The 57671-nt window shown below is 37.7% G+C and carries 54 protein-coding genes, 1 tRNA gene and 1 other annotated feature (2 of these 56 only partly in view); of the genes, 14 read left to right on the forward strand and 41 right to left on the reverse strand.

The genetic code is table 11. The annotated features are described in order from the left end of the window. Together ACIFUW_RS10480 and ACIFUW_RS10485 are read left to right on the forward strand one after the other, a co-directional pair. On the forward strand, positions 1-1102 hold the 3' portion of the coding sequence (locus ACIFUW_RS10480) for a malolactic enzyme (RefSeq protein ID WP_002302982.1). The gene continues 539 nt to the left of window position 1, outside the view; 1102 of the gene's 1641 nt are visible here — the last part of the coding sequence; the start codon falls outside the window, past its left edge; the stop codon is at positions 1100-1102. Between the two features lie 153 nt (positions 1103-1255). Continuing rightward, positions 1256-2578 carry a 2-hydroxycarboxylate transporter family protein gene (locus ACIFUW_RS10485; RefSeq protein ID WP_002302984.1) on the forward strand — a complete coding sequence of 441 codons (1323 nt, stop codon included), beginning with the start codon at positions 1256-1258 and terminating at the stop codon, positions 2576-2578. A gap of 61 nt (positions 2579-2639) precedes the next feature. On the opposite strand, the gene ACIFUW_RS10490 is transcribed toward ACIFUW_RS10485, so the two are convergent. Then, the gene (locus ACIFUW_RS10490) at positions 2640-3071 is read right to left on the reverse strand and encodes a GNAT family N-acetyltransferase (RefSeq protein WP_002295053.1); all 432 of its coding nucleotides are present in this window, start codon (positions 3069-3071) and stop codon (positions 2640-2642) included. 63 nt (positions 3072-3134) lie between these two features. Then, positions 3135-3971, reverse strand: coding sequence for a sulfite exporter TauE/SafE family protein (locus ACIFUW_RS10495; protein ID WP_002302985.1), 837 nt, complete (start codon positions 3969-3971; stop codon positions 3135-3137). A 254-nt stretch (positions 3972-4225) separates the two neighbouring features. Here ACIFUW_RS10495 and ACIFUW_RS10500 point away from each other — a divergent pair, with 254 nt between their 5' ends. Then, a complete protein-coding gene (locus tag ACIFUW_RS10500) occupies positions 4226-5521 on the forward strand; it encodes an ISL3-like element ISEfa11 family transposase (protein WP_002297218.1) in 1296 nt (431 codons plus the stop codon). Between the two features lie 161 nt (positions 5522-5682). Here the strand turns inward: ACIFUW_RS10500 and ACIFUW_RS10505 are convergent, their stop codons facing one another. The 5 genes from ACIFUW_RS10505 to ACIFUW_RS10525 all read right to left on the reverse strand — a co-directional run bounded on the left by ACIFUW_RS10505 (position 5683) and on the right by ACIFUW_RS10525 (position 8120). Further along, positions 5683-5985: a DUF1292 domain-containing protein gene (locus ACIFUW_RS10505; protein ID WP_002295049.1), complete on the reverse strand. Its 303-nt coding sequence runs from the start codon at positions 5983-5985 to the stop codon at positions 5683-5685. A 25-nt stretch (positions 5986-6010) separates the two neighbouring features. Next, positions 6011-6442 carry a Holliday junction resolvase RuvX gene (gene ruvX / locus ACIFUW_RS10510; RefSeq protein ID WP_002290886.1) on the reverse strand — a complete coding sequence of 144 codons (432 nt, stop codon included), beginning with the start codon at positions 6440-6442 and terminating at the stop codon, positions 6011-6013. Next, positions 6439-6705: an IreB family regulatory phosphoprotein gene (locus tag ACIFUW_RS10515; RefSeq protein WP_002290885.1), complete on the reverse strand. Its 267-nt coding sequence runs from the start codon at positions 6703-6705 to the stop codon at positions 6439-6441. The genes ruvX and ACIFUW_RS10515 overlap by 4 nt, the downstream gene beginning before the upstream one ends. A gap of 253 nt (positions 6706-6958) precedes the next feature. Continuing rightward, positions 6959-7684: a DNA/RNA non-specific endonuclease gene (locus tag ACIFUW_RS10520; protein WP_002290883.1), complete on the reverse strand. Its 726-nt coding sequence runs from the start codon at positions 7682-7684 to the stop codon at positions 6959-6961. A gap of 365 nt (positions 7685-8049) precedes the next feature. Then, positions 8050-8120, reverse strand: a tRNA-Gly gene (locus ACIFUW_RS10525). A 116-nt stretch (positions 8121-8236) separates the two neighbouring features. On the opposite strand from ACIFUW_RS10525, the gene ACIFUW_RS10530 reads away from it, so the two are divergent. Together ACIFUW_RS10530 and ACIFUW_RS10535 are read left to right on the forward strand one after the other, a co-directional pair. Beyond that, positions 8237-8989, forward strand: coding sequence for a threonine/serine exporter family protein (locus ACIFUW_RS10530; RefSeq protein ID WP_002289867.1), 753 nt, complete (start codon positions 8237-8239; stop codon positions 8987-8989). Positions 8990-9004: 15 nt separating this feature from the next. Further along, the gene (locus tag ACIFUW_RS10535; RefSeq protein WP_002289868.1) at positions 9005-9484 is read left to right on the forward strand and encodes a threonine/serine exporter family protein; all 480 of its coding nucleotides are present in this window, start codon (positions 9005-9007) and stop codon (positions 9482-9484) included. A 250-nt stretch (positions 9485-9734) separates the two neighbouring features. Here ACIFUW_RS10535 and ACIFUW_RS10540 read toward each other — a convergent pair whose 3' ends face one another. The 5 genes from ACIFUW_RS10540 to ACIFUW_RS10560 form a co-directional block, all read right to left on the reverse strand. Then, complete coding sequence (locus ACIFUW_RS10540; protein ID WP_002296509.1) at positions 9735-11315, reverse strand: ABC transporter; 1581 nt, start codon at positions 11313-11315, stop codon at positions 9735-9737. After that, the gene (locus tag ACIFUW_RS10545; RefSeq protein ID WP_002287741.1) at positions 11308-12051 is read right to left on the reverse strand and encodes an ABC transporter ATP-binding protein; all 744 of its coding nucleotides are present in this window, start codon (positions 12049-12051) and stop codon (positions 11308-11310) included. Before ACIFUW_RS10545 ends, ACIFUW_RS10540 begins: the two co-directional genes overlap by 8 nt. 175 nt (positions 12052-12226) lie before the next feature. Further along, entirely contained in the window at positions 12227-13003 is a 777-nt protein-coding gene (locus tag ACIFUW_RS10550; protein ID WP_002287742.1) for a LytR/AlgR family response regulator transcription factor, read from the reverse strand. Between the two features lie 247 nt (positions 13004-13250). After that, positions 13251-14087, reverse strand: coding sequence for a TIGR03943 family putative permease subunit (locus tag ACIFUW_RS10555; protein ID WP_002287743.1), 837 nt, complete (start codon positions 14085-14087; stop codon positions 13251-13253). Positions 14088-14097: 10 nt separating this feature from the next. Beyond that, positions 14098-15027 (reverse strand): permease, encoded by a 930-nt coding sequence (locus ACIFUW_RS10560; RefSeq protein WP_002287744.1) that lies wholly within the window; start codon positions 15025-15027, stop codon positions 14098-14100. 191 nt (positions 15028-15218) lie between these two features. On the opposite strand from ACIFUW_RS10560, the gene ACIFUW_RS10565 reads away from it, so the two are divergent. Further along, the gene (locus ACIFUW_RS10565) at positions 15219-15572 is read left to right on the forward strand and encodes a thioredoxin family protein (RefSeq protein ID WP_002287745.1); all 354 of its coding nucleotides are present in this window, start codon (positions 15219-15221) and stop codon (positions 15570-15572) included. 73 nt (positions 15573-15645) lie between these two features. On the opposite strand, the gene ACIFUW_RS10570 is transcribed toward ACIFUW_RS10565, so the two are convergent. Next, positions 15646-16302, reverse strand: coding sequence for a redox-sensing transcriptional repressor Rex (locus tag ACIFUW_RS10570; protein WP_002287746.1), 657 nt, complete (start codon positions 16300-16302; stop codon positions 15646-15648). A 225-nt stretch (positions 16303-16527) separates the two neighbouring features. Between ACIFUW_RS10570 and ACIFUW_RS10575 the strand changes: the two genes are divergently transcribed. Then, on the forward strand, positions 16528-18462 hold the full coding sequence (locus ACIFUW_RS10575; RefSeq protein WP_002287747.1) for an ABC-F family ATP-binding cassette domain-containing protein: 1935 nt from the start codon (positions 16528-16530) through the stop codon (positions 18460-18462). Positions 18463-18547: 85 nt separating this feature from the next. Here the strand turns inward: ACIFUW_RS10575 and ACIFUW_RS10580 are convergent, their stop codons facing one another. The 7 genes from ACIFUW_RS10580 to ACIFUW_RS10610 form a co-directional block, all read right to left on the reverse strand. Then, positions 18548-19771 (reverse strand): glycoside hydrolase family 88 protein, encoded by a 1224-nt coding sequence (locus ACIFUW_RS10580; RefSeq protein WP_002321414.1) that lies wholly within the window; start codon positions 19769-19771, stop codon positions 18548-18550. Beyond that, the gene (locus ACIFUW_RS10585) at positions 19765-21636 is read right to left on the reverse strand and encodes a DUF2264 domain-containing protein (protein ID WP_002287752.1); all 1872 of its coding nucleotides are present in this window, start codon (positions 21634-21636) and stop codon (positions 19765-19767) included. The genes ACIFUW_RS10580 and ACIFUW_RS10585 overlap by 7 nt, the downstream gene beginning before the upstream one ends. 20 nt (positions 21637-21656) lie before the next feature. Next, positions 21657-22775, reverse strand: coding sequence for a glycoside hydrolase family 88 protein (locus ACIFUW_RS10590; RefSeq protein ID WP_002287753.1), 1119 nt, complete (start codon positions 22773-22775; stop codon positions 21657-21659). A gap of 82 nt (positions 22776-22857) precedes the next feature. Then, the gene (locus ACIFUW_RS10595; RefSeq protein WP_002302991.1) at positions 22858-23691 is read right to left on the reverse strand and encodes a carbohydrate ABC transporter permease; all 834 of its coding nucleotides are present in this window, start codon (positions 23689-23691) and stop codon (positions 22858-22860) included. Then, a complete protein-coding gene (locus ACIFUW_RS10600) occupies positions 23684-24601 on the reverse strand; it encodes a carbohydrate ABC transporter permease (RefSeq protein ID WP_002287755.1) in 918 nt (305 codons plus the stop codon). The genes ACIFUW_RS10595 and ACIFUW_RS10600 overlap by 8 nt, the downstream gene beginning before the upstream one ends. Before the next feature lie 22 nt (positions 24602-24623). After that, positions 24624-24803, reverse strand: a complete 180-nt coding sequence (locus ACIFUW_RS10605) for a hypothetical protein (protein ID WP_002287756.1) — start codon at positions 24801-24803, stop codon at positions 24624-24626. Positions 24804-24827: 24 nt separating this feature from the next. Continuing rightward, complete coding sequence (locus tag ACIFUW_RS10610) at positions 24828-25952, reverse strand: ABC transporter substrate-binding protein (protein ID WP_002287757.1); 1125 nt, start codon at positions 25950-25952, stop codon at positions 24828-24830. A gap of 182 nt (positions 25953-26134) precedes the next feature. On the opposite strand from ACIFUW_RS10610, the gene ACIFUW_RS10615 reads away from it, so the two are divergent. The 3 genes from ACIFUW_RS10615 (at position 26135) to ACIFUW_RS10625 (ending at position 30401) form a co-directional block, all read left to right on the forward strand. Continuing rightward, positions 26135-27043, forward strand: coding sequence for a helix-turn-helix transcriptional regulator (locus tag ACIFUW_RS10615; protein WP_002296511.1), 909 nt, complete (start codon positions 26135-26137; stop codon positions 27041-27043). 140 nt (positions 27044-27183) lie between these two features. Continuing rightward, positions 27184-28797 (forward strand): FAD-dependent oxidoreductase, encoded by a 1614-nt coding sequence (locus tag ACIFUW_RS10620; protein ID WP_125276328.1) that lies wholly within the window; start codon positions 27184-27186, stop codon positions 28795-28797. Positions 28798-29447: 650 nt separating this feature from the next. Continuing rightward, positions 29448-30401 (forward strand): IS30 family transposase, encoded by a 954-nt coding sequence (locus tag ACIFUW_RS10625; protein WP_000222572.1) that lies wholly within the window; start codon positions 29448-29450, stop codon positions 30399-30401. 33 nt (positions 30402-30434) lie between these two features. Here the strand turns inward: ACIFUW_RS10625 and hflX are convergent, their stop codons facing one another. From hflX to ACIFUW_RS10645, 4 genes are all read right to left on the reverse strand, one after another. Further along, positions 30435-31664 (reverse strand): GTPase HflX, encoded by a 1230-nt coding sequence (hflX, locus tag ACIFUW_RS10630; RefSeq protein ID WP_169040324.1) that lies wholly within the window; start codon positions 31662-31664, stop codon positions 30435-30437. A gap of 1 nt (position 31665) precedes the next feature. Next, positions 31666-32583 carry a tRNA (adenosine(37)-N6)-dimethylallyltransferase MiaA gene (miaA, locus tag ACIFUW_RS10635; protein WP_002289405.1) on the reverse strand — a complete coding sequence of 306 codons (918 nt, stop codon included), beginning with the start codon at positions 32581-32583 and terminating at the stop codon, positions 31666-31668. Between the two features lie 3 nt (positions 32584-32586). Further along, positions 32587-33324 (reverse strand): glycerophosphodiester phosphodiesterase, encoded by a 738-nt coding sequence (locus ACIFUW_RS10640; protein ID WP_002289404.1) that lies wholly within the window; start codon positions 33322-33324, stop codon positions 32587-32589. Positions 33325-33420: 96 nt separating this feature from the next. Then, on the reverse strand, positions 33421-33942 hold the full coding sequence (locus ACIFUW_RS10645) for a hypothetical protein (RefSeq protein WP_125276326.1): 522 nt from the start codon (positions 33940-33942) through the stop codon (positions 33421-33423). 179 nt (positions 33943-34121) lie between these two features. Between ACIFUW_RS10645 and clpP the strand changes: the two genes are divergently transcribed. Further along, positions 34122-34715, forward strand: coding sequence for an ATP-dependent Clp endopeptidase proteolytic subunit ClpP (gene clpP / locus ACIFUW_RS10650; protein ID WP_002289402.1), 594 nt, complete (start codon positions 34122-34124; stop codon positions 34713-34715). A 103-nt stretch (positions 34716-34818) separates the two neighbouring features. Here clpP and ACIFUW_RS10655 read toward each other — a convergent pair whose 3' ends face one another. From ACIFUW_RS10655 to efrA, 4 genes are all read right to left on the reverse strand, one after another. Continuing rightward, a complete protein-coding gene (locus ACIFUW_RS10655) occupies positions 34819-35304 on the reverse strand; it encodes a gamma carbonic anhydrase family protein (protein WP_002289401.1) in 486 nt (161 codons plus the stop codon). Between the two features lie 152 nt (positions 35305-35456). Further along, positions 35457-35654 (reverse strand): hypothetical protein, encoded by a 198-nt coding sequence (locus ACIFUW_RS10660; RefSeq protein ID WP_002296291.1) that lies wholly within the window; start codon positions 35652-35654, stop codon positions 35457-35459. A gap of 94 nt (positions 35655-35748) precedes the next feature. Further along, entirely contained in the window at positions 35749-37509 is a 1761-nt protein-coding gene (gene efrB / locus ACIFUW_RS10665; protein ID WP_002289400.1) for a multidrug efflux ABC transporter subunit EfrB, read from the reverse strand. Further along, positions 37506-39236 (reverse strand): multidrug efflux ABC transporter subunit EfrA, encoded by a 1731-nt coding sequence (gene efrA, locus ACIFUW_RS10670; RefSeq protein ID WP_002296290.1) that lies wholly within the window; start codon positions 39234-39236, stop codon positions 37506-37508. The genes efrB and efrA overlap by 4 nt, the downstream gene beginning before the upstream one ends. Before the next feature lie 392 nt (positions 39237-39628). Between efrA and ACIFUW_RS10675 the strand changes: the two genes are divergently transcribed. Both ACIFUW_RS10675 and rnjA read left to right on the forward strand, forming a co-directional pair. Then, complete coding sequence (locus tag ACIFUW_RS10675; RefSeq protein ID WP_002287947.1) at positions 39629-39841, forward strand: DNA-directed RNA polymerase subunit epsilon; 213 nt, start codon at positions 39629-39631, stop codon at positions 39839-39841. 1 nt (position 39842) lies between these two features. Continuing rightward, entirely contained in the window at positions 39843-41522 is a 1680-nt protein-coding gene (rnjA, locus tag ACIFUW_RS10680; RefSeq protein WP_002287948.1) for a ribonuclease J1, read from the forward strand. A gap of 253 nt (positions 41523-41775) precedes the next feature. Here the strand turns inward: rnjA and ACIFUW_RS10685 are convergent, their stop codons facing one another. The 12 genes from ACIFUW_RS10685 to ACIFUW_RS10740 all read right to left on the reverse strand — a co-directional run bounded on the left by ACIFUW_RS10685 (position 41776) and on the right by ACIFUW_RS10740 (position 56143). Beyond that, entirely contained in the window at positions 41776-41976 is a 201-nt protein-coding gene (locus ACIFUW_RS10685) for a cold-shock protein (protein WP_002294067.1), read from the reverse strand. Positions 41977-42125: 149 nt separating this feature from the next. Further along, positions 42126-42818, reverse strand: coding sequence for a RadC family protein (gene radC, locus ACIFUW_RS10690; RefSeq protein ID WP_002294069.1), 693 nt, complete (start codon positions 42816-42818; stop codon positions 42126-42128). 54 nt (positions 42819-42872) lie between these two features. Continuing rightward, the gene (locus ACIFUW_RS10695; RefSeq protein ID WP_002287951.1) at positions 42873-43526 is read right to left on the reverse strand and encodes an HAD family hydrolase; all 654 of its coding nucleotides are present in this window, start codon (positions 43524-43526) and stop codon (positions 42873-42875) included. Then, positions 43516-44829: a bifunctional folylpolyglutamate synthase/dihydrofolate synthase gene (locus ACIFUW_RS10700; RefSeq protein ID WP_002294071.1), complete on the reverse strand. Its 1314-nt coding sequence runs from the start codon at positions 44827-44829 to the stop codon at positions 43516-43518. Before ACIFUW_RS10700 ends, ACIFUW_RS10695 begins: the two co-directional genes overlap by 11 nt. Before the next feature lie 309 nt (positions 44830-45138). Then, positions 45139-47784, reverse strand: coding sequence for a valine--tRNA ligase (locus ACIFUW_RS10705; RefSeq protein ID WP_002287953.1), 2646 nt, complete (start codon positions 47782-47784; stop codon positions 45139-45141). Positions 47785-47831: 47 nt separating this feature from the next. Further along, positions 47832-48048, reverse strand: a binding site (T-box leader). Between the two features lie 128 nt (positions 48049-48176). Further along, positions 48177-48824: a redox-sensing transcriptional repressor Rex gene (locus ACIFUW_RS10710; protein ID WP_002287954.1), complete on the reverse strand. Its 648-nt coding sequence runs from the start codon at positions 48822-48824 to the stop codon at positions 48177-48179. A gap of 572 nt (positions 48825-49396) precedes the next feature. Next, on the reverse strand, positions 49397-50608 hold the full coding sequence (gene thiI, locus ACIFUW_RS10715) for a tRNA uracil 4-sulfurtransferase ThiI (protein WP_002287955.1): 1212 nt from the start codon (positions 50606-50608) through the stop codon (positions 49397-49399). Between the two features lie 15 nt (positions 50609-50623). Continuing rightward, positions 50624-51766 (reverse strand): cysteine desulfurase family protein, encoded by a 1143-nt coding sequence (locus ACIFUW_RS10720; protein WP_002287956.1) that lies wholly within the window; start codon positions 51764-51766, stop codon positions 50624-50626. A 164-nt stretch (positions 51767-51930) separates the two neighbouring features. Then, complete coding sequence (locus ACIFUW_RS10725; RefSeq protein ID WP_002287957.1) at positions 51931-53652, reverse strand: septation ring formation regulator EzrA; 1722 nt, start codon at positions 53650-53652, stop codon at positions 51931-51933. Positions 53653-53850: 198 nt separating this feature from the next. Beyond that, positions 53851-54411, reverse strand: coding sequence for a pyrophosphohydrolase domain-containing protein (locus tag ACIFUW_RS10730; RefSeq protein WP_002287958.1), 561 nt, complete (start codon positions 54409-54411; stop codon positions 53851-53853). A gap of 25 nt (positions 54412-54436) precedes the next feature. Then, a complete protein-coding gene (locus ACIFUW_RS10735; RefSeq protein WP_002287959.1) occupies positions 54437-55276 on the reverse strand; it encodes a Cof-type HAD-IIB family hydrolase in 840 nt (279 codons plus the stop codon). A gap of 33 nt (positions 55277-55309) precedes the next feature. Continuing rightward, positions 55310-56143 (reverse strand): DUF72 domain-containing protein, encoded by an 834-nt coding sequence (locus ACIFUW_RS10740; RefSeq protein ID WP_002287960.1) that lies wholly within the window; start codon positions 56141-56143, stop codon positions 55310-55312. A gap of 231 nt (positions 56144-56374) precedes the next feature. On the opposite strand from ACIFUW_RS10740, the gene ACIFUW_RS10745 reads away from it, so the two are divergent. Continuing rightward, the gene (locus ACIFUW_RS10745; protein ID WP_002287961.1) at positions 56375-57343 is read left to right on the forward strand and encodes an asparaginase; all 969 of its coding nucleotides are present in this window, start codon (positions 56375-56377) and stop codon (positions 57341-57343) included. A gap of 154 nt (positions 57344-57497) precedes the next feature. On the opposite strand, the gene ACIFUW_RS10750 is transcribed toward ACIFUW_RS10745, so the two are convergent. After that, positions 57498-57671, reverse strand: the 3' end of a protein-coding gene (locus ACIFUW_RS10750; protein ID WP_002287962.1) for an acyl-ACP thioesterase domain-containing protein. The gene runs 564 nt beyond the window's last position; only the last 174 of its 738 coding nucleotides appear in the window; its start codon lies beyond the right edge, outside the window; the stop codon is at positions 57498-57500.

A 57671-nucleotide genomic window follows, 5' to 3' on the forward strand; every position in this document is an offset into this window, starting at 1 on the left:
GCCTGTATCAATCGACGCTGGTACTAATAACGAAGAATTATTGAATAATCCATTATACTTAGGGAATCGTCATGCTCGTGTAGAAGGCGAAACTTACTACGAATTCATTGATCAATTCGTTCAATCAGCTACTGAATTATTCCCAGAATTGTTATTACATTGGGAAGATTTTGGACGAGGAAATGCTGCAACGATCTTAGAAAAATACGAAGATAAAATCACTACTTTCAATGATGATATCCAAGGCACAGGAATCGTTGTACTAGCTGGTGTATTAGGTGGATTGAATATATCAGGTGAGCAATTGAAAGATCAAACGATCTTGACATTTGGTGCTGGTACTGCTGGTGTAGGTATCGCAAACATCCTTTTAGATGAAATGATCCGTCAAGGTGTACCTGAAGAAGAAGCACGCCAACATTTCTATCAAGTAGATAAACAGGGTTTATTGTTTGAAGATACAAAAGGATTGACTCCTGGTCAAATCCCATTCGCTCGTAAACGCTCAGAATTCACTAATGCTGATGAATTGACAAACTTAGAAGCAGTTGTAAAAGCAATCCATCCAACGATCATGATCGGTACTTCTACCCAACCTGGAGCATTCACTGAAGAAATCGTGAAAGAAATGGCGGCTCATACCCCACGTCCAATCATCATGCCTTTGTCTAATCCAACAAAATTGGCAGAAGCAAAAGCAAAAGATTTGATTGAATGGACGGACGGAAAAGCTTTAGTTGGAACAGGTATCCCTGCTGCTGATGTGGAATATAACGGTGTAACTTACCAAATCGGTCAAGCAAATAATGCGTTGATGTACCCAGGTTTAGGGCTTGGTTTGATTGCTTCAACAGCTACACGAGTAAATGCTGAAATCATTTCTCAAGCTAGTCGAGCATTAGGCGGAATCGTTGATGTAACAAAACCAGGAGCAGCTATCTTGCCTCCAGTAGCAAAAATCACTGAATTCTCTCAAACGATTGCTGAAACTGTCGCAAAATCAGTTGTTGCACAAAAATTGAATCGTGAAGAAATCACGGATATCAAAGAAGCTGTTGAATCTGCTAAATGGGTTCCTGAATATAAATCTTTAGAAGATTAAGATTGTTATAGTAAAAGAACATACAGAAACTTTGTATGACGTCTAAAAAGAAAAAAGCGACTGCGGCAAAACAGCAGCCAGCCAACTACTGCTCTTTTGCCGCTTCTCTTTGGCTTTTTTCATACGATACAGAATAAGAAAGGATCTGTAAAAATGGCACAAAAAACAACAACCGCAACTGCAGTTGAGGAAAAGAAAAAAGAAGGGTTTTGGTCAACAAAAATTACCGGCGTAAGTTTGCCCCTTTATTTGATCATGGTCCTTGTCCTGATCATTGCAATGGCTTTAGGAAAATTACCGACGAATATGATTGGCCCAATCGCTGTTTTGGTCATTTTCGGTAATTTATTTCATTTTATCGGAACAAAAATCCCTATAGTCAAAAGTTATTTAGGTGGTGGCTCCGTTTTTGCGATCTTTGCCTCTGCCGCGATTGCTACATTTGGGATCTTACCTGAGTATGTAGTAAAATCCACAGAAAACTTTGTCAGCAATATGGGCTTTTTAGACTTTTATATTGCTGCCTTGATTACTGGTAGCATCCTTGGTATGAACCGTAATCTATTGATGAAAGCTTCTGTTCGTTTTATTCCCGTTGCACTTATTTCAATGGTCGTCTCCTTTTTTGCCGTAGGACTCGTAGGTATGCTTATCGGAAATGGTTTTGCAAATTCCGTTTTATATATCTCATTGCCCGCAATGGCTGGTGGTGTTGGAGCCGGAGCTGTACCTTTATCAACGATTTATGCAAATGTTTTAGGTACGGACGCTTCTTCTATCATTTCCCGCCTGATTCCTGCGACAGCAATGACAAATGTCCTAGCTATCATTGGTGCAGCGTTAGTTGCTCGTGCGGGACAATCAATGCCAAAATTCAACGGTAATGGTAAATTAATGGAAAAAGGCGACCTTGGCGATGGAAAACCTAGAAATGTAAAACCTTCCATTCCACAATTAGGTGTCGGTTTGATGGTATCATTGACTTTCTTCATCTTAGGACAAATCTGTAACTATTTTGTTCCTAAAGTCCATGCTTACGCATTCATGATCATTATCGTTGTTATCTGTAAAATCGCAAACCTATTACCAGAATATTACGAAGATGCAGCTATCATGTTCAACAACTTGATTGTCAAAAACTTGACAGCAGCTGTTCTTGCCGGTATCGGTATTGCGTTATTGAATCTAAATGTATTGGCTTCTGCTTTGACATGGCAATTTGTTGTCTTATGTTTGACAAGTGTTATCGCGATTTCAGTAGTTTCAGGATTTGTCGGTCGTTTGTTTGGTTTATATCCAATCGAATCAACTATTACTGCTGGCTTATGCAACAACTCGATGGGTGGTACAGGAAATGTAGCTGTCTTATCTGCAGCTAATCGGATGGAACTTATTGCTTTTGCTCAAATGGGCAATCGGCTTGGTGGTGCCATCGTTTTGATCATCTCAGGTTTCTTGATGCAATTACTTTCTTAGTCAAAAAAAATACCTGATCATCAAGTATCGGCTTGATGACCAGGTATTTTTTGATAAAAATTTACAGGATTTTCAAAAATCTTTTTTGCATTTTATCGGAATGATAACCGATGCGTTCATAAAATCGGTGTGCTTCTACTCTGTATTCTGCAGAATTAAGTCTTATTGCTGATATTCCTCGTCTTTTCGCTTCTTCTACGCCAGTCATCAAGGCCTTTCCGATTCCTCTTTTTTCAGCATGTTTAGACACAGCAAGTGCCATAATATTGAACATCGGATCGCTGAAAATCGATTCATAGGACTCCGCTTGTACATAGCCAGCTGCTTTTTTAGAAGTAGGATCTTCATAGACCAAGAAAAAATTTTTTTCTGGCTCCTTCAACAGTTTCTTCATTTGTCTCACCGTAACGGTTAATGGTACATCATATCCTAATTGTTCCGCATTGATTTCTCGTAGTGCTTCTGCATCTCCTAAACGCATTTCCCGCAACATCCAAATCACCAGCCAATTTTTATTTTTTTAAATGAATTTTTTTATCACAGTATACTCCTTTTTTCACTTAAAAAAAGACTTTTCAGTGATTTTGACTTGCTTGAATCCAGATCCTTCTAATGTTTGCAAGATGACGAAAGCATTGTAAAGATTGATCAAAAGAACCACGATGACAATCGCTTGAAAAATAAAGGTCACTTTTTTTGGAGACAAAACCCTGCTAAATCTTGCTCCCCACAAACCTCCAATAACAGCAGCGGGGATAACATAAAACAACATAGATAAATCAAAGCGCATAAAGCTACTTGTTAAAGCAATCGTTACCAATTTTGCCAGTTGAGAAAAGAAAATCGTAGATAGAGAATATAGTGTTGCTTCTTTTATTGGCAATGCAAACATCAGCATCAACAAAGAAACATTGACTGGTCCACCACCAATACCTAAAAAACTAGCTAAAAAGCCCAGAACCCCCCCACATATAAGGTACCAAGTCCATGACGTCAAATGAAATTTTGGCTGATGATGCTTGGTGTAGAAGAACGCAAAAACCAAGGTCAATACCGTCAAAAAAATTTGGATCAGCTGCACATGCTTCTCGTTTTCAAATAACTGTAAAAAAACTTCGAATACAATGTTGCCGACTACTCCTCCAACAACAGCTCCACTAGATACCCAACCGACAATCTGCCAATTCAGTGATTTCCCGCTTGATACTTGTCGCACAGTCGAAACAATGGACATCGTGAATACCGCAACTGTTGAGTAAAAAGAAATCCCTGCAACAGAATGGGCGCCGATAAGATCAAGAATCGGTTTGATCAACACGCCTCCACCCATCCCGGAAATAGCGCCAACTGTGTTCGCCAGAACGATCACCACAAAATAAATCAGACCAATCATCTTGTATTTCCTTTCTCTTGTTTATATCTTTTAGCGATTGTTACTCTTTTCTTTTATTATACAGTAAAAGAAACAAACGAGGCTTCGAAAGCTTTTCTACTTTTTAAGGAAATTTAGTGGCTCTATAATTTATGGGACTGATGAATCAGAATTGATTCTTCAGCCCCATTTTCATTTTAGGTATTAAAAAACATATCGTTCTCTAGTATGATTAAATCACCACAAAATAAACAACTGAGAGGACGATACGCTATATGAATGATTCTATCAAAAAAATGCTGAGAATAACAGAGAAAGATTTGATGATTACAGAGGTCTCTTACGAGACCCTTCAGAAGAAAAAGACGTTGGTCGTCGATGCTGTTCTCTCGCCTACTCCTCGTGCTTGTAGAAGTTGTGGTTCTACTGTGGTAGATGGAAACGGGAAAGCAATTATAGTGAAAAATGGAAAAAAGGAAACGATTGTCCGTTTTGAACAATACAATCATATGCCTTTGGTTATGCGCCTAAAAAAGCAACGCTATACCTGTAAAAACTGTCGCACCCATTGGACGGCTCAAAGTTATTTTGTCCAACCCAGACATTCAATCGCAAATCATGTTAGATATAAAATTGCTTCTTTACTGACTGAAAAAGTATCTTTATCTTTTATTGCGAAAAGCTGTCAGGTATCTTTGACCACCGTTATTCGTACATTGAAAGAGTTTAAAAGCTATTTACCAAAGCAATCTAAGAAGATCCTCCCCAGAGTATTGATGGTTGACGAATTTCGTTCGCATGCTTCCATAGAAGATAAGATGAGCTTTATTTGCGCGGATGGCGAAACAGGAAAATTAATAGATGTTTTGCCTACGCGTAAATTACCTCGATTAACAAGCTATTTCTTAGGTTGTACCAATCCAGAAGAAGTAGAATTCTTGGTGACAGACATGAACGCCGCCTACTTCCAGCTCACCAAACGTGTTCTGCCAAATGCGAAAGTCGTGATTGATCGGTTTCATATTGTCAAACACATGAATCAAGCGTTCAATGAGTTGCGTATCCGTGAAATGAATGAACTTCGTAAAGCCGGACAGAAAAGCCAGGCAGAAAAACTGAAAAAGAACTGGCGCTTTTTGCTAAAAAATCGTGCAAACATCAACCATTATGAATACAAAACATGGAAAAGTTTCCGAGCACCAAAATACCCATTTCTTACTGAAGCAATGATGATTGATCGATTGCTTGAGTTTTCTCCGCCCCTAAAGGAGGCGTATCCCTTTTTTCATGAATTAGTTGAAGCCTTTCGAGACAAAGACCCTGACTTATTTTTCTCCTTATTGGCAGAACTTCCCGAAACGTTAGATGACAGCTTTCGGGAAAAGCTTCAAAACCTTCTGACCTATGAAGAAGGCATCACCAACGCAATGATCTATCCTTATTCCAATGGAAAAATAGAAGCGAAGAATACCCACATAAAGACAATGAAACGAGTATCCTACGGATTTAAATCATTTGAGAACATGAGAATTAGAATCTTTTTGATCAATCAATTAATCAATGTAAGATAACAAAAAATCTGAGCCAGAATGTGGTTCATTCTGACTCAGATTTGATTTTGCACAACTCATCAGTCCTTATTGACAAAGAGCCAATTTAGTGCTAAACGAAAAAACCGGGCTCTACTTTTCAGAGAGTCCAGCTTTTCTTACACCTTATCGATTCTTTTGTTCTATTCTTCTTCCGCCATGAATGTATTGAATACTTCTTCGATCATATCCCATTCTGCGTCTGTTTCGATTTGTTCTAACTCGCCTTCTGTTCCATCTTCGTTTTCGATGTATGCATAAGCTTGTAATTCTACATCTTCATCTTCTGAAACACCAGCTGGATATAAAAGAACATAGTTACGTCCAAATTCTTCTTGTCCGTCAACTGTTAGCAAGATTTCGTATAATGTTTCATTTCCTTGGTCATCCACCAATGTGATGTGTTCGTGTCCTTCGTGTTCGTGGGAATGGTTATGTTCTGTCATAAGATTACCTCTTTTCTTTTTATTATTAAAATAATTGCTTACCTGAGCCGTCTAAATAATTTTGTAAAATCATCACAGCTGCTAATTTATCGATGACTTTTTTTCGTTTCGCTCTTGAAGTATTTGCCTGCTCTACTAGCATACGTTCTGCCTGAACAGTGGTTAGTCGTTCATCTTGATAATCAACCGGCAAGGAGAATAGTTCTTTGATCTTCTCTCCATATGACATGGAAGCTTCTGCCCTTGGTCCGATGGAATTGTTCATATTCTTAGGTAATCCAACTACAAAACGGTCTACTTCGTACTGCGCCACTAATTCCTTCAACCGATCAAAACCAAACTCTTCTTCTGCCTCATTGATTCGAATGATTTCTACTCCTTGAGCTGTCCAGCCAAAGGGATCGCTCACAGCAACGCCTACTGTCTTAGAACCGACATCCAAGCCCATTACTCTCATAAATTCACTCCATGATTTGAGAGGTAGTCTTTGACAATTACTTCCATGATTTCATCGCGTTCGTGACGGCGAATCAAATTTCGTGCATCACGATAACGAGGAATGTAGGCCGGGTCTCCAGAAAGCAAGTAGCCGACAATCTGATTGATTGGATTGTAGCCTTTTTCTTCCAAAGCCCGATAAACAATCGCTAATGTTTCGCTCACTTCTTTTTTGCGACTATCGTCAAAACCAAAACGTACGGTTTCATCTGTAAAACCCATGATTCTACACCTCTTTCCCGCAAGGTAATTCCAGCTTACCTTCTACACCCTTATTTTACTCGAAGAAAGGGAAAACTACAAACAAATATTCCAAACTTCTGAATAAATTAAGAAACACGATTTGTCTGATTTTTCCTTTTTTCTGTGGCTTTTTCAAAAGCCCTCTTTCCATAAAGTATACGCTATATTTCTTTGAAAGTATGTTTTTACACAATTTTTTCATAAAGTTCATAAAAAATTCGAATTGCTGCTACTAATTTTTCGTTTTCGTTGCTTGCCCTGTCTCATAATTGATGGTGTAGCCATCTTGAACATTGTAGATAAAGACATTGAATTCAATTTTTTTGTCTTCAATGCTTTCTGCTTCCAACTGCACACCTCTTGCTACCAGTTCATTTCCCTCGAAATGAGGAGTGACACGATAGCGTACATGATGATTTGTTTCCTTGATATATGCCGCAATATCATTTTCGTGGGCAAGCATGTACGGAGCATTCAACGAACGTGTCCCTGTCATTAAGTTTTTAATGTTATTATTTTGACCAGTCAACTGGAAACCAATCAAATGGCTGCGGTTGTATAACCATTGTCCGTCACTTAATTTCTTTTGTTTCCAACCTGTCGGATCAATATACAAAGGTTCTCTCTTTTCAGTAGGAAACAAGTCTTTTCCCAACATCGCATTGGCTTGTCCTACTCTGTTCAATTTGTCTATATTTGAATAGCTTTCCCATGTCCCTTTGGAAAGACTAAGATCCTCTTTTGTAAACTCCGGCTGATTCCCATTGATTTCTATTTCTTGATGTTTTCCATCATATTCTGGCACATCCGCTACTTGAGAAGCTTGCGGTGTGGAATCAAAAATGGTTGTAATTTGTTGGAAGATATCTGAATCTTTTTGTGTGGTGGAAATACCGAGTGCCCCTGCAATCACAGCAGCGACGATCCCCACGATCGCCTTGGTTGTTTTTTTGCTCATTTCTTTACTCCTTTACTAACAGTTCCCTAAATCTTAACATATGTTCCCCTATAAATAAATACTGGAAAGAAATAGAAACAGTAAAAAAATAAAACCAGTTTTTAGACGGCTTAAGAATACAAAAAAAGAGACGGATTCATCGTCTCTACTCAATCACAAAACACTATTTACAAGGTATTTATTATCATTCAAAAAATTTTTCTTAATACTCAAAACTAAACGGCTTCTGTACGACCTCTTGGTAAACAGTGTTCAAAAGCTTGCATCTGCGGTAATAAGTCCAACCAAGTCAAAAACATAAGAAGCTTTTTTGCTTGACTATTCTTATTACTTGATGCAGGGCAGCTTTTTCACAGCCTCTTTTAAGCGGGTGACGGGAATCGAACCCGCGACATCAGCTTGGGAAGCTGGGATTTTACCACTAAACTACACCCGCGATACAAAAACAGTATACGCCTCTTTCACTCCTTCCTCAAGTTTTTTTATTCTTTACGCTTCCGATATGTTTTGTAGTAAAATAAAACTAATCAATCAATTATTGGAGAAGATGCTATGACGGGAAAAGAATTAGATCTGTTGCTGGACACTTGTTTACTCGCTGGGAAAATCATGATGGAAAGCAATGCGGAGATGTATCGGGTAGAAGATACGATGAGTCGAATTGCTTTAGCTTCTGGAAATTTCCGTTTGGTCAGCTATGTCACTCAAACCGGTCTCTTTATTGGTCTTGATCGTACCTCGACCATCCGAATGGAACAAATTACCAACCGTTCGATTAATTTAGAAAAAGTAGTAAAAGTAAATGATCTTTCACGTAAATATGTTGCTTCAGAGCTAACATTAGAAGAACTTTACTGCGAACTGCAAGCAATCGACCGAGACCGTTCTTTCTTTCCTGTCTGGTTGCAAATCGTTAGCGCGGCAGTGATCAGTGGAACAATTATGGTGTTATTTGGCGGAAAGATGACCGATTTACCTGTGACTTTAGTCATTGGAGGATTGGGATACGCAGCTTATCTATATAGTTTGAAATTTTTTAGAATCAAATTTTTATCGGAATTTTTATCTTCTTTATTGATTGGCATAGCCGCTATCTACAGCGTACGTTTTGGCTTAGGAAGCAATCAGGATCTAATCATTATCGGATGTGTGATGCCTTTAGTTCCTGGAGTTCAAATTACGAACGCTATCCGTGATTTGCTAGCTGGACATTATGTCTCAGGAGTTTCTCGCGGAACAGAAGCGATGATGACTGCTACGATGATCGGTTTTGCGATTGCTTTTATTTTCCAGCTTTTTTATTAGGAAAGGAACACAAGTATGGGGACGATATTTATTCAGTTTTCTTTTAGTTTTTTAGCGACTGCGGCATTTGCCGTTATTACAAATGTACCTAGGCGTTCATTGATTTGTTGTGGTCTTTCTGGTGCTTTTGGCTGGATGATCTACTGGATCTGTGTTCAAATAGGCGGATCTGCTGCTTTTGGTTCATTGCTTGGTTCTTTAGGAGTAGCATTCATCAGCGATCTTTTCTCTAAACGTTTGAAAATGCCCGTAACGATTTTCAATATTCCCGGGATGGTTCCTCTAGTCCCTGGTGGTTTAGCTTATCAAGCGGTTCGAAATCTCGTTACTGAATCCTATCGAGAAGCGGCTCATTATGCGGTCCAAGCAATTATGATTGCTGGAGCAATCGCTTTAGGTCTTGTATTATCAGAAGTCTTTAACCATAACATCCGTAATTTCAAAGTAAAGCGTGACGCAATCATGATGAAACGAAAAAAACGGCTTTTTAAATAAACGAAGTGTAACAAAGAAAAGGTTGTGAAAGAGACGTTCAGCCTTGAGCGATGACAAAATATCTCACAAACATTGCGACAAGTAACCGCAGGAGCAATAAGAAGTAATTATGAGTATTAAAAAAAGTTTTGTAAAAATAGCTTCTCACATTTTTACATAAAATTGACTTAATACTGAGAAACTGACTTTTGAACACCCTCTATCTGTAAAAAAGGGGCTGCGACATGATTTTTGTCACGGCCCCTCTTCTTTATTCAAATTTTTTCCAAAACGTTCGTTGATAATAAACGATCCATAGAGCGGAAAGTATTAGAACTAAACCGATCACAGGAATATTCACTAACCAAAATGGATAAAACAAAGCCAACATTCCGTATAAGACGATAAGAATAATACTGATGATCAATGAACCCATCATAGTTGCGACTAAACCCAAACTTCCTGAACCTCTGTTAAATAATTGGTTAATATTGGTCCAGTTCAGCAGCAGCAACCGATAATCTCTAGCGAAATAACGTAGTGACAATAAGTAGCAGCCGAATAAAGAACCAAATAGCAAGCTAGGGATAAAAAACAAAGGCAGCTGAAAAGACAGTCCGCTTAATAATGCGATCCCACCAGTTAAAAAACTCTGCAATATCCATCCGAATCTGAACTTTTCTTTTAAATATTGGTTCATAGAGATTGGCAAAGAACGGATAAACAGAAAATTTTCTTGATCCAAAGAAATAAGATTGCTGATAAAAGAAGTCTGATTAACTGTTAAGAAAGCCAATGCGATCCCTACCAGGAAAACAACACCGATTAACTTATTATCTAAATCAGTTAATTTTATTTCGCCTCCTAGGGCAAAAGCAAGAATAAAAATGATTGGAGTTAACAAGGAAGAAGAAAGAACTTGCATAATCAAATTAGGTTCTTTTACTAATTGAGCATTGTAACTAAATAAAAGCTGATGCACATTTTGGTTCTTTTTATGGGTTCTTTTTATTTTGAACTCACTGTTTGAATCAGTCAGTTGCTCTGTAAGCTTTGGTACTATCAGCTGTTTTACAGCAAGGAAAAATCCCAGAGCCGTGATAGCTAGTATTCCCCAACCCAATAAACCTTGTTGAGAAAGTGGCTGACTGGCAGCATCATAGAATGGCAATAATATCGAAATCGGATGCCGATCTGTTAACTCATTTTCAATAGTCCCCGTTTGATGATTCATCCACATGATTCCAGCAAATGCGATCAGCATCGAGCTGCCAAGCAAGATACTAGAAACTGTTTTTCTATGTTTTTTAAACACTGCTGTTCGAGCCAAACCAAAAACAATCAAACTAGCCAGACAAAAAAGAATAATCAAAAATAGAGAAAACAAAAGGATTGAGATAATGATAGTAAGCAAAATCCCTAGATCAGCTCGCCATCCGGTTAAAATAAACATGACTAGAAGCGGAAAAACAAAAGGAATGATGGTCAAAGCAACTACCAAAATCTTTGCTGAAAAAACCTGTTCTTGTCCAAAAGGCAGAGGCAAAAATACTTGCAGGTCATTTCCTTCAAAAAAGATATTATAAATGACTGATATACTTTGAGTTAAACCTAACATACCAAAAAGTGCCACGTAATAAGTAAAGAAACCTGGCAATTTAACAAAGTTCATAGCAAACATAGCAAATCCGTAAATCAGTAAAAAAATCAGCCCTGAAAAAAGATTTTGAGACAAAAGATAGATAGTTAATCGCTTTCCCTTTTTTCCTTTCTCTCTTGCTTTATTCGTGAGCTGTGGATTAACATATAAAAGATTAACTCGAATTAATTCTAATAATTGTCGCTTATACATACGGTCCATCTCCTGTCGCTTGCCTTCCAGCCATTTTCAAATAAATCTTTTCTAGCGTTTCATCAGGTGAGCCATTCAATAATTCACTAACTGCCCCCTGATAAATCAATTCACCTTTCTTCAAAATAGCCAGTTTATCGCATAACTGTTGTGCGGTATCCAATACATGTGTAGAAAAAATGACTGTTTTTCCTTTTGCGGCATGAGCCTTCATCATTTCTTTCAAATCAAATGCTGCTTGAGGATCAAGTCCTTGCAAAGGTTCATCCAATACCCAAATATCTGGATCTGGCAGCAACGTGCCGATCAAAATCGTTTTTTGACGCATTCCATGTGAAAAACTTGCGATTGTTTCATTTTGATGACTATACATATCAAAAAGCGCTGTCAATTCTGCTAAACGCTTTTCTTTTTTTTGTGTGTCTAATTCATAGGCAGCTGAAATCAAGTCCCAATATTCTCCAGCCGTCAATTGTAAAAAAATATCTGGGGAATCAGGCACATAACCGATTTTTTGTTTGATACTCAATCGATTTTCCGTCAATTTCATTCCATCTACTAAAATCGTTCCCGATGATGGTTCAATAATACTAACTAAACTTTTAATCGTAGTTGATTTTCCGGCACCATTATGTCCTAAAAATCCAAAAATTTCCCCTTGTCTTATCGAGAGAGACAAGTCTTTTAATGCTTGTTTTTTCCCGTAACTTTTACTTACATTGATGAATTCAATCATTTCTGTACTCCTTTTGTTTGTTATTACTTTTTATTGTACCCTTCGTTATTGGTGGAGTAAATGTCAAAAAGAGTGCATAACAAAAAAGGATAGAAACGACTAGGCTGCTACTTGGGTTGTTCTCTTCTACAGGAAAACACTCTTCTAACAGGTAAGATATGAGTCTTTGTTTTCTTTAAAATGATTCATTTTCTATCTTTTCTTGCATAAAATTCTTTAGTTTATCAATACTTCTCTTTCCCATCTCTAGTTGTTCTCCATTTGCAAATGTTACTATTTCGTTTACTCTGCTAATAGATGTAATGTTTTCAGTATTAATGATATAAGCTTTTAAATCTTTACATAAATACTCATATTCGAGTGATTTTTTATATTTTTTAATTGTGCCGTTTACGAGAATCTCTTCATCTTTCAATACTAGGCCTATTTTATTTTTATAACCTGGCATGCTCATTAGATAAAGGATTTCATCGTAATGGATATAGTGATCGCTATTACCATAACGGACAGTTGTCCACCTTTTTTTCGTAGCATGTTGAACAGGATAGTTTTCTTTTTCTTTCAATAAGTAACTTTGGATGCTTTTTTTATTTTTTTCATAAGTGAATTCTTTTATCAAATAACCACTAGGCGTAATCTTTCGATTAATAACAGTTATTGCTTTATTCGGATGAGACGTTAGATAAACAATTTTACACTTTTCATTCTTTTCTCTAAGCATTTCGCCTAGTTCGATACCGCTATAATAGGCGTTCAAATCGATGTCTAGGAAAAAAATATCTGAGGAATAGATTTCATTATTTTTAATGAATTCAACAAATTGTATAACGTTCAATCCCTGAACGATCTCAAATTTCCAAGGACTTAATAAAATTCTGGATTCTTCCAAAATTTCTACTAGCATTTTTTCAAAAACCAAACTATCATCCAAAATAAATATACGCGTTACCATAAAAAGTACCTCCACTCGATATTTTACTATCAAAATCATTTCATACAACTTTTCAACATACATGTTAGGAATAAATTGTAATTCTCTTCACAATCTTTTCCAACACCTTTGAAACCGATATCAAATACTTTCAGGATGCTGCTTCTAAAATAAATATCAAACAAATGAATACATCATGCAAAAAAAGCCAGACAACCGACGTCCTTGCGTGTCAGCTGTCTGAGCTATGTTTATTTATTTTGTTCTTTTAAAAAGAACGATACACATACTGATTTTTCGGAGCAGAGACTTTCTCAGCGTTTGTAACAACTACAGATGGGATTTCACGCTTGAATGGTTGATAATAGTCTGATTGGATGGTTCCTTCTATTTTATACCATTCATCATTTTTAACCGTTACTCCTTCCGGCATATGCGTCAACAAACCAAAGACTCCTGAATCTGCCACACAATGGATAATGCCGAATCGGAACAAGAAGATATCTGTATTGCTATCGTTCGGTGTTTGGTAAACAAATCCTTCATAGCTGATTTTTTTGCCAATGAATTCGCTAGGGTAATTATAAATTAGCTCCATAACTTCTAAATAGTTTTCATCTGTGATCTTGATAGTTTGCTTATCCCCATACTTTTCTTTCAACTCATTCATTTGGTCTAAGTAGTCTGATTTGTTGAAATAAATACTGGTATCCGGCTTTAAGTATTGTGTCTGCATCTCCGGATCCCCTACTGATTCTTTACTTACTGGGAAATTAAATCCTTTGGCTTCTACGATCGTAGTGTCGAGACTAACTGTTGGAAACAACGTCCCCACGATTACTGGCAAAGCTAGCAGTACATAAGCGATTCCACGTTGATAAGGTTTTGACAACCCATGGTCATGATCGTGCTCGTGTGCCTTTTCTTCTGCTTTTCCGTTTTTGACCCACAAATACAGCTGAACTAAAGCCAAAAGAGCAGATAAAATCATTGAAAGAATAGCTAAGTAGCGATAATGGACATTGATATATTGATCGAGTTTGCCAGAAACTTGCAAGTACATCATCAATTCGAAATACCCAGATAAAATCAAAAACCGCAGCATATTTTCCCTCCTAAATAAATAATGTGAATCCAATAACGCTAAGGGCAATCAGTCCGATCAGCGATAAAATAAAGCGTCCTGTAAAATATCGTTTCATCATCAGTAGATTTTTGATATCGACCATTGGGCCAAAGACCAAAAAGGCAGCTACAGGTGCTGTGCCGAACAGACTTAACAAAGAAGATCCTATAAACGCATCTGCTTCTGAGCAAAGAGACATCGTAAAGGCCAATAACAGCATGATGATAATGGCTAAAATCTTTGTTGAGCCGAGCGTTAGCATAATTCTAGTTGGTAAATAAGTCTGCATCGCAGCTGCGATTAATCCGCCAATGATCAAATAACGACCTGTATCAAAAAATTCGTCGATTGAATGTGTCAACACATGCCCAGTTTGATGGATCAGCTGATTTTTTGGTTCATTCTTCTCACTTTGTTCTTCTTCATGGACATGATGATGGTGATTTTCTGCTACTTTAGACGTGATTTTTTCTTTCAATACAGCGTCTTTTTGAAAATAGGCAAGCCAGACACCAATCACAAGGGCAACAAAAAAGCTGCCTATCACCCGCCAGCTTGCCATCTGCCAAGAATTGCCAAATGCGATAAAAGTGGAAAAAATCACGATTGGATTGATGATCGGAGCAGTCAGCATAAAAGCAAACGCTGTGTGAACTGGTACGCCTTTTTTAACAAATTGATGAACGATCGGTACGATGCCGCATTCACATGAAGGAAAGAAAAATCCTAAGATCGAACCAGTAAAAATAGAGAAGATACGATTTTCAGGAAGCCATCTCTTCACACGTTCTGGGGTCAAAAATACTTGTAAGGCGCCTGAGATAAGACAGCCTAATAATACGAAAGGTAATGCTTCAATAACGATCGATAAGAAAATCGTACTCATCTGCAAAACCGAATTTGGAATAAAAGAAAACATGAGTTTCCTCCTTTTTATTTCTAGTTCATTCGCTTTGCAAATATACGCTTTTATTCAAAAAAAACAAGTTGCTCTGTAAATTTTTACACAACTCTTATTTTTTACCAAAGCACTTCAATTGACTTTTTCTGTTATTCCCATTAAATTAAGGTCTCATACATATCACTTCTATCATAAAAGGGAGAATAAAAATGAAACAAACCACTAACTTGACTGAAGTTCAAGACATACTGCAACAGTCATCCGTTGCCGTCATTTATCTTTCGATGCCTAATTGCAGTGTTTGTCACGCTGTTCGTCCACGACTAGAGGAACTTCTCACACATTATGATATTCCGGCACTTCATTTGGATGCATTTGAAACACCAGAAGTAGCTAGTAAATTTGAAGTGCTGACTGCGCCAGTTGTCCTGATTTTTCATCAAGGAAAAGAAGTCTTTCGGCAAGCACGGTTCATCGACTTTAAAAAAATCCGTTATCTACTAGATGAACTGACAGCAGAAGATGATTCCCTTTCTTATGAAGAAATCTTCCGAACAAAATAATCGTTGTCCAAACAGAAAAAAGCGATTGAACAAGTGAAAGTTTTGCCTTCATTTGTTCAATCGCTTTTTATTTTTATTCTGCTGTATTTTCGGAATGCGCATTTGCGTCAGAATGCAAGAAATAGATCAAGGTTTGCAATTCATTCGTCAAATCAACATTTTGGATCAATACATCTGACGGAGCATTCAATCGAGCAGCGGTAAAGTTCAAGATTCCTTTGATTCCTGCTTCCGTTAACTGATTGACTACTTCTTGTGCTCTTTCAGCGGGTATCGTTAAAATTGCTACTTCGATTTGTTGGATCTTGATTTGTTCTGACATATCTTCCATTGGATAAACGGGGATACCGTCTACGATGCGCCCAACGATTTCCTCATTCACATCAAAAGCACAACTGATACGTATGCTATTACTTTGATGGAATTTGTATTTTAGTAAAGCACTTCCCAAGTTCCCTACACCGATCAGCGCAACATTTGTCAATTGATCGTCGTTTAATGTCTTTGCAAAAAAGTGCATAAGATCTTCTACATCATAACCATACCCACGTTTTCCTAATTCGCCAAAATAAGAAAAATCTCGACGGATCGTTGCACTATCTACTTGAACGGCTTCACTTAATTCAGTTGAAGACACTTTTTTCTTTCCAGCATTATTTAAAATCCTTAAATAGCGATAATACAAAGGCAGTCTTTTAGCTGTCGCCTTTGGAATAATATGATCTTTCACGAAATGACCTCCACGTATTGTCTAATTACATCTTTGATTTCTCCATCATAGCAGTATTTATAGGAAAAAATCAATTCCATTGCTCAGATATTGTGAAATTTTATTCTTTATTCATTTATTTATCATTTCTGCAAATCTCGCAGTATAATGGAATTTATGGTAGACTACTAATTGAAAAATAGTTTTTTATTTGAGGAGAATTCACAAAGTAGAAAAGAGGATTCCATGATATTATTACAAGCCAATCAGATTGCTCGCCATTTTGGTGCAGAAGTCTTATTTGAAAACATACATTTAGAAATCAGTACAGGCGCTCGTGTCGCTTTAGTTGGCAGAAATGGCGCTGGAAAATCGACTTTATTAAAGATCATTGCTGGAATTGAAGCACCTGATGAAGGAAAGATCGCTAAAAATAAAACAGCGACTCTCGGATACCTCGCTCAGGACACAGGACTTGATTCCAATGAAACAGTTTGGAACGAGATGCTGAAAGCTTTTGAACAAGTTAGACAAATGGAAGAGCGGATGCGCGAGCTAGAGATTTTCATTAGCGAAGGTACGCCAGACACACCTGCTTATAGTTCTTATTTAAAAGAATACGACCGGCTGCAACACGATTTTTCAGATCGAAACGGCTATGGTTATGAAAATGAAATTCGTTCCGTATTGCATGGGTTTAAATTCGATTCTTCATTTTATGATCAGAAAATCGATACTTTATCAGGCGGACAGCGCACACGTTTAGCTTTAGCTCGCATGCTTTTGCAACACCCTGACATTTTGATTCTAGACGAACCAACGAACCATTTAGATATCGAGACACTTTCCTGGCTTGAGAATTATCTGCAAAGCTATACTGGTGCATTATTGATTGTTTCCCATGACCGTTATTTTTTAGATAAAGTAGTCAATGAAGTCTATGAATTAAGCAGAAGAAAAATGCGCCATTACAAAGGTAACTATTCGAAATATCTAGATTTGAAAGCAGAACAGTTAGCAAGTGAATGGAAGGCTTATGAAAAGCAGCAAACAGAAATCCATAAATTAGAAGACTTCGTTGCTCGGAACCTTGTTCGCGCCTCTACCACAAAACGAGCGCAAAGCCGCAGAAAGACATTAGAAAAAATGGACCGGCTGGATCGTCCTCAAGGGGATGAAAAACAAGCAAACTTTCTATTCAGTATAGAAAAGCCTTCTGGAAATGTAGTCTTGCAAATCGAAGATGCCGCTATCGGATATGATAATGTCACCTTATCTGAACCAATCAATCTAGATATCCGTCGTCAAGAAGCGATTGCTCTAGTAGGTCCGAATGGTATCGGGAAATCGACGTTGCTGAAATCAATCATTCACCAGATCCCTTTTATCCGTGGAAAAGAAACGCTAGGGACAAATGTCACCATCGGCTATTACGATCAAGGTCAAGCTGATCTGCATACAAACAAGACGATCCTAGCAGAATTGTGGGATGAGCATCCTACCACTCCAGAAAAAGAGATCCGAAGTGCTTTAGGTGCTTTCTTATTTTCTGGCGAAGATGTAGAAAAACCAATCCCTCTGCTAAGTGGCGGTGAAAAAGCACGGGTTGCTTTAGCCAAGTTAGCGATGAACAAAGAAAATTTTTTGATTTTGGATGAACCAACAAACCATTTAGATATTGACAACAAAGAAGTATTAGAAAATGCATTGATCGATTATGACGGCACACTGCTTTTTGTTTCCCATGACCGATATTTCATCAATCGGATCGCGACAAAAGTCGTCGAACTCTCTGAAAATGGCAGCAAAGTCTATCTAGGAGACTATGATTATTATTTAGAGAAAAAGCAGGAAGAAGAAGAAATCGCCGAATTGTTGGCACAAGATGAGCCAGAATCTGCTCCTGCTCCCACGAACAAATCTGATTATTACCAAAGCAAAGAACAGCAAAAGCTTATCCGTAGCCTTCAACGAAAAATTACTCAGGTTGAAGAAGAAATGGCGCGGATCGATGAATGGATCGATCAGTTGGAACAAGAAATGGTCGCGCCAGAAAACCTGGAAGATCACGTAAAACTCAATGAGCTGAACCAAGATTTAGAAGCTGCTAGACAAGATCAAGAAACAAAATTGACGGAATGGGAAGAACTAAGCTTGGAATTAGAAGAATATGAAAATTAACGAAAAAACCAAAACAGAAACCATTCATGCTGTTTTGGTTTTTCTTTTTTTATTTTATCAAACAAAAATTCCATATTTACCTTTTTCACCAATAAGAAGACCAATTACTAGTCATTCTCACTAAAGCTTCTAAATAATAGTAATCACCCCAAATACAAGGTGTATTTACCCCATTATTTTTGGGCTTATTATAAACAGACTGTGTTAAAAAGCCATCTTCTTCTTCCGTTGTAGCATATCTTTCTTTCAATTGTCGCATAATTTTCCAAACAGCAGACTGGTATAAGTTCTTTTCTGTTTTGTCTAATAGACCTGATTCTATTAATTCTAATAATCCACAAACCATGATCACCATACTAGATGTATCTTTTTCTTCTCTGCTAGAATCATCAAAGATCAAATCCCAATAACAAATGGTATCTTCTGGCAACCGATTCATAAAATAATTGGCTAATATTTTGCTTAAATCAAAATATTTTTGTTCTTTCAAATAACGATAACTTAATGCAAAACCGTAAATCCCCCATGCTTGGCCTCTAGCCCAACAGGAATTATCACTATAACCTTGATGCGTACTTCCATATCTTGGTTTTCCATCTTTGACATCCATATAAAATGTATGATAAGTTGAACCATCTTCTCTTACTAAATAATCTGCTGCATTTTGAATATGAGCCTGAGCAGCTTTTTTATATTTTTGATTTCCAGTTTCTTCACTCGCCCAATACAATAATGGAAGATTCATGCAACAATCCATGATCATTCTACCTTGTTGTGAAGGATCACTAGGATCTCCCCAAGCTTGTATAACTCCTGCCTTCTCCCAAAAACGCTGAAGTAATGTTTCTGCAGCATCAATTGAAGCTTCCTTCATTTTTCGATTTCCCGTTATTTTATAATCTGCTACGGTTGATAAAGAATACAAAAAACCAAGATCGTGATGATTAGTGATAATTTGACAGTCAATCCTGTGGATAAAATCTATATCTGCTTTTTCAGCTGTTTGTTGAAATAAAGGATCACCCGTCTTCTCAAATAACAACCAATTAATTCCTGTCCAAAATCCTTCTGTCCAACCAATATTGTCTCTTAATGGATAACGTCCTTTTATAGGACACTCGCTTGGGAATTGATACTGACTGTTACTGATACGTTTGATTAACCTCTCCGTGTGTCTGCGACAACGCTCGATCTCATTATTCCATTCTTTTTCCATTAATTCTTTATAACATTCATTTATCCATTTTTCTGGATGTATTATCTCTTCAAACATCACTTTATCAAGCATTTCCCCACCAGCCTTTAGCATAATTTTAGTCTTTTTTTATTGTTTTTATTTTGGATAGTTAGCCCGGTTGTCCCATCAAAATCAATTTTGGGACGATTGTTCCATACTTCTAAACTATAATCCCGATCTTGATGAGCAACCACTCCTGTTCCGAGCCAATGGGTTCCTTTTCCAAATGTACCCTCTAATCCAGGAATAAAAGTGTTTTCCCATGTCATCAAGTTTGTATTGGGCAAACCCATAATAGCTGTGGATTTTCGTTTAATAGTATCGTCACTTAAACAGATAATACCTGAAAAGCCAGCTTCACTCACCCTATAGTTTTCCTTGTCTTCTTCTATGATTATTCCTTCTTTCTCAGGAGAACATTCAATAGCAAACCCTGTCTCATATAGAACATATTCTGTATCTAATTCTACTTTGTGTACGCGAATCTGCCAGCCTTCAAAAGGAATAAGCCAAGTTCTGATTTTTGCCTGTAAAGTAGGTTCCCATGTAGAGGCAAGTACCTCTTTCTTACATACAATGTCTCGTACATTATTTCGAACGATGAACTGTCCATAGGTTTTGATGCTCTCATTCTTAAAACTGGTCGTGATATATGTGTCCGCTCGCTGAATCCCTAGCATTGAATCCATTGCCATTTCTGCTTTCAATTGATTCGCTCGCGGTATCGAAAAACCAAATTGACTAGAATAAGCAAATTTTAAATATTTTTCATTGGTCAATGTATGGAAATTTGGCCCTAATTGTCCCGCATTCAAAAAAAATGTATGTCCATTATCATGTTGTATGAGCAAATTGGCTTCTGAAAGAAGTTTAGTTCCTTCACGAATAGGCATAGGCATTTCTTTAGCCGTCCAATACTCATGGTCTTCAGGTAGCGCCAACAATAAAAAAATCTTATTCAGCCATAATGGAGATAACGTACTATTATAGGGTTCAGTCAATGTCAATTGAGGGTAGGTATAACCAATATTCAGGATACCTTTTTCATCAAATATTTCTTTTTGCATCCACCATCTTATATTCCGATTGACTAACCCCTTGATTTCACCTAATTTAAAAGGCAAAAGATCGGCCCACAACATAGCTGACCAAAAGCTTGAAACTGCAAAACGATAAATCATGCTTCGACCAAAAGGCACATTTGCACCATCTTCCGCAAAAAAATGAATATAGTCTCTAGAAAAATCAATAGCTCGGTTCTTATATATCTGGCTAATGGGCTTTTCTGGTTCTAGTACGCTATAAATCAAACCATAATAATGAAATGCAAAAGGATTATAATAATCTTGGCGACCTCTTGAACTGTCTCGATACCAGCCATTTTGAAGATAACAATTTTCTATATTATCAAATGCTTCTTTCAGTGCTGATTCTTTAACTGGATAACCAAATTTTTGGATAATTGTTCCGACAATTATCTTAAAAAATTGCCAATTACCATCTGCACATTCATATTCAAAAATTTGCGAGAACCAATGAATAATCTGGCTTTTTTCTCCTGTATCTAATTTTTTCCATAATAATTGTTCATGATGATATAACGCTAATAACATTGCGGGCATTTCTACCATACGCTGGTCTCTTTCATGTATTTCTCCCCAATAATCGGGATGGGAAGGATCTGTTCCAGCTTTTATTCCTGATAGAATTAATTTCAACCATCGTTCATCTAATTGGTCAATTGCGGGCCCCGCTCCCCATAAAACCCGAGAGAATCCTTCCATTCCTGCAATTTTATTTCCATATCCTACCCCTTGATGTATATAATCAATTTGTGCGCCACTTGCTCGATAAAACGGCTGGAGTGGTTGATTTATCTTTTTAAATAAGTCAAAGTAATCCTGTCTGGTCCTTAATAGTGGTACTGGATGTTTCATTGTATTTTCTCCTCTTTTTACTACCAAATAGCTAATTCCGACTGTTCTAATCGAAGTAAGCCTTCAATAAAAAAATAATCAGAATAGATCAGTGGCACATTATAAGTCAGTTCTCTATGGTATGCTTCTGCTCCGCCTCCAATGATCCCATCTTCATCCATATTCCAATTTGCATAGTGCTTTTCTGTCTTTTGGAGTATATTGATAGCAGCTTCATGATACATTTTTGATCGTACAGAGGAAACATATCCTGCTAATTCCAGAAGACCGCATGCAGCGCATACTCCAGCACTGGTATCAATATTCGAATCTTTTACAGCAAAATCAATGAGAGGAATATAACCAGTTTTTTCGATTTTCTGAATAAAATTTACTGCTATCTTTTCTGCTATAGCTAGATAGTACGGATTTTTTGTGTAACGATAACTTAACGCGAATCCATATAAAGCCCATGCATTTCCTCTGCTCCAACAAGAATTCTCATTGTATCCTTGCCCGCCAAGTAACCGAATATATTTCCCTGATTCTGCATCAAATTCTGCGATATGCCCGGTTGATCCATCTTTCCTCACTAGATACTTAGCTGTTGTATCTGCATGCTGCCGAGCAATTTTAGAGAACCTCGGATCACCAGTTTCCCTCGAAGCCCAATACAGTAATGGTAAATTCATCATACTATCAATAATCATCCAACCAGGTTTATGGTCATTCCATGCTACTAAATAGTTCCCTGAAATATTATAGCGTCCAGCAAGTACCGTAGCTGCATGTAACCCTAGTTGTCGACTATGTTTGTTTTGAGACTGTTGATAATGTGCAATAGCCGATGGTAAGAATAAAAAACCTACATCATGATGAACGTCTGAAAAATGGTACAGGGCAGATTCTAATAATTGTTCTTGTTGTATTGCTGCCTCTTTGAACTTTTCTCGTTTTGTCTTGTGAAAGAGCTGCCATAAAATACCACTCCAAAAACCATTGGTCCACCAGTCGATTCCTCTGTCCTTTATTACGTCTGTATATTTTCCGTTGTAAGAAATATATGGAATTTTATTCCCCATTCTGTCTAATTCCGCATCTATCTTTTCAGAAGCTACATTCAAAATTTTTCTTGACCATTCCTTCGTCTGTTCATTCATGGATATCCCGCCATTCTTTTAATTTTTATGAATGTGGAGTTGCTCCTAGAACGAACTAGATGGTTAACATTCGTTATTTTTTTTACTTATTTGCAGCTCCAATGTCATTCTCCTTAAATTTAGACTGCGCCCACACATAAATCAAGACCATTGGGATCACTGAAGTTGCTAAAATTAGCATAATTGCGCCATAATTAATTGGCTCACCTGTACTAGAAACCGTCATATTTTTGATAATTAAGGGAACCGTATATTTATCTTTATCTGAAAGCATGACTAATGGAAATAGATATTGATTCCAACTTCCCATAAAGATAAGTAAACCACTAGTAATAATCGTAGGTGATAAAATCGGTACAGCGATTTTCGTAAAAATCACCCACTCATTGGCACCATCGATTCTGGCAGCCTCCATCAGTGCTGTAGGAAATTGACTGCTATATTGTCGCATCATAAACACTGAAGTTGTACTGGCAATCGAAGGGATGATCACACCTGCATAAGTATTCGATAATCCTAAACGACTCATAATGTAAAATAAAGGAATCAATGTGGTAAAAAAAGGCACCATCCTAGATAGCATAACTGTATTGAACAACAGTTTATTCCCCATAAAACGATACTTTGCTAATGCATAACCCGCCATTGTAGAACTGGCTGTAGCTGAAACTGTACTGATTACAGCAATAACAATCGAATTCCAAATAATCAAGGGATAATTATATCTCGCCATGATGGCTTGCCAGTTTTTTAATAGCATATCCCCAAACTTGAAATTGATTCCGCCACTTAAAATTTCTTGATTACTTTGCGTTGAAGCTACAATCATATATAAATATGGCATCAAAAATATTAAGGCACCAAACACAATAATGACGTACGTAAAAATTCTGCTTTGTATCTTTTGTTTAGTCATTTTTATCACCTCCGAATTTAAATTGAATAGCCGATAATATAACAGATACAAACACCATCGTCCAGGCAATAGCAGAGGCTTTTCCAAAATCAACCATTTCAAAACTTGTTTTATATAAATTGACTCCTACGACCAAAGCTGAATTTTCTGGTCCATTGGAAGTCCCAAAGAATATATTTGGGATATTGAAATTACCCAAGCCATTGATAGTGGCTAAAACTGTGGCCATTAAAATGATTGGCTTTAGCATGGGGATCGTTAATAAAAAGAATTGCCGAAATTTCGATGCTCCATCTATTTCAGCACTTTCGTATATCTCTTTAGAAATCCCTTGAAGACCAGCTAAAAATAAAATAGTGTTATATCCTACACTAAGCCAAATCATCGTGATGATCATTGATATTCGTATCCAAAAAGGATTTGTTAACCACTGTACACCGTTAATTCCTAGCGCATTCAAAAATCCATTGAATAACCCAGTCGGATTGAAAAAAGTCATGAATACGGAAGCTACAGCCACCGTTGATGTAATGGTTGGAATATAATAGACAGTTCTAAAAAATCCTTTTCCTTTTAACTGTGCTGAATTCAATAAAACAGCAAAGTAAATAGCTAATAGCATCGTTATTGGAATTGATCCTGCCATGATAATCAAAACATTCGTGTAAGATTTAATAAACAATGGATCTCGGAAGATAGCTAGATAATTGTCAAATCCAACAAATTCAAATGAGTAGCCAATTTTCATAAAACTAAAAGCAAACGAGATAATGATGGGAATCAAAATCGTCACAATAAAGAAAATAACAAAAGGTGTGACCAATCCATAAGCACTTTTTTTATGAGACGTATCTGTTGCTTTTTTCTTGCTGTTCTTTATTGTCTTGCTTGGTAACGAAGATTGCATCATCGTTAAGTCCTCCTAATATTTTTTAATCACCAGTTAATTTTACGCCGTACTTATGAGCAAAATTTTCTGCTTCTTTTAGATATGAATTTTCAAAATCACCTGTTTGCCAATAGTTATATGCAGCGGTAGTCAAATAAGACGTAGCATCTGAATAAGTGGCTGGTAAAACAGTATTTGATGTATTTTCATTGATTTTATTCAATAGTTCATAGTATTTTTGTCCTCCTTAGTAGTCAAACTTTTTCTCAGCTGCTTCTGTTTGATAGGCCAATGAGTTAGATGTAGCCACGCCCAGCTCCAGTGCGTTGGCTAAGCATTCTTCATCTGTCAGCATAAATGTAAGAAATTGTTGTGCCACTTGTGGATTTTTGGCATCTTTAGGGACATAAAAACTTGATCCTCCTGATACTGCACCTTTTCCTGGATTTTCTTTTGAAAAAGGAATCAGTGGAGCCATGCGCCATTTGTCAGATGCATCAGGAAAATTCAAAGACATATTCGTAGCATACCAGCCGCCAGCAACAAACATTGCAGATTCTTGAAATGCTTTCTCAGCATCTTGTGCACCGTAGAAATGTACAATATCTGAGTCGATCATTTCTTTGATTAACTTTGCAGCATGTTTCGCTTCTTTAGTATTCAGACGGATATTTCCTTCTTCATCAAGCAAAGATTGATTCTGCTGGGCTAGCATGTTGATAAACAATTCTTGGTCCCCAGATTCTGGCAAGGCAATTCCAAAACTACCAGTTTTTTCTTTTAATGCTTTTGCCACCTGGATATATTCTTCCCAAGAACTGATTTCTTCAAAATCTACACCTATTTCAGCAAATTTTTTTGGTTGATAATAACAAAGTGCTGGGGTAAAATCACTAGCCCAAGGAATAATCGTTTCATTACTCGTTTGTTGACGCAAAATATTCAATTTTTGATCATAAAACTGATCGCCATATTTGTCATAAAATCCATATTCATCAGCACTATAAAAAGCATCTTGAAATTTTTCCAGCACACCTGCTGCTGAAGTGTCTGCCATGGAGATAATATCCGGCATATCTTCGTGTGTTACCAATTTTGGGGTGATCATTTGTACTGTTGCTGTTCCCGAAGCTACATTCACAATTTTTAAGTCAATATTTGCTCCAGTTTTGCGGTTATAGATTTTTGCAGCATTTTCAACATAGTTTGTCAGTTTGCCGTTTGCGACATATACTTCTAATGTAGTGGCTTTTTTTATCATTGGATCTGCGATGTTTGCTGTTACTTCTTCGTTAGTTTTTCCACATGCACTTAAGCTGAATAATAGGGTAATGTTTAGCAAAGCTATCACCAATTTGTATCTTTTTTTCATGTCTATCCCTTCTTTCTTTTCAAGTTCTTATATAAAACGCTTTCACTTATGTATATTAACGGAATTAGTAACACAAATATTTATATAAAAAAATATTTTACTTGTCGTTTTGGCTTTTCATTTTTGTTATAATAGTCATTAATTATAAATAGAAAGCTTTTTATATAAAAAGAGAAAGGAAAGTGGTTCTTTTGTTAACAAACAACCAATCCTCCAATCTTGTCAAAAAAACACTAACCTATTCCATAGATACCCATCTTCATTTATCTGCTGCTCCCTATTTTCGACTACTAATAAATGAAAGCGCTAATTTATATGCTGAATTTGCACATAAATCTATAGAACTAGATAATCCTTCCCTTTTATTCATTGATAAACAGCAAGAAGTCCAAATCTTTTCTACTCAAAAGGAAACACAAACTTTTATCATTATCCAGTTTTATTTTGATGAGCAATTATTAGCACATATTACGGGACAATCTTTTTCTATAGATCAAGAAATAACATCTATCATTACTTTTCTGAAAAATGAACAGTTCAAAATTGATTATCTAAAACATAGTAAGCCAGCTATTTCCTATGATCAGGAAATCAATTCTTTTTTCATACTATGCCAACAGATGAGCATTCATTTGCTTTCCTTATTAGTTACTTATTGTCTGCAAAAAATTCAATTGTCTTCCTTACCAAGGCATTATCAACAGGAACTTGCTTTATTGACAATACCTTCAAATGAGAAAGTCATTCCTAAAAAAAAGCATATTCTTTATTCAGATGAATTAGTTGATCCAATCATACGATATTTAGAAGAACATCTTTCAGAAAATTTTTTGCTTGAACAATTAGCCCAAATTTTTTTTATCAGTCCAGCCAGCTTAAAAAAACATTTTAGAAAAGTGAATGGAAAAAGTGTTATTAGCTATTTTAAAGAACTAAAAATGGAAAAAGCAAAACGTCTCGTGCTAGAAAATGAATTAACCTATACAGAAATTGCAGATATATTAGGATTTCATTCGATCCATCATTTTTCTTCAGCTTTTAAAAAATATACAGGGTTATCCCCTTCAAAGTATTATCTATCCTTAAAATAGAAAAAAATTTTTAGGTTTTATCCACAAATTATTTCTCTATATTTTCTGTCTATTCAAAATAAACAATAATTTTCCGGCACAATTATTTGCTGTTTTTTACCATAACATAGTACGATCAACGTAGAAAAGGAGATGTTTTTATGAAAGTTGTTGTCATTGGCGGTGTAGCTGGCGGTCCTTCATTTGCCACTCGTTTCCGTCGATTGAATGAAGCGCACGAAATCATTATCTATGAACGCGGAGAAAATATTTCTTATGCAAGTTGTGCTTTGCCTTATTATTTAGGAGGTGTGATCACTGACCGTGACTCGCTGATCGAACGTACACCAGAAATATTGAAAACAAAAAACAACATCGATGTCTTTACTAAACACGAAGTAACAGCAATCGATCCTTCTACTAAGCGATTAACAGTTAAAGACCTATCCACAAATGAAGAAATAAAAACAGATTACGATAAGTTGATCATCTCTTCTGGTGCTAGACCAGATTATCCGGATATTCCCGGAGTTTTTGAAGCAGAAAACGGCTTTGTCCTCCGTAGTGTGACGGATGCGGATCGAATCAAATCGTTCCTTGAAGAAAAAAATCCACAACATGTCGTCATTCTTGGTGCAGGTGTTATGGGTCTGGAATTAGCTGAGAATTTCAAGCATCGCGGCTTAGACGTGACTTTAATCGATCAATTGCCACAAGTCGCTTTCCCTTATGATCCAGAAATTGCTAATTTAGTTTATGACAAATTGCTGAAAGAAGGATTAGCCGTTCATTTAGAAACAAGAGTTACTGAGATCCGTGATAAAGGTCGAGAAATAGTATTATCAGATGGCTCCGTCCTTTCTGCTGATATGCTAATTTTTGCTGTTGGTGTTTCTCCGAAGAATGAAGTGGTGAAAGCAACCGGCATACAATTATCAGATACAGGTCAGATCATTGTTGATGACCAGTTACAAACCAATCTGCCGGACATCTATGCGATTGGCGATATTATCGAAACGACTAGTGTAGTGACTGGTCAGCCGATCCAAAGTATGCTTTCCAGTGCGGCCAATCGTCAAGGACATATGCTGGCAGATATTTTAAATGGTACGCCTATGCGCTATCGCGGATATATTGGTGCAGGTGTCGCAAAAATCTTTGATCATACAGCAAGTTATGCGGGAATGACAGAACATGAATTAAAAGCATCAGGCATAACAAATTATAAAACTGTTTTTATCACTCCCTTTGACCATGCCTATTTCTATCCAGAAGCTACAAGATTAAATCTAAAGCTGATTTTTGATGCAGATAGCGGTCGTATTTTAGGTGGACAAGCATTTGGAGAAAAAGGTGTCGATAAACGGATGGGAGAACTTTCTGTAGCAATCACCGGAAACTTGACAGTCTTTGATTTGCCTGATTTGGAGTTGCCTTACTCTCCACCGTATTCTACTACCCGTGACCCGTTGAATATAGCTGGTTATGTCGCAATCAATCAAATGACGAATATCGTAGAAACGATCAAAGCAAGTGATATACCCGAAAACGATTTGAAAGAAGCGTTCTTTTTAGATATACGTGAACCTAATAAAGCACCTTCTGGCAGTATCTCGGCAACAAAAAATATTCCAATGAATGAGTTACGAGATCGAATCAATGAAATCCCAAAAGATAAAAAAGTTTACATTACTTTCAGAAGAGGATTGAATAATTATACTTCTGCCCGAATCTTGGCAGGTTTGGGTATCAAAGCGATTTTGATTGAAGAATAAAAAAACGACCGCGGTGGGTAGCCGCGGTCTAGGAGTTATTTTTACTTGAGGAGTAAAAATGAAAAAGTATATAGGGTTGTTGGTTGGTATGTATATAGAATAGAAGATAAATGTGAAGAAATTGTGCATTATTTCTTCACATTTATTAGGTTATAGTTTAAGAAAGTTTAAACATTGCGCAATTTAATTATTTTAGCTGTTTCTTTTCATAAAAAAACATGTTGTGACTCTGAGACAAATCATAGTCCATAGTGATGTCTCTAGAGTAACTACGCCTAATATTACGAGGCATCATATTAATCTATCAGCACTAGTACCTAAACTAGCATCCCTTTCGAATATTTTTTCTTATATAATAAAGTTTGCTTTCACTCCTCTAATCTCACCAAATCGACTGGCTTGCGTTGTGTGATACTAGGAACTGATTGGTTTAGAACGACTTTTCTATTGTAATCATATTTTTCGCCATCCTCGTTGTCTTCTAATCCTTCAATGAATGATCCCTAATGTGTGTATTAAATAATTTAATTTTTTTGTTCCTATTTATTTAACAACGCCGTTTGTATAATTAAGCGAGACAAATAAAAAAGCCATTTATGTTACACTCAAATTGTAATACCCGCTAAAGCATACAAGGAGAGTGAACATAAATGACTTATACCCATCTTACACCAAACGAGCTTGTAATGATAGAAGCATATTTTCATCAAGAAACTCCGGTTGCTATCGTTGCGAAGCAGCTTAAACGTGGACGCCAAACAATTTACAATGTCTATAACTTTCTCAAATGTGGTGGAACAGCACTTGAATACTTTGAACAATACAAAGAAAATAAGCGACGTTGTGGGAGAACCGAAATCATTTTTCCTGCTGAGGAAAAAGAATACATTGAAAAAAGATCAACTGAAGGTTGGACCCCAGACGTCATTATTGGCCGTGCAGAGCGAACCTTCTCTTGTTCAGTAAGTACCCTCTATCGCCGGTTTAAGACGGGAGAATTCAATGTTTTACATTTACCGATGCAAGGAAAACGAAAACCAAATGGTTATAAGGAAAAACGTGGAAAACAGGCATTCAAAAGAAATATTTCTGAACGTAAAAAAGATTATGTCGTTTTCGAAGAAGAATTTGGACATTTAGAGGGTGATACGATTGTCGGCATCCACCATAAAAGTGCCGTCATCACACTCGTTGAGCGACTTTCAAAAGCCATTATCGCCTTGAAACCAGAAGGCCGTAAGGCAGTTGATATTGAAAATTCGATTAATGAATGGCTTCAATCCGTACCCAAAAATCTTTTCAAATCAATTACCTTTGATTGTGGAAAAGAATTCTCTAATTGGAAAAGTATTAGTAATACGAATGATATTGATATTTATTTCGCAGACCCAGGAACGCCTTCCCAACGGGGATTAAATGAACATTCAAACGGACTCCTCCGAAAAGATGGACTACCAAAAGAAATGGAATTCAACCAAGTCAATCAAGGATTCATCTCATCCGTTGCGTCCAAAAGAAACCATATCCCTAGAAAATCACTAAATTACCAAACACCATTAGAAGTTTTTTTGAGTTACGTAAATGGAAAGTTTTGTCTCGCTTAATTTGACAAATAATATTGTTAAAAAAATAAAATTTTATTGGTTTTTTCTTAACCATTTTGAATTGGTTTTTGCAAACCCTTTAACTTCATATTCGTTTGTTTCTTCCATGTACGCTTCGTCCAAAACCATTGTTTGTCTTCTCAACTCGCTTAATTTCTGTCCTTCGTTGCTTGGCACAGAAAGTGTATAAGGGGTCATTAGTTCCATCAGCTGACGTTTGATTGCTTCGATCAACGCCATCTTACCTTCTTTCGTCTGAGTAGAAATCAATACATTTGGGAATAGCGTAGGCGTGAACATCGCTGGGTCGATCTGGTCTGCCTTATTGTAAACAGTCAGTATCGGCATTTCTTTCATATTCAGTTCATCCATCAATTTTAAGACAGTCTGCTCCTGTAAAATACGATCTGGAGAACTAGCATCGACTACATGTAGCAAAAGATCCATATTTTGACTTTCTTCTAATGTAGAATGGAAAGCATCGATCAGTTGCGTAGGCAGGTCTTGGATGAACCCGACGGTATCCGTTACAGCAATCTCAAATCCTTCAGCAAAACGCCATCTCTTAGTCAATGGATCTAACGTTGCAAACAATTGATCTTTCGAATAAGTATCCGCTTGTGTCAATAGATTCAAGATAGTTGACTTCCCGGCATTCGTGTAGCCAATAAGTCCAATCTGAAAAATCTCGCTATTTTTTCTTTTTTGGCGATTGCGCTCTCGATGAGCTTCTACTTCTTTCAATTCTTTCTTAACAGCAAAAATTTTATTCCGTATATGTCGGCGGTCTGTTTCTAACTTTGTTTCACCTGGCCCTCTTGTTCCGATCCCACCGCCAAGACGAGATAATGTTTTCCCTTGCCCTACTAAACGAGGCAGCAGGTATTCTAACTGAGCAAGTTCAACCTGCAGCTTCCCTTCTTTCGAACGAGCACGCATCGCAAAAATATCTAAGATAAGCTGCACGCGATCAATTACCGGAAGACCAACAGCATCGGTAATCAGTTGGCTCTGTCTCGGAGTTAGCTCATGATTAAAGATGATCAAATCCGCTTCATGCGCATCCGCTTGTTGAACTAATTCTTGTAATTTCCCTTTACCGATAATCGTTTGCCGATTCACTTGTGGTCTCTTTTGTGTAATTGTGAATACGACTTCTCCTGATGCGGTATTCGTCAGCTGAACTAGCTCTTCCATTGACTCTGAAAAGTAACGCTGGTTTGCTTCGGTTTCTACCCCTACGATGATCACTTTTTCTTCCATTTTATTCCGCCTCCAGCCATTTTTTGATTGTTTGCTCAATCTGACTTTTTTGATTTGGCTCACTTATAAGATCAAACCACTGTGCATCCAAACGGTTACGAAACCACGTCAACTGACGTTTCGCGTATCTTCTCGAATGTAGTTTGACTTGTTCTGTTGCTTCTTCCAATGTTTCTTTCCCTTCAAAATAAGGGAAAAATTCTTTATATCCAATACCTTGACTGGCCTGGACTTCTCCAAGCTCATACACCTTACGCGCTTCTGCTACTAAACCTTCTGCTAGCATCAAATCGACTCTTTGATTGATTCGTTCATAAAGAATACTACGCTTCGTATCTAATCCAATCATGAGGTAATCATACAATTGCTTTGGCTCTTCTTTAGGTGCCGTGATACTATGTCCTGTCGTCTCTAAAACTTCCAGAGCTCTTATCACTTTGCGTTGATTGTTCCAGTGGATTTTCTCAGCAGCTGCCGGGTCTTTTTCTTTCAACTGATTCCATAATGCTTGGGAACCAATTGTTTCAGCTAACGTTTCATACTTTTTTCTAATCTCAGGATTCGCTTCTTCTGTCGCTCCTAACTGATAATCATATAGAAGGGATTGGATATAGAGACCCGTACCACCAGCTATGATAGGTAGGTGCCCTCGGTTCGCAATCTCGGTAATCAATTGTCGACCTGAATGCTGAAAATCAGCGGCTGAGTAACGTTGAGTAGGTTCGATCACATCAATCAAATGATGCGGAACATTATTCATCTCTTCTTCTTTGATTTTTGCTGTACCGATATCCAGATTTTTATAGATTTGCAATGAATCACCACTGATGATCTCTCCTCCAAATAGTTGTGCGAGTTCCACACTTAGCGCTGTTTTACCGACTGCTGTCGGACCGACGATCACTAATACTTTTTCCATATTTTACCTACTTTTCGTTGATTGTTTCCACCGAAGAGCTTTCTCCGGAAAATCAGTTATTATTCCATCTATTTTGAGTTCTTGACATTTGGCCATTTCTTCTTCATCGTTAATCGTCCATGCACGAATTGCTTTTGGAAAATCAGCTGCCTGGACTGGATGTTCGAACAACCAAGTATTTTTTGGATGTACTCCTTCTATATAAGGGGTTTCTGCTGCTAGTTGGATCTTTTTATCAGAAGTACTCATCAATAAGTCCAGCTGTATCTCCGGTTCCAGTAATGCGATTTTTTCCAAAGAATCCAAATGAAAGCTGCAATATGCATGTTGAAAAGGCCAATCTCTACTTTTTAATGTTTCGGCTAATTTTTCTTCGATACCGGGATATTCATACTGATCAGTTTTAATTTCAATCATTAGCATCCCTCGGTAATTTTTTTGGAGGAGCAGTCCTAACACTTCTCTCAATTCAGGAACTTTAGCTGCTGGAAATTCTTTGCTGAATTTGCCCCCTGCATTCAATTTTTTGAGTTCTTCCAATGTTTTTTCTCGAATCAGCCCTTTACCGTTAGTCGTCCGGTCCACTTCTTCGTCGTGCATAACGATCAAATAACCATCTTTGCTTAGATGGACATCTAGTTCGATACCATCTGCACCTACTCGTACAGCTTCTGCAAATGCAGGAAGCGTATTTTCTGGGTGGGTGCCGCTGCTTCCGCGATGGGCATAGATTTGTAACATCTTTCTTCACTCCGTTCAGTTCTATTGTATCATTAAGAAAAAAAGAAAGCATTACCACGCTCTCATGTGCAACGGCAATGCTTCAAAATATCAGCTTCAAACATCATCTTTCGAGAAGAAACCAATCGGCTGGCGCGTCATAGTCTTCAACTGAGCTTTTTTTTCATTGATCATTTCAGTCAGACTATCCGTAAAATTCTCTAAAATCACGCGTCCGCCTTTATAAGCATATCCACCAATCTTCATTGTTTCATCTGGAGATAAAATCACTTTTCGATGGGAGATATTCTTAAATAGCTCGTCTAAAATATAATTTGGCAGATAAAAACTATTTTGCGCTGAAAATGATTGGAGATACGCAAAATCGTCAATCGTGATATAACAATCATCAAATGCATCAAAGCTGACATATTCTTCCATCAGCGTTGTCCGTTTTTGCAAGATCTCGTTGATCTTTTTATTTAATTGATTCAGCGTCTCGATTTCTTTGACTTTCAATTCCAATTCACGTCTACGCTGTTCTTTATTTTCCAAGTGACGCATTTGCAGTATCATGCCGATATAGACAACTACAGCACCTGTCAGCACTCCGATAAGGCCAGTAATACCAACTATCAATCTGTTGTTCCTCCTTGTTTTGTTTCTCTGCTTATCATACCATAAAGCGGGTTTATGCGACTAATTTGCCTAAGTTTTTTATTTGACCTTTTTTGACCAAAAATGTATACTACATTTTAGGTATTAGAAACTAAATTATGGTACACTATTTCTAAACGAAATCAAGGAGGAACTCTATTATGAATTTAATTCCTACAGTCATTGAACAATCTTCACGAGGTGAAAGAGCTTACGATATCTACTCACGTTTATTGAAAGACCGTATCATCATGTTAAGCGGCCAAGTAACAGATGATCTTGCTAATTCGATCATCGCCCAATTGCTTTTCTTAGACGCTCAAGATTCTGAAAAAGATATCTATCTTTATATCAATTCTCCTGGTGGTTCAGTTACAGCAGGTATGGCTATTTACGACACAATGAACTTTGTCAAAGCAGATGTCCAAACAATTGTTATGGGTATGGCTGCTTCAATGGGAAGCTTCTTGCTGACAGCTGGTACAAAAGGTAAACGATTTGCTTTACCAAATGCTGAGATCATGATCCATCAACCTCTTGGCGGCGCTCAAGGGCAAGCAACTGAAATCGAAATTGCGGCACGCCATATTTTGCAAACACGCGAACGCTTAAACAAAATTTTAGCTGAACGCACTGGACAACCGCTTGAAGTGATTGAAAAAGATACAGATCGTGACAACTATATGACAGCTGAACAAGCAAAAGCATATGGATTGATCGATGAAGTCATGGAAAACAGTTCTTCATTAAATTAATCTGTTTCAAAGGAAGCTTTTTTAAGCTCTCTTATCTAAACCAAATAAAAAAGGATGGTCAACTCAAACTGACCATCCTTTTTTATTTTATGGATGCTACTGCCTATCTTTGCTCCTTGAATTTTCCTTGCGCATGCATCCGACCTATCTCGACATAATGCTGGATGTTTTCTTTGTTTTTTTGTATTTCTTCTTTTGTCAAAGGACGGATCACTTTAGCTGGGCGACCAAAAGCCAAGACATTAGGAGGAATAACTTTTCCTTCTGTTACTAATGATCCAGCACCAATCAAACTATTCTCACCAATAACCGCATGATTCAATATCGTGGTCCCCATCCCGATCAGCGCCCCTTTTTCGATTGTACAGCCATGTAGCATGCACTGATGTCCTACCGTCACATTCTCCGCAATATCTACAGGTGCATCATGATCGACATGGATGATTGTACCATCTTGGATATTCGTTCTTTGTCCTATTTTTATCCAATTACTGTCCCCGCGTAAAACAGCTTGATACCAGATCGTCACATCTTCTGACAATGTCACATCACCAATCACTGTGGCATTTGATGCTATAAACCGTTCCATATTTATTTTTCTCCTTTCATTTTTTGTAGAAACTAATCCTATTGAATAAAGGTATCATAGCATATATTTATTTCATAAGAAAAAAAACAGGTAAAACCTGCTCAGGCCAGATGTCTATTTACAGTATCTGGTAACTGACGTTTTACCTGTTTTTATTGTACATCTATATTTTCTTCTATTACTTTTTTTAAAATTAATTCGTACACTTCTATTTGTGCTGCCAAGCGTTCGATTTGAAACTCATTTTCAAAAAAATCAGCTGAATCAAAAGGCTTCGTCTGACAGACGTGCGTTAAACGATCAACTTCTCTTTTGGCTTCAGTAATTTTTTCATTTAAAAACTGTTCCATCTCCGTGTCCTCACTTTTCTTGATAACTTTACTTTACCATTATCAAGAATAGAGAACAAAAAATAAGTTTTAAACTGTTTTATTCTTATATGACTTATTCTGCTTCCTCAGCAAATTGGCTGTTATACAGTTTTTCATAAAATCCACCTTGTGCCAATAAACTCTCATGCGTTCCTTTTTCAATGATCTGACCTTGATCCATCACTAGAATCAGATCTGCATCACGGATTGTCGATAAACGGTGAGCGATGACGAAACTTGTCCGTCCCTCCATCACGCGATCCATTGCTTTTTGAATCAACGCTTCTAAACGGGTGTCTACTGAACTTGTTGCTTCATCTAAAATCAAGATTTTAGGATCGGAGACCACTGCTCGGGCAATCGTCAGCAACTGTTTTTGTCCTAAAGACACATTGTCTCCCTCAGAATTGATGGCCATATCATATCCATCTGGCATCGTTCGGATAAAATGATCTACGTTTGCTGTTTTCGCAGCATCAACTACTTCATAATCTGTCGCATCAAGCTTTCCGAAGCGGATATTATCTGCAATCGTTCCTTGATAAAGCCATGCATCTTGCAAGACCATACCAAATAGCGAACGCACATCACTGCGACTCATTGATTTGGTGTCGATTCCATCAATCCTTATTGCTCCTTTGTCTACGTCATAAAAACGCATCAATAGATTGATCAATGTCGTCTTGCCGGCACCGGTCGGACCGACCACAGCTACGGTTTGACCAGCTTTCACTTCAAAATTCAAATCTTGGATTAATGGTTTCTTCGGATCATATGCAAAATCGACATGATCGAATGTCACATCTCCTAAAATCGTTTCTGGCAGTGAAGCATCTACTTTGTTTTCTTTTTCTTCTGGCTCATCTAAAATCTCGAATACACGTTTCGTTGCCGCTGATGCACTTTGCAAAACTGAAGACAATTGTGTCACGTTCCCCATTGGCTGACTGATTTGCCAAATATATTGGATGAATGCTTGTAGTTGACCGACAACGATCGCCCCAGTAATAACATAAAAGCTTCCTAGAACAGCCATACCAATATAAGTAGCATAGGCAGTTAATTGAACTAGAGGCATCATCAAGCCAGAAATGAATGCTGCACGAAACCCAAAGTATTTCAAGCTGTGATTAACTTTTTTGAATCCTTCCAATGTTTCTTTTTCGCGTCCATATACTTTCAATACACTAAAACCTGTCATATTTTCTTGGACGTAGCCGTTTAGCTCACCAAGAGAATTCTGCATGCTTTGAAAATATTTCTGCGAAGCATTGATCACTCGTTTTGAGATCCAGATCGATGTTGGAATCATGATCATAGAGATCAGCGCCATCATCGGCTGGATATAAAACATCATTGCTGCAGCCAACGTAATTCCCAATATCGCATTTACGATACCAATAAAAGCTTGTTGTAAAGCACCGCTGACTGCATCTACATCATTCGTCACACGAGACAAAATATTTCCTTGCTGGTTTTTATCGAAATATGAAACCGGAAGACGATTGATTTTTTCTTCTATGTCTCTTCTCAAATCATGCATGGCACTTTGAACGACATTTGTCATCAAAACACCAGAAAGTAATTGCGAAATACAATACCCTATTCCAACAACTGTGATCCAAATGAGACATTTGAATATATAAGAAAAATTGATTGATTCGCCATTGGCAATATTACGGCTGATTTCTGTAGTAGGAAGTCCTGTAACATATGGCAAAGCCACGTTGAAAGCCACTGTCAGAACTGTAAATAGGATCACTAAAAGAAAAGTCTCACGATACGGTCTGATATATCGAGCTAAACGTTTTAAGGAAGAAAAGGTTTTTTTCATGCTAATTCCTCCTTTGATAATTGAGAAGCGGCAATATCATAATAAATCGGGCATTTTTCCAACAACTCCCGATGCGTCCCCATACCGACGACTTCTCCTTCATTTAATACGATGATCTTATCTGCATGCATGATCGTTCCCACACGTTGTGCTACGATCAATACAGTAGATTCTGTCGTTTCTTTTTTCAGACGAGCACGTAACTTCGCATCCGTTTGATAATCTAATGCAGAAAAGCTGTCATCAAAAATATAGATTTCCGGACGGCGTATGATGGCTCTGGCTATTGCCAATCGTTGTTTTTGTCCACCTGAAAAATTGGAACCACCTTCTGATAAATGTTCATTAAATCCATCTGGTTTTCGAGAAATGAATTCTGAAGCTTGAGCAATCTCAGCTGCACGTTCCATTTCTTCTTGCGTAGCATCTTCTTTCCCGTATCGCAAATTATCTGCAATCGTTCCAGTAAATAGCAGCGCTTTTTGCGGAATAAACCCAATCTTATCTCGCAACTTGCTTAGCCGATAATCTCTCACGTCTACTCCATCGATCAAGATCTTTCCTTCACTCACATCATAAAAGCGAGGGATCAATTGGATCAACGTAGATTTTCCGCTACCGGTACTTCCAATAAAAGCAACGGTCTCTCCTGGAGAGGCTGTAAAACTGACATTTCGTATCACTGGCTCTTGCGAATGGCCTGGATAAGCAAATGTTACATTTTGAAATTCGATATACCCTTTAGTTTTTGTATCAGATATACCATTTGGATCTTCTACAATCGAAGGTTTGGCATCTAGGGCTTCTTGGATACGTCCAGCTGAAACAGCTGCTCTTGGATACATCATGAACACACTAGCAAATAACATGAATGAGAACAAGGCATGGAATATATACTCGATAAACGCAATCAAATCTCCTACACGAAGCTCGCCTGCATCGATTTGCACTGCCCCGCTCCAGATGATCAATACCATTACGATATTAAATAAGAAATAAAAACCCGGTTGTGCAACAGCCATCAAACGGAATAAGCTTTTTGAACTAGAAGCATAATTCTCATTGACTACAGCAAAACGTTTTTCTTCAAACTTTTCATTGACGAATGCACGAATCACACGCAATCCTGAAAGATTTTCCCGCAAGATACTGTTGATTTTATCTAAGTTTTTTTGTTGCTTTTTAGATAACGGTTCAGACACCTTAGCAATCGCTACGACTGCCAATAATAGTAAAGGTAATGCACCTACTACATACAAACTGAGTGTCACACTTGTACGCATGACCATGTACAAACTGACAATGAACATCATTGGTGCCATAAAACCGATACGTAAAATATTTTGCAGGAACAACATGATCTGATAAGCATCGTTTGTTGTACGAGTGATCAATGAAGATACGCCTAGATTTTCGTATTCCTGATGCGAATAACTTTGGATCTTTTCGAACAAATCATCTCGAATATCTGCTACGATATTAGTCGTAATCCTCGAACCAAAATAACCTAACAAGATATTCAAAATAATACCGATTACAGTAATAACGATCATAAATATCCCTTGTTGCTTCACATAATCAAAATCATCATTGCGGATTCCTACATCGATCATACGTGCTAAAATCGTAGGAAGTCCTAATTCAATCAAAATAAAACCAAATACGCATATGAAATTGAAAAACAAGAATTTCTTATAACGCATGGTATAATGCCACATTAGTTTCACTTTCTCATCTCCTTTTAATCTTTTGTTACATTTTCATTACTAAAAATGATAGCACAACGAGCCTATTAATAGAACACTTCTCTCATAAAAAAGTCATTATGATTATAGCGGGATGATAAACATTGATTTTTTCTTTCAATCTAGTTGATTTCTATACTTATTTGCTGTTTTATGCTAGAATAACAATTAATTGTTGTATATTTTTTATACAGAAGGTACGGTTGAAAAAATATCCGAACAGATAAGCAAAAACGAGGCTTGTCTCTTTGACTCGAATCCAGTATTCTAGTCAAAGCATATGAAAAACCAGGTGGCTTGTCCCCTCGTTTTGTGTTGTCTAAAAAAATCAACTAGCTAAATCACTGCTTTACGCAGATAAAGGAGACAAAACAATGATCTATAAAGTTTATTATCAAGAAACAAAAGTACGCAACCCTAAACGGGAAGAAACAAAATCTCTTTACATTGAGGCAAAAAGCGATGTAGACGCTCGCCAACGTGTGGAAGAAAATACCCCATACAATATTGAATTCGTTCAACTTCTAGAAGGAAGTCATCTAGAGTACGAAAAAGAAAATGCTGATTTCTCATTAGTGGAGTTTTAATATGAAACTTTCCATCAAAAATAACGAGACAGGCGTCTTTGCTATTGGTGGATTAGGTGAAATCGGGAAAAATACGTATGGGGTACAATTCCAAGATGAAATCATTTTGATTGATGCCGGGATCAAATTCCCGGAAGACGATTTACTTGGAATTGACTATGTCATTCCCGACTACAGCTACATCATACAAAACTTACACAAAGTAAAAGCCTTGGTGATTACTCACGGGCACGAAGACCACATCGGCGGAATACCCTACTTGCTGAAACAAGCAAATATTCCTATCTATGCTGGTCCTCTCGCATTAGCGTTGATCACAAACAAATTAGATGAGCATGGCTTGCTTCGAGATGCAGAGCTCCATGAGATCAATGAAGATACGATCATCCGTTTTAGAAAGACTTCTGTCAGCTTTTTCAGAACGACCCATAGTATCCCAGATGCATTAGGGATCGTGGTGAAAACACCTTCTGGAAATATCGTAGCGACTGGAGACTTCAAATTCGATTTCACTCCTGTTGGCGAACCAGCAAACTTGCATAAAATGGCTCGTATCGGGGAAGAAGGAGTCTTGTGCCTTTTATCTGATAGTACAAATGCTGAGATTCCAACATTTACTAAATCAGAAAAAACGATTGGGCATTCTATTTTGAAGATCTTTTCAAAAATCGAAGGACGTATCATTTTTGCCAGCTTTGCTTCTAACATCTTCCGTTTGCAGCAAGCAGCAGATGCCGCTGTGGCAACTGGTCGTAAAATCGCTGTTTTCGGACGAAGCATGGAAAATGCCATCGTCAACGGTCAACGTTTAGGATATATCAAAGTTCCAGACGGCACATTTGTAGATGCACACGAAATCAATCGCTTGCCTGCCAATGAAACGATGATCCTATGTACAGGTTCTCAAGGAGAAGCGATGGCCGCGTTGAGCCGCATCGCGAATGGTACTCACCGTCAAATCCAAATCCAGCCAGACGATACAGTGATCTTTTCAAGTTCACCTATTCCTGGTAATACAACAAGTGTCAATCATTTGATCAATTTGCTGTCTGAAGCTGGTGCAGAAGTGATTCACGGAAAAATCAATAACATCCATACTTCCGGTCACGGTGGACAAGAAGAACAAAAATTAATGCTTCGTTTGATGAAGCCAAAATATTTTATTCCTGTCCACGGAGAATTCCGCATGTTGAAAGTACATGCTTCTCTAGCACAAGATGTAGGTGTTCCTGCAGAAAACTGCTTCATCATGGAAAATGGCGATGTTTTAGCGTTAACTAGCGATTCTGCGCGTCCTGCTGGGCATTTTGTGGCTGGAGATGTGTATATCGATGGTAGCGGGATCGGTGATATTGGTAATGTCGTTTTACGTGACCGTCACCTGCTTTCAGAAGAAGGTCTTGTATTAGCTGTCGCGACAGTGGATATCAAGAAAAAAGAAATCTTGGCTGGTCCAGATATTCTCTCTCGTGGATTTGTCTACATGCGAGAATCAGGAGAAATGATCAATGAAGCTCAGCGAATCTTATTCCACGCTTTAAGAGAATGTTTGAATGGACCTGACTGTTCAGAATATAAATTGAAAGAAGCGATGACTGGCGCGCTTCAGCCTTTCTTATTCGAACGTACAGAAAGACATCCAATGATTTTGCCAATGGTAATGACACCAGATGAAGAATAAATAAGAGGTTATGAAATCAGCACCTTGTCCTGAATATAAGAGAAAACAAATGAAAAACATGAGAAGCCATTTTTGTTTGTTCTTATTCCTTGATACAAGGTGGCTCTTTCATAGCCTCTTAAATTTATTTACTTTTTCATACAAAAAAATACCTGCCACAAGAGAAATTGTCTCTTGTGGCAGGTATTTTTGTTACTCGCTTTGTTCTCTCGTAAAAATTGATGTCTACCATCAATTTGATTTACAGATAAAATTAAGCTTTTACAACGTTTGCAGCTTGTGGGCCGCGGTCTGATTCTTCAACGTCGAAAGTCACTGCTTGACCTTCTTCTAATGTTTTGAATCCGTCACCTTGGATAGCTGAGAAGTGAACGAATACGTCGCTTCCATCTTCACGTGAGATAAATCCAAATCCTTTTTCAGCGTTGAACCATTTTACTGTTCCGTTTTCCATAATAATATCCTCCTCGTGCCAAAAGCACTAATTTAAATTGTAACATTGCTCGTGTACGATAGAGGTGCAACAGATGTTTCAACTTCTATTCCCAAACAAAATTACAATATAATTGTACACTTGCTTCATTTTTTTTGCAAGAAAGCAACTTACTTCTCTTCCATCATTCCTTCTTCTCTCAAACTAAAATATCGTTTGCGTCCGATGATCAAGTGGTCCAGTACAGTGATCCCCATCATTTCTCCACACTTTTGTATCCTTTTGGTAAAATTCATATCCTGCTGCGATGGAATAACATTACCAGAAGGATGATTATGCGCTAAAACGATCCTTGCTGCACAATAACGTACAGCATAATGGAAAATTTCTCTAGGATGAGCGACTGACTGATTCAGCGAACCGATGAACACTGTTTTTTTTAAGATCACTTGATTCTTCGTGTCCAAATAAATACAAACCAAATGTTCTTGTTTGTGATCTTTCATTTCCAGAATCAATTGCTGGGCCAATTCGTAGCTGGTACGAACCGGTGGAGCCGCTCTTTCATGATCCGTCTGAATTCGTCGACCTAATTCGATCAAGGCTTTGATTTCGATTGCTTTCACGCGTCCTATCCCTCGAATCTCTTCTAACTCATGCAAAGTAGCCTGTCGTAAAGAGGCCAGTCCTCCAAACGTTTTTAACAGATTTCCAGCAATCGACATCACACTATAAGGGTGTTGACCGGTACGCAGTAAGATTGCCAAAAGCTCCTGATCCGATAAAGCTTCCGCGCCATAAATTTCCATACGTTCCCTTGGTAAAGAGCTAGTAGGTACTTCTTTGATCAATCGTTTTCCCAAAAAAACATCTCCTTTCTATCTTATCTAAAATAAGATACGAAAAGAGATGGATTTTTATTTTAACAATGCAGGGATTTCATGTAAAGAAGAAACAACCCCAGCTGTTTTTTTGATCAATTCTTGGGATGGTGGAAGCAGATCTGGTACCATGACTACCGGGATCTCAGCCGCAGAAGCTGCTAAAATACCATTTTGTGAATCTTCTAAAATCAATGTTTCTTTCTTCGCTGTACCTAGCTTCTGATTAGCTAACAAGAAAATTTCTGGGTCTGGTTTTGCTCGTTGAACATTTTCTGCAGAAACAATCGTCTCAAATCGTTCAAACAGATTGTTCTTCTTCAATAAAAGTTCAATGACTGCTCGTTGGTTACTGGAAGCGACAACTTTGGGAATCTGATGTTCTTCTAAAAAAGAGAGGAGTTCCAACACACCGGGCTTCATTTGTACCGCTCCTTGCGAAAAACGTTCAAGCGTTTCCTGGTATGAATCATCTATGAATCTTTGTACACTTGTTTTGCCAAATTCCGAGAAAATCATATGATAATTCGCCCATACTTCTTCATCTGAAACACCTAAGAATTTTAAATACAGGTCTTTATCATAAGGAAAACCCATCTTGTCTGCTACTACTTGTGTGGCTTCGTAATACACTAACTCTGTGTCGAACAGCAAACCATCCATGTCAAAAATCACTGCATTATACTTCATGATCTCCTCCTAATTGTATTAATAAATGGCGAACTTCTGAAATGAAATAAAGTGAACCGGTCACAACTAATACGTCTTCATTTGTCATCTTTTCCAATATATCTGCTAATCCGAATTGCCACAATGAAACGATTGATACTCTCTCACTTGCTAAATCTGATACTTCACTTAATTCGATGGCTTTTGGATGTTCAAAGGTCGTCAAATAAATATGGACATTTGGTACTTGCTGCAATCGTTCTAGCATTTCTCTAACATTTTTAGTTCGTAAGGCGGAAAACAAAATGTTGATTTGATATCCTTTGAATTCTTTTTTCAAATTCTCAACAAGCCGGTTCATTGCATGCGTATTATGGGCACCATCTAAAACAACTAATGGCTCGTTACTCAAACGCTCCATTCTTCCTGGCCATCGAGATTTCTTCAATCCCTTCAAAACATCTTTTTCTCGGAAAGGCAGCTTTTCCAATTGACAGTAAACAAAATACAATTCGATGGCTACTCCTGCATTTTCAGCTTGATGTTGCCCTAAAAGCGGAGTGGTTAATTGAGGGATCTTTCCTATTTCATTAAAAAATTCAAATACTTCTCCCCACATCTCATCAGGATGCAGATAGTTTATTTTATAATTTTCCCCGTATACATAAAGCGGTGCATTTTTTGCTTTAGCTGTTTGTTGGATGACAGTAAAAGCTTCTGGGGCAATATTTCCTGTTACTACTGGAACGCCTTGTTTGATGATTCCAGCTTTTTGTGCAGCGATTTCTTCAATTGTATCTCCAAGTATTTCGGTATGATCAAGTCCAATCGTTGTTATTCCCGTCAGCATTGGTACAGCTACATTGGTAGAATCCAATAAGCCGCCTAAGCCAACTTCGATAATCGCTACGTCCACTTTCTTCATCAAAAAATAATCAAATGCCATTGCTGTTAATGTCTCGAATTCAGTAATACCAGCTACTGCTTCAAATTGATCAAGTTGTTTGATCAGTGGCTGATATTTTTTTACAAGCTGGATCAAATCATTGTCTGGAATGCTTTTGCCATTGATTGCGATCCGTTCATTGAACGTTTCGATATAAGGTGAAGTAAATGTACCTACTGTCAGCCCAGCCTCTTCTAATAGGCTTCTCAAATAAGCTACAGTAGAACCTTTTCCGTTTGTTCCAGCGATATGGATCGTTTTTACTTTTCTCTCTGGATGCCCTACCACTTCTAATAAAGCTTCGACTCGGTCAAGGCCAGGACGTGAACCAAATGGTAATCGACTATGGATCCATTCTATTGCTTCTTCAATCGTCATCAACAATTCCCCCATTTCTCTTTTATTATAACAAATAGAACACATAAGAAAAATAAAAGTATGACAAAGAGAAAAGAAACAGAGAGAGGAACGATTTTATCAACTACTTTATTGACTCTTGATACATGATCCACCTCCCTCCTTCTCCTACATAATAAGAGTAGACTAAAAAAGAGATGCGACAAAATTTATGTCACATCTCCTTATGAATCGAAGCTAAGAGTGAGGCTCAAACTCTTTCCTGTAACGATGTTCAATCAGCTAGCTTTTAGTAATAGCTAGCTGATTTCACACTCTCTTTTTCTATTCTTATTGAATAGTACGCAAACTTTCGATTCGTTCTTTGACAGCCGTTTGCTTCTCTAAATAATCTTTTTCTTTTGCACGCTCTGCCTCTACTACTTCTTCCGGCGCGTTAGAAACAAAACGTTCATTAGAAAGTTTTCCTTGGACACGTTTTACTTCGCTTGTCCACTTTTCCAGTTCTTTTTCTAATCGTTTGATTTCTTCTTCAATATTGATCAATCCTGCTAACGGCAAGAAGATTTCTGCACCTGTCAGAACAGCTGACATCGCTAGATCTGGCGCAGTGATCTCACTTGATATCGTCAACTCTTCGGGATTACAGAAGCGTTCGATATAGCTTGTATTTTCAACTAAAAATTGATCGATTTTAGCATCGTTTGTTTTAATTAGCAACGTAATTGGTTTAGACAATGGTGTATTCACTTCTGAACGAATATTTCGAACGGCTCGAATCAATTCTTTCAATACTTCCATCCCTTTAGAAGCTGTTTCATCATCAAACTCTGGACGTACAACAGGATATTCTGCCACTACTAGAGAATTTCCCTGATGAGGAATATGTTCCCATATTTCTTCTGTAACGAATGGCATGATTGGATGCAATAAACGTAGGATCTGATCAAGTGTATGGACTAAGATGCTACGGGTGGTTTGTTTTGAAACAGCATCATCTCCATAAAGTACTTCTTTACTCATTTCGATGTACCAGTCACAAAAATCATCCCAGATAAAGTTATACAGTTGTCGACCTGCTTCACCAAATTCAAAACGATCAAATAGCTCAGTTACTCGTTCGATCGTTTCATTCAAACGAGTAAGGATCCACCGGTCAGCCACTGATTTTTCTCCAGATAAATCGATCTCTTCTACGGTCATTCCTTCGATATTCATGATAACGAAACGTGAAGCATTCCAGATTTTGTTGATAAAGTTCCAAGAAGCATCCATTTTTTCATAGCTGAAGCGGACATCTTGTCCTGGTGCAGAACCATTCGATAAGAACCAGCGGAGAGCATCTGCTCCATACTTTTCGATTACTTCCATCGGATCGATTCCATTACCTAATGATTTACTCATCTTCCGCCCTTGTTCGTCACGAATCAATCCATGAATCAAGACATTCTCAAATGGACGTTCGCCAGTAAATTCCAAGCTTTGGAAAATCATTCTGCTTACCCAGAAGAAAATGATGTCATAACCGGTTACTAAAGTGCTAGTAGGGAAGTATCGCTTATAATCTTCGCTTTCCGTATCTGGCCAGCCCATTGTTGAGAAAGGCCACAAAGCTGAACTAAACCAAGTGTCTAAAACATCAGGATCTTGTACCCAGTTTTCACTATCCGCTGGTGCTTCCATCCCTACATACATTTCACCTGTTTCTTTGTGATACCATGCAGGAATTTGATGTCCCCACCATAATTGTCGTGAGATTACCCAATCATGGACATTTTCCATCCAACGTAAAAACGTTTGATTGAATCTTGGAGGGAAGAATTCCACTGCTTGATCTGTTTCTTGGTTATCAATGGCTTTTTTCGCTAACGGCGCCATTTTTACAAACCATTGAGTAGACAGCCGAGGTTCAACAACGACACCTGTCCGCTCGGAATGACCCACACTGTGGATCATCGTATCGATTTTAATCAATCGACCGATTTCTTTCAGATCTTGCACGATTGCTTTACGAGCAGCAAAACGTTCCATTCCAGCATATTTTCCTGCTAGTTCATTCATCGTACCATCATCATCCATAACATTTACGCGTGGAAGATCATGACGATTACCTACCTCAAAGTCGTTTGGATCATGTGCTGGAGTGATTTTTACTACACCTGTCCCGAATTCCATATCTACATATTCATCTGCAATGATTGGGATTTGTTTATTGACTAAAGGTAGAATCACTTTTTTGCCGATGAGCGCTTGATAACGCTCGTCTTCTGGATGAACAGCAATCGCCGTATCTCCCAACATCGTTTCTGGACGGGTTGTCGCAATTTCTACTACGCCTGATCCATCTGCTAGTTCATAGCTCATATGATAAAAGGCGCCTTCGATATCTTTATGAATAACTTCGATATCAGATAGAGCTGTTCGTGCTTGAGGATCCCAGTTGATGATATATTCACCACGATAAATCAAACCTTTTTCGTATAAGGTAACAAAAACTTTACGTACTGCTTCAGATAATCCATCATCTAATGTAAAACGTTCCCTACTGTAATCTAAAGATAAGCCCATTTTAGCCCACTGTTCGCGGATGTGGCTCGCATACTCTTCTTTCCATTCCCACACTTGATCGATGAACTTTTCACGACCTAGATCATAACGAGAAATCCCTTGCTCTCTAAGCTTCGCTTCTACTTTTGCTTGTGTCGCGATTCCTGCATGGTCCATACCAGGCAGCCATAAAGTATCATATCCTTGCATTCTCTTTTGACGAATCAGCATATCTTGCAAGGTCGTATCCCAAGCATGCCCTAAATGAAGTTTTCCAGTAACATTTGGGGGCGGGATTACGATTGAATAAGGTTTTGCTTTTTTATCTCCGCTCGGTTTAAACAAATCTTGTTCTAACCAATGCTGATAACGTCCAGCTTCAACTTCTTGCGGATTATATTTTGTTGATAGGTTATTTTCTTCCGTCATGCTGTTTTCCTCCTTTAAACTAAAAAACGTCCTAAAATACTTTCGTATTCTAGGACGTATGATTTACGCGGTACCACCTAAATTGCAATAATCAATCATTATTGCCTCTCAAGTGAGTTAACGATCACGACTCGTCTATCTCTACTCCATTCAAGACAGAAACTCCCAAGCTACCTTCACTGGTTGTCATTGAGAACCTTTCAGCAGATAGTTCTCTCTCTAAGAATGAATGTGCCAGTTACTCCTCTTGTTCAGCGTTATGCTTCATTCTACAATGGTTTTTTTTTTTAGTCAACAAGTGGTCGTGAAAAAACCACTTCATTTAGTACTAAAAAATTTTTGAAAGAATTACGACGAGTTCTCGCAAGATCAATAAGCCTACTCAAATTTTCCTAAGAAAAAACTTCTGAGTAATTCTCATCAAAGTAAATAAGCGTCTGCAACTCGGTTGTCAAATCAATGTATTGAACATTGACATAAGCTGGGACAGTTACTCTGTCAGGCGCAAAATTAAGTATAGCGGTTACATTTCCTTTGACAATTTCATCAATAGCAGATTGTGAATATTTACTTGGTACCGTAGAGATTGCTACTGTCACATTTTTTGCTTTGGCTATCTCCGCGAAACGATCAATCGGATAGATCATTTCTCCATCAATTACTCGATTGATCAGTGCTGGATCATTATCAAAGACGCACACGATATTTAGATTTTCATTTCTTCTAAAATTGTTGTGTTTCAATGCTTTGCCAAGATTTCCATATCCTACTAATGCGATTCGTTTTTCTTCTTTAGTATTAAGGATATTATTGAATACATCGATAAGAAAAGGGACATCATAGCCATATCCGCTTCTGCCTAGCTCGCCTAATTGCGAGAAGTCTCTGCGGATCGTTGCAGAAGGAATTTGGGTGATTTCGCTGAACTCATTTGATTTGATTCTACTTATACCTGAGTCATCCAGCATCTTCAAGTAGCGTAAATATAAAGGTAATCTTTTCGCAGTTGCTTTTGGCAGTGTATCTGTTTTTTCTCGCATAACGACGCTCCTTGTTAATAATTTCACATATTTAGTGTAACATGTTTCTAACACGGGAGCAAGGTTACAAGTAGGAAGGAAAAGGGTGTGAGACAAATAAAACGGTGTTCAAAAGCTTGCATCTGCGGTAATAAGCTCAACCAAACGTAAAATATGAGGAACTATTTTTGTTTGGCTGTTCTTATTACTTGATGCAGGGCAGCTTTTTCGCAACCTCTGATACACGGTGTTCCAGAAGTAACTTCTTCGAAAAATAAGCCGAAATTTCACAAAAATTTGAAAAGCAATTTTCGTAAATTCCTTCTTATTTCTTGAAGCTGCCCACTTCTGTCACAACCTCGCTATTTCATGGGAAATTCTCTTTTTTATATCATTTATCAACTGTAGCTTGATCTCTAAATAAAATTTTATTTTTCAGTTAGTAAAAAAGAACCGGCTTTTCCATAACTTCTTGATAAATGGTATTCAATCAGCTAATCTTCGACATTAGTTCAAAAACGGTAAAATACATGGAGCTATTTTTTCGTTTTGTTTCTCTAATACTCTGGTCAAAACACTATTTTCATAACCTCTTATAGCAATTCTGAAAATTCTTCAGTTTTTTCATTAGACGATTCTGCTTGTATCTCTTCCATCTTCAAGCCAGCTAGTGCTCGTTGGATCATTTCATCTATTGCTAAACGCTCTTCATATTGATGGACCTTTTCCAGTTGAGGGCGTGTTTTTGGCTGTGGAGGAGCAAAAATCGTACAGCAATCTTCAAAAGGCTGGATAGAAAGATTAAATGTATCGATCTGTTCTGCTACTTCAATGATTTCAAGTTTATCCATTGTCGCTACAGGCCGAATGATTGGCGTATTCGTTACTTCATTGATAGCCACCATACTTTGCAAAGTTTGTGAAGCCACTTGACCTAATGATTCACCATTCAAAATGACTAAACCATGACGAATACGGCGAATTTCATCGGTCAAACGCAACATCATTCGACGAGTAATTGTCATCCAATATCCTTGTGGCACTGACTTTTTGATTTCTTCTTGAATCTCGGTAAATGGCACTTCGATAAAATGGATCGTTCCCACATAAGGTGCTAGTTTGGCTGTTAGATCTTTTGCTTTTTGCAGTGCTTGTTCACTTGTATACGGCGGACTAGCAAAATGAACAGCTTCAATTTCCACTCCCCGCTTCATGGCAAAGTACCCTGCTACAGGAGAATCAATCCCCCCAGAAAGCATAAGCATTCCTTTTCCGCTTGTTCCTACGGGCAATCCTCCAGCTCCCTTGATCGTTTCATACGATAGATAAGCGCCATCACGCCGAATCTCTACACGTAATGGAATATCTGGTTGACGCATTTGAACTTGGATATGCGGGAAAATATCAAAAACAGCATTACCTAATGTTTGATTCAATTCATTACTTGTCAATTCAAATTGGTGATCGCTTCTTTTAGCGATAATTTTAAATGTTTCTTTCCCAGTATAAATTTCTTTCATGATGTCTTGAACAGCTTGTTTCAAAACTTCGACATCTTTTTCTACACGAATACTTGGAGAGAAATTTTGGATCCCAAATATTTTTGCTAGTTTTGGAATAACTAGCTGCCCGTCTGCGCCATTCAATAAAAGATGCATCCGGTCCCGATCAGCATGGATTTTGATTTCTGGAAAGTCTTTCAAAGCTTGTCTGACATTTTGTGCTAGTTGCATGATAAAGCTTTTTCGATTCTTTCCTTTTGTCGAAAGTTCCCCATAACGGACCATAATTTCACTGTATTTCACAAGAACACTCCTCTTTTAATTGATTGCAGAAAATTTCTTATAAAGCTGCTTGAAAATAATCATAAATTGCTCGACTTCTGCAAGCGAATTGTTTTCATCTAAGCTGATTCGAACAGCAGATGTAGCCAGATCATTTGGTACATGCATTGCGTGCAATGTACTGCTTGCCATATGTTTACGTGAGGAGCAGGCACTAGTAGTAGAAACAAATATTTGTTTTTCTTCTAAGGCATGGACGAGAACTTCGCCGCGAATTCCTTTTAGAGCAAAACATAAAATATGCGGTGCATAGTCAGTTCCTTCTGAAAAAATCGTCACTTTCTCATACGTCTTCAACGCATTGATTAGAGCTACTTTTAAGCGTTGTGTCTGCTCAGGTTTTTGTTCCTTTATCTCTAATGATAAACGTAAAGCTTTAACCATAGCCACAATACCTGGAACATTTTCTGTCCCACTTCGCTGATTTCTTTCTTGCCCTCCACCTGTCAGTAATGGTGCTAAACGACGACCCTTTTTCCAATAAATGAAACCAGTTCCCCGTGGGCCATGGAATTTATGAGCTGAAAATGTTGCAAAATCAACTCTTTCTGTCAACCATTGCGAGAATGGTACTTTTCCAATCGCCTGAACAGCATCTACATGGAAATGAATTTTAGGAAAATCATCCAAAAGATCACTGATTTCCTGGATGGGCTGAATCGATCCTACTTCATTATTCACAGCCATAACAGAGACTAATACTGTCTCTTTTCTTATTAATTCTTTCAATTCGTCGACACGTACAAATCCGCGTTTATCCACTGGGGCGATACTTACTTCGATTCCTAATTCTTTTAATTGTTCTGCTGTCTCGCTGACGGCCGGATGTTCGACTCCTGAAATGATCATATGATTCCCATATTCTCTTTTTTCGATCATCGTTCCTTTTAATACCCAGTTATCTCCTTCTGTTCCGCCTGAAGTAAAATAGATTTCTTCTGGTTCTACATGGATCAAATCAGCGATCTGCTTTCTTGCTTGCTGCAACAACCGGTTAGCTTGATTGCCTAAATCATGCAAGCTTGATGGATTCCCAATAATCCGCTGACTGGTTTTTACATATGCATCTAAGCTTTGCGGAAAGATTGGGGTTGTTGCACTGTTATCAAAATATATCATAAGAAACCCCTCTTTTTTGAAATTCTTTTCTATTATAACGGTTGTCCAAGGTGCTTTCAAGAGCAGGTGAAATTTTCACTTGTTTCAATTTTCAAATATACAAAAAAAGACAAGAACAAGACAATAATCCGTCTTGCTCTTGCTGGTTTACTAACTTTTTTGCTTTATACTAAGTCTGGATGATTAAAATAAAAATCTTCGATGCGTTTGAAAGCACCAGGTTCTACTCGCTCTAATGCTGTACCGATTTCGTCTAATGCTTCTTGATAGTGATATTCTTTATTGAATAAATAGTAGCTTTTATCAATTGCTTCTCTCACTTCTTCGTGTGTATGACGATAACGATTTGCATATTGGAGCATTTGCTCCGTTAATGCTGCTGCATCTACTAAATCATGTGTCTTCTTATCTAATAATTCTAGATCTTCTTCACATAGAGCAACTAAACGATTGACCTCTTCCATGTTTACTCGAATTTTATTCAAGACAACACTTAGTTCTTCAATACGGTCAGTAGCAACAAAAAAGAATTCTAGGTAATCATTCGGCAAGCCAGGCAAACGTTGTTTTTCTACAAAACGTTTCAAACTGCGCAATTTGAATTCGAATGTATCGATCTTTTCTTGCGCTTCTTTTTCGCCTTTTCTCAATTCATGTAATGAGTCGTCGATCTCTACTTGTTGCTTTTCGATATCTTCTAAGACTTTGAAGACTGTTTTATAGAACGTGCGCACTTCTGAATAAGGAATTTCGTGTTGACGGATCTGTGGAATCATCTGTTCATTTTGACGTTCCATTTCTTCCACTTCGGTTTGGAAACCTCGTACACGGCCAATTTCATTGTGGTTCAATGTATAGCTTTGAGATGTGTGATCCAGCTCAATCAATAATTGACGGTTATTCTTTGTTGTATGTTTGATATACTCTGCAATCGTTGATTGGTTAGTTTTTACATATCTCTGAGCTTCCATTTCCCGTTCTAAGATATCATATAACGAATCAATCAAATCAGCTGTTTCACGGTTTTCAAATTCGACCGTTTCAACTTCTGTTTTTTCAAGATTGGCTAATGAATTTTCAATTCTTCGACTTACTTTTGCGATATCTTCAGCAAGATCTTCTTCTGGGAATACATATTGTTCTTCCATCAATTTCTCGTAAGTATCACTGATTTCTTCAAGTTGTTCAGGGAAAGTGGTATGGAGCTCCTCATACAGCGGTGGAATTTTTTTCATCAGAGCTTCCACTTCATACGTATGTTTTTCTGCTTTATCCAAAACCTCGCGGGCTTCAACAGGGTCTCCAGAAGTGTTTAAAGTCACAAACTGCGTAAATTCTTTTTCGATCACTTTGATCTGTTTTTGCAATTCAAAAAGAGCTGGTCCGTATTCATGCTCGTCTTCTCTGACTTTTTCTTTCAGTTCTTCATAGACGTCAAGTGCCTGCTGAACAGCTAGTGAGTTGCGTTCTTCCGTTTCCCGCAATTCCTTTAGACCTTCACGGATTTCCGTCACTTGTTTCTCCATTTGGTCCATTGTAGCTTCTGCTTCAACAACTGCTTTTTTTCCTTTTAAGAACCGAAAACTTTCATTGAGGTTTTCCACTTCGAAAATTTGACTTTCTAGTTCAGCGAACGAGGAAGTAGATATGTCATTCCATTTTTGACTCCATTCACGAAAGGTATTTTGGCTTTGCCCAACCAGATGCATTTTTTTAACATCATCGACTTCTTCAATCACTGGCAAGTCAAATAATTCTTCCTTGCGTTTTTCTAAGGCATCCAATCGATCTTGGTTTTTTTTCTTCATCAAGTAACTAACCAAAAAGACGACAATGGCGACTATAATGATTGCAATGACGATTCCGATGATAACATTATTTCCCATTTATGGTTCCTCCGTTTTCAGTATGCATCTTTTATGCAACAGATGGCGTTCTGCTTGGCATAAATCCAAATAATACGTCTCTCGTGCAAAAGACATCTATTCTAGATTATAGCATACTATTTTCATGCATTCACTAACTTAAACGAAAATCTTTTGTTTTTCCATCGTATAAAGATAACAAAAATAGTGAAACTCTGATCACTCTTTTTCATTTGTGCACATGCCTATATCAGCGGATTTCTTCTTAGCAATCGCTTCTTGAATCTGACGTTGGATTTCTGCCGCGATTTTAGGTTCTGGAGCATATTCCATCTGCCAGTTTTCAGGTTTCAACACTTTATTTGTTACAGGGTCATAATGAGGTTTTCCATCTGGAAATAATTTCCCCATATTTGCCTGATGGACGATTTCGAATATTCGATCAGGCACTATTCCTAGTAATGAAAAAGAACCATAAGTAAAGTAAAGGATATCTGTCAGTGCATCTACTTGTTCAACCAGCGGATCACTTCCCCACTGTGTTTTACCAAGTATTTTTTCTTCTGCTTTATCCAATGCTTCGTGCAGCAGCATAACAGCTTCATGCAGTTGTTCTTTATTAGGTGAAGTAGCTGCAACAAATTCAACAAGTTCTTCTATTTTGAACGCAGCACGTGTATGAGCTTCATTTTCTGTAAAAGCCGTGGGTATCTCTGGTCTTCTTGGATCAAAAGTTTTGTGGAATGTTTCTACTTTTTGAAAAGGTGTCTCTGCTTCCATACTGATTTTTTCCTTCTTTCATTGACTAATAAATCAGACCGAAGTGTTTCAGTCCTTCGTATATCCCATCTTCTTCATTTGATTGAGTCACAAAGTCTGCAGCATGTTTTACTTCGATCTGAGCATTCCCCATGGCCACTCCAATTCCTACACCTTTCAGCATCTCGATATCATTGTAATGATCGCCGAATGCCATAATTTCTTCCATTTCAATTTCGACAGCATTTGCGAAAGCTTGGATGCCTAGTAATTTTGAACCACCTTTTGGGATGATATCTACAGTATACGTATTTGAACGCTGAAACGTACACTCGGGAAAGCGATGTTCTAACTTTTTCTGTTCTGACTCCGGACTGAGCAATATACATTGATAAATTGGTTCTTTTAATATCTCTAACGTTTCATAACGATCCTTTTGTCGGTGAGGGCTAAAAACCTGGAGGATTTTTTTCATCAGACGTACCGGGAATTTACGCGGTAAAAAGCTGACTAGTCGCTTGATAAAAATCGATTGTCCTAATAGCATCGTCGTTGATCCATCTAACCGATTTCTCGCACCAAAAACGATTTGTCGATGGTTCTCATCTGCAAATTCAACAATATGTTCCAATACTTTTTGTTCAAAAGGGTGGTCGATAATCGTGCGATCTGCAGTAAAAACCAGTTGACCATTATACACGACATACATATCTAATTCCAATTCATCAATGATTTCTTTGATCTTTACTGGGCTGCGCCCCGTTGCTACACCGCATAAAATGCCGTTTTTCCGAGCATATTCAATTGCTTGTTTTGTTGATTCCAACGCTTTTGAACGATTGGTGACCAATGTTCCGTCAATATCAAAAAAAATAGCTTTGATCATAGACTTCGCCCCTTTCTTGAATAAAATAAGCCCTTAAAACAGATCCATTTGGGTTGGATTGAGTCCATCTGGCTTGATATTTAATATTTTTTGCAGTGCTAATGCATTTTCAGCCGCATCACCACCAGAATTATTATTAAAAATCACACCTACCTCTTTTGTCTTAGAATCAACTACTTTGACTTCATGTGCTAGTTCTTGCAGTTCTTTTTCTGAATAACGATATAACGTTCTTTTTTTACGCCACTCTTTATCATTTGCTTGCCATCCTTGCGCATTCCTACCATGGAATCGAAAAAGAGCAAAGTTCGGATTGGTGACAAATGGATCAAAAGGAATCGTTGTATTCAGCAACTGTGGCTCATCGATGATGGCTAAAGAAAAAGCGGCTCTAGACATAAAGTTTCTTGTACGTTCAAGAAATTCATCGCTGTACCAAGAATAATCCCGCAATTCTATAGAAACAGGATAACCCTCAAACCACTTTCTAAGTTTGCGCAAGTACTGGACATTTTCTTTCGTACATTTGAATGATGAGGGGAATTGGACTAAAAAGCAAAACATCTTTCCAGCATCTACCATTGGCGACATAACATCTAAAAAATGCGCAATCATCTCTTCTTCGGTCTGATAATAAGGCTTCCAGTCTCCTTGACCGCTGATTCCTTGATAGACTTTGACTACAAAGCGAAATGATTCAGGTACTTCACTTATCCAATTCTCAACTGAGGACTTTCGGGGAATTCCATAATAGGCAGTATCTAATTCCACTAAGGGTAGAAACCCTGCATATTCATAAAGAGTGTTATTCTTTTTACCAGTTAATTTGTCATGTTCTTTAAACGATGTTAATCCGATTCTGATCATTTCCGGCCACCTTCGTGATTGATTTCCTTGGCTGCTTTCTTGTAAAAGAAACTCAACCAGATACTCCATTGTATTAGGAGGTCAAGGTTGAGTCTTTTCCATTTTAATAAGGTCAGCTTTTTTATGATAAGTTAGGCTATTCGTTATTCTTCACTGATAGCAAAACTCTTTTATATAGTATACAATAAGATTTAACGGCTATGCAAAATTATTCGTAAGGAAGTCTGTAAAATGAAAAAAATACTTGTACTACACACCGGCGGAACGATCGCCATGAAAGAAAACATGCTCACGGGCGGTGTTAGTCCTGATGTGGCAAACCCATTATTAGATGCAGAAATCACAATCCCCAAGCATGTAGAATTATTAGTTGAAGATATCTTCAATCTTCCCTCACCACACATCATGCCTTCTCACATGTTGGTATTAAAAGAACGTATCTTGTCCGCTTATGCATCAGGTATATCCGGAGTGGTGATCACACACGGTACAGATACATTAGAAGAAACTGCTTTTTTTCTTGATACAACGATTGGCAACAAATTACCAATTGTTTTGACTGGGGCAATGCGTTCAAGTAATGAACTTGGAAGTGACGGCCTTTATAATTTTGAAAGTGCGATTCGTGTCGCAAGTTGTGAAGAAGCGCTAGATAAGGGGGTTTTGGTGGTCATGAACGATGAGATCCATTCTGCACGCTACGTGACAAAGACCCATACCACAAATGTTGCTACTTTCCGAACACCTACATTGGGTCCCATCGGCTTAGTAACTAAGAATCGAATTTTATTCTTGCAGGAACTTTTAGAAACAAAGCGACTGGACATTTCCGCTGTAGATGGGACTATCCCGATCGTTAAAGCATATGCTGGGATGCAAGGGGACTTATTGGAAGCCATCGCCCATACGAAAGTAGACGGTTTGGTAATCGAAGCTTTAGGTGCGGGGAATCTCCCTCCACAAGCCTTAGCTGCTTTGGAAAAGCTTCTTGTCCAAAAAATCCCTGTAGTACTTGTTTCTCGTTGTTTCAATGGAATCGCAGAGCCTGTTTATGATTATGAAGGCGGGGGAAAAGAACTAGAAAAAATGGGGATTATTTTCTGTAACAGTATTAATAGTCAAAAAGCACGTTTAAAACTATTGATTGCTGTAAACTATGGTTTGTCGGGTGAAGAATTGATTTCGTTTATCCAAAACTAAACATCATTATCTAATAGCTAAACTTAAAAAGAGAGGCTGTGACAAAAATAGCTTCTTCGAAAACTAAGTCGAAAATTTACAAAAATTTGAGAAACAATTTTCGTAAATTTCTTCTTATTTCTTGAAGTTGCCCCCTTCTGTCACAACCTCTTTTTTATTTATTTTTCCATATAATATTTGCTTCACAATACAGCTGTTCTTGCATTCGGATTTCATGTTTTGTTTTGACACCATTTTCGATAGGGATTTGTTCAAAATGGCTTTCGATCTCATTCCCGTACTCTACTTCTTTATCAAATCGAATAATTACTTTTTCTGGAACATGCGT

It is taken from the genome of Enterococcus sp. PLH-Efm8 (assembly GCF_053011625.1).

Coding starts and splice junctions, on each gene's coding strand:
- ACIFUW_RS10485 (WP_002302984.1), top strand. CDS start 1,256: ATGGCACAAAAAACAACAACCGCAACTGCAGTTGAGGAAAAGAAAAAA.
- ACIFUW_RS10490 (WP_002295053.1), bottom strand. CDS start 3,071: ATGTTGCGGGAAATGCGTTTAGGAGATGCAGAAGCACTACGAGAAATC.
- ACIFUW_RS10495 (WP_002302985.1), bottom strand. CDS start 3,971: ATGATTGGTCTGATTTATTTTGTGGTGATCGTTCTGGCGAACACAGTT.
- ACIFUW_RS10500 (WP_002297218.1), top strand. CDS start 4,226: ATGAATGATTCTATCAAAAAAATGCTGAGAATAACAGAGAAAGATTTG.
- ACIFUW_RS10505 (WP_002295049.1), bottom strand. CDS start 5,985: ATGACAGAACATAACCATTCCCACGAACACGAAGGACACGAACACATC.
- ruvX (WP_002290886.1), bottom strand. CDS start 6,442: ATGAGAGTAATGGGCTTGGATGTCGGTTCTAAGACAGTAGGCGTTGCT.
- ACIFUW_RS10515 (WP_002290885.1), bottom strand. CDS start 6,705: ATGGGTTTTACAGATGAAACCGTACGTTTTGGTTTTGACGATAGTCGC.
- ACIFUW_RS10520 (WP_002290883.1), bottom strand. CDS start 7,684: ATGAGCAAAAAAACAACCAAGGCGATCGTGGGGATCGTCGCTGCTGTG.
- ACIFUW_RS10530 (WP_002289867.1), top strand. CDS start 8,237: ATGACGGGAAAAGAATTAGATCTGTTGCTGGACACTTGTTTACTCGCT.
- ACIFUW_RS10535 (WP_002289868.1), top strand. CDS start 9,005: ATGGGGACGATATTTATTCAGTTTTCTTTTAGTTTTTTAGCGACTGCG.
- ACIFUW_RS10540 (WP_002296509.1), bottom strand. CDS start 11,315: ATGTATAAGCGACAATTATTAGAATTAATTCGAGTTAATCTTTTATAT.
- ACIFUW_RS10545 (WP_002287741.1), bottom strand. CDS start 12,051: ATGATTGAATTCATCAATGTAAGTAAAAGTTACGGGAAAAAACAAGCA.
- ACIFUW_RS10550 (WP_002287742.1), bottom strand. CDS start 13,003: ATGGTAACGCGTATATTTATTTTGGATGATAGTTTGGTTTTTGAAAAA.
- ACIFUW_RS10555 (WP_002287743.1), bottom strand. CDS start 14,087: ATGCTGCGGTTTTTGATTTTATCTGGGTATTTCGAATTGATGATGTAC.
- ACIFUW_RS10560 (WP_002287744.1), bottom strand. CDS start 15,027: ATGTTTTCTTTTATTCCAAATTCGGTTTTGCAGATGAGTACGATTTTC.
- ACIFUW_RS10565 (WP_002287745.1), top strand. CDS start 15,219: ATGAAACAAACCACTAACTTGACTGAAGTTCAAGACATACTGCAACAG.
- ACIFUW_RS10575 (WP_002287747.1), top strand. CDS start 16,528: ATGATATTATTACAAGCCAATCAGATTGCTCGCCATTTTGGTGCAGAA.
- ACIFUW_RS10580 (WP_002321414.1), bottom strand. CDS start 19,771: ATGCTAAAGGCTGGTGGGGAAATGCTTGATAAAGTGATGTTTGAAGAG.
- ACIFUW_RS10585 (WP_002287752.1), bottom strand. CDS start 21,636: ATGAAACATCCAGTACCACTATTAAGGACCAGACAGGATTACTTTGAC.
- ACIFUW_RS10590 (WP_002287753.1), bottom strand. CDS start 22,775: ATGAATGAACAGACGAAGGAATGGTCAAGAAAAATTTTGAATGTAGCT.
- ACIFUW_RS10595 (WP_002302991.1), bottom strand. CDS start 23,691: ATGACTAAACAAAAGATACAAAGCAGAATTTTTACGTACGTCATTATT.
- ACIFUW_RS10600 (WP_002287755.1), bottom strand. CDS start 24,601: ATGATGCAATCTTCGTTACCAAGCAAGACAATAAAGAACAGCAAGAAA.
- ACIFUW_RS10610 (WP_002287757.1), bottom strand. CDS start 25,952: ATGAAAAAAAGATACAAATTGGTGATAGCTTTGCTAAACATTACCCTA.
- ACIFUW_RS10620 (WP_125276328.1), top strand. CDS start 27,184: ATGAAAGTTGTTGTCATTGGCGGTGTAGCTGGCGGTCCTTCATTTGCC.
- ACIFUW_RS10625 (WP_000222572.1), top strand. CDS start 29,448: ATGACTTATACCCATCTTACACCAAACGAGCTTGTAATGATAGAAGCA.
- hflX (WP_169040324.1), bottom strand. CDS start 31,664: ATGGAAGAAAAAGTGATCATCGTAGGGGTAGAAACCGAAGCAAACCAG.
- miaA (WP_002289405.1), bottom strand. CDS start 32,583: ATGGAAAAAGTATTAGTGATCGTCGGTCCGACAGCAGTCGGTAAAACA.
- ACIFUW_RS10640 (WP_002289404.1), bottom strand. CDS start 33,324: ATGTTACAAATCTATGCCCATCGCGGAAGCAGCGGCACCCACCCAGAA.
- clpP (WP_002289402.1), top strand. CDS start 34,122: ATGAATTTAATTCCTACAGTCATTGAACAATCTTCACGAGGTGAAAGA.
- ACIFUW_RS10655 (WP_002289401.1), bottom strand. CDS start 35,304: ATGGAACGGTTTATAGCATCAAATGCCACAGTGATTGGTGATGTGACA.
- ACIFUW_RS10660 (WP_002296291.1), bottom strand. CDS start 35,654: ATGGAACAGTTTTTAAATGAAAAAATTACTGAAGCCAAAAGAGAAGTT.
- efrB (WP_002289400.1), bottom strand. CDS start 37,509: ATGAAAAAAACCTTTTCTTCCTTAAAACGTTTAGCTCGATATATCAGA.
- ACIFUW_RS10675 (WP_002287947.1), top strand. CDS start 39,629: ATGATCTATAAAGTTTATTATCAAGAAACAAAAGTACGCAACCCTAAA.
- rnjA (WP_002287948.1), top strand. CDS start 39,843: ATGAAACTTTCCATCAAAAATAACGAGACAGGCGTCTTTGCTATTGGT.
- ACIFUW_RS10685 (WP_002294067.1), bottom strand. CDS start 41,976: ATGGAAAACGGAACAGTAAAATGGTTCAACGCTGAAAAAGGATTTGGA.
- ACIFUW_RS10695 (WP_002287951.1), bottom strand. CDS start 43,526: ATGAAGTATAATGCAGTGATTTTTGACATGGATGGTTTGCTGTTCGAC.
- ACIFUW_RS10700 (WP_002294071.1), bottom strand. CDS start 44,829: ATGACGATTGAAGAAGCAATAGAATGGATCCATAGTCGATTACCATTT.
- ACIFUW_RS10705 (WP_002287953.1), bottom strand. CDS start 47,784: ATGACGGAAGAAAATAACCTATCAACAAAATATAATCCGCAAGAAGTT.
- ACIFUW_RS10710 (WP_002287954.1), bottom strand. CDS start 48,824: ATGCGAGAAAAAACAGATACACTGCCAAAAGCAACTGCGAAAAGATTA.
- ACIFUW_RS10720 (WP_002287956.1), bottom strand. CDS start 51,766: ATGATATATTTTGATAACAGTGCAACAACCCCAATCTTTCCGCAAAGC.
- ACIFUW_RS10725 (WP_002287957.1), bottom strand. CDS start 53,652: ATGGGAAATAATGTTATCATCGGAATCGTCATTGCAATCATTATAGTC.
- ACIFUW_RS10730 (WP_002287958.1), bottom strand. CDS start 54,411: ATGGAAGCAGAGACACCTTTTCAAAAAGTAGAAACATTCCACAAAACT.
- ACIFUW_RS10735 (WP_002287959.1), bottom strand. CDS start 55,276: ATGATCAAAGCTATTTTTTTTGATATTGACGGAACATTGGTCACCAAT.
- ACIFUW_RS10740 (WP_002287960.1), bottom strand. CDS start 56,143: ATGATCAGAATCGGATTAACATCGTTTAAAGAACATGACAAATTAACT.
- ACIFUW_RS10745 (WP_002287961.1), top strand. CDS start 56,375: ATGAAAAAAATACTTGTACTACACACCGGCGGAACGATCGCCATGAAA.